The sequence below is a fragment of the Wolbachia endosymbiont (group B) of Pilophorus perplexus genome (assembly GCF_964028155.1).
Lineage (GTDB): Bacteria > Pseudomonadota > Alphaproteobacteria > Rickettsiales > Anaplasmataceae > Wolbachia.
The window spans coordinates 115,343-171,751 of sequence record NZ_OZ034754.1 but is presented as its reverse complement, the minus strand read 5'-3'; the positions used below and the strand labels follow the sequence as shown (position 1 = coordinate 171,751).

Annotated in this window: 61 protein-coding genes, 3 tRNA genes, 2 rRNA genes and 3 pseudogenes (2 of these 69 only partly in view); 30 read left to right on the top strand and 39 right to left on the bottom strand. The window is 34.1% G+C overall.

Features of this window, described 5'->3' with window-relative positions:
- The 6 genes from rplC to carA form a co-directional block, all read right to left on the bottom strand.
- Window positions 1-236: the 5' end (the start) of a 50S ribosomal protein L3 gene (gene rplC, locus ABWU28_RS00950; RefSeq protein ID WP_029237662.1), read on the bottom strand. Its footprint begins 487 nt before the window's first position; only the first 236 of its 723 coding nucleotides appear in the window; the start codon lies at window positions 234-236; its stop codon lies off the left edge, out of view.
- Between the two features lie 9 nt (window positions 237-245).
- Complete coding sequence (gene rpsJ, locus ABWU28_RS00945) at window positions 246-566, bottom strand: 30S ribosomal protein S10 (RefSeq protein WP_012482004.1); 321 nt, start codon at window positions 564-566, stop codon at window positions 246-248.
- 14 nt (window positions 567-580) lie between these two features.
- A complete protein-coding gene (tuf, locus tag ABWU28_RS00940) occupies window positions 581-1,753 on the bottom strand; it encodes an elongation factor Tu (protein WP_007301992.1) in 1,173 nt (390 codons plus the stop codon).
- Window positions 1,754-1,831: 78 nt separating this feature from the next.
- A tRNA-Gly gene (locus tag ABWU28_RS00935) sits at window positions 1,832-1,902 on the bottom strand.
- A gap of 4 nt (window positions 1,903-1,906) precedes the next feature.
- Window positions 1,907-1,988 (bottom strand) — tRNA-Tyr (locus ABWU28_RS00930).
- Window positions 1,989-2,097: 109 nt separating this feature from the next.
- Complete coding sequence (gene carA, locus ABWU28_RS00925) at window positions 2,098-3,186, bottom strand: glutamine-hydrolyzing carbamoyl-phosphate synthase small subunit (RefSeq protein ID WP_052265062.1); 1,089 nt, start codon at window positions 3,184-3,186, stop codon at window positions 2,098-2,100.
- A 202-nt stretch (window positions 3,187-3,388) separates the two neighbouring features.
- On the opposite strand from carA, the gene ABWU28_RS00920 reads away from it, so the two are divergent.
- Together ABWU28_RS00920 and ABWU28_RS00915 are read left to right on the top strand one after the other, a co-directional pair.
- Complete coding sequence (locus ABWU28_RS00920) at window positions 3,389-4,105, top strand: SDR family NAD(P)-dependent oxidoreductase (protein WP_007302529.1); 717 nt, start codon at window positions 3,389-3,391, stop codon at window positions 4,103-4,105.
- Window positions 4,106-4,237: 132 nt separating this feature from the next.
- Entirely contained in the window at window positions 4,238-4,705 is a 468-nt protein-coding gene (locus ABWU28_RS00915) for a hypothetical protein (RefSeq protein ID WP_353275359.1), read from the top strand.
- 342 nt (window positions 4,706-5,047) lie between these two features.
- Here ABWU28_RS00915 and ABWU28_RS00910 read toward each other — a convergent pair whose 3' ends face one another.
- Together ABWU28_RS00910 and fsa are read right to left on the bottom strand one after the other, a co-directional pair.
- A complete protein-coding gene (locus ABWU28_RS00910) occupies window positions 5,048-6,004 on the bottom strand; it encodes an IS5 family transposase (protein ID WP_213863789.1) in 957 nt (318 codons plus the stop codon).
- Window positions 6,005-6,577: 573 nt separating this feature from the next.
- Window positions 6,578-7,222 carry a fructose-6-phosphate aldolase gene (gene fsa / locus ABWU28_RS00905; RefSeq protein ID WP_007302527.1) on the bottom strand — a complete coding sequence of 215 codons (645 nt, stop codon included), beginning with the start codon at window positions 7,220-7,222 and terminating at the stop codon, window positions 6,578-6,580.
- A 409-nt stretch (window positions 7,223-7,631) separates the two neighbouring features.
- Between fsa and ABWU28_RS00900 the strand changes: the two genes are divergently transcribed.
- Complete coding sequence (locus ABWU28_RS00900; protein WP_264336139.1) at window positions 7,632-10,865, top strand: hypothetical protein; 3,234 nt, start codon at window positions 7,632-7,634, stop codon at window positions 10,863-10,865.
- A gap of 261 nt (window positions 10,866-11,126) precedes the next feature.
- Entirely contained in the window at window positions 11,127-12,083 is a 957-nt protein-coding gene (locus ABWU28_RS00895; protein WP_213863789.1) for an IS5 family transposase, read from the top strand.
- Window positions 12,084-12,365: 282 nt separating this feature from the next.
- Here the strand turns inward: ABWU28_RS00895 and ABWU28_RS00890 are convergent, their stop codons facing one another.
- From ABWU28_RS00890 to pstC, 3 genes are all read right to left on the bottom strand, one after another.
- Window positions 12,366-12,707 carry a hypothetical protein gene (locus ABWU28_RS00890; protein WP_019236916.1) on the bottom strand — a complete coding sequence of 114 codons (342 nt, stop codon included), beginning with the start codon at window positions 12,705-12,707 and terminating at the stop codon, window positions 12,366-12,368.
- Between the two features lie 5 nt (window positions 12,708-12,712).
- On the bottom strand, window positions 12,713-14,149 hold the full coding sequence (gene atpD / locus ABWU28_RS00885; RefSeq protein WP_353275357.1) for a F0F1 ATP synthase subunit beta: 1,437 nt from the start codon (window positions 14,147-14,149) through the stop codon (window positions 12,713-12,715).
- A 96-nt stretch (window positions 14,150-14,245) separates the two neighbouring features.
- Entirely contained in the window at window positions 14,246-15,334 is a 1,089-nt protein-coding gene (gene pstC / locus ABWU28_RS00880) for a phosphate ABC transporter permease subunit PstC (protein ID WP_012482001.1), read from the bottom strand.
- Window positions 15,335-15,441: 107 nt separating this feature from the next.
- Between pstC and rpmH the strand changes: the two genes are divergently transcribed.
- The 3 genes from rpmH to ABWU28_RS00865 are packed head-to-tail and all read left to right on the top strand — an operon-like array spanning window position 15,442 to window position 16,219.
- Window positions 15,442-15,576, top strand: coding sequence for a 50S ribosomal protein L34 (gene rpmH, locus ABWU28_RS00875; RefSeq protein WP_080600798.1), 135 nt, complete (start codon window positions 15,442-15,444; stop codon window positions 15,574-15,576).
- The gene (rnpA, locus tag ABWU28_RS00870) at window positions 15,560-15,937 is read left to right on the top strand and encodes a ribonuclease P protein component (RefSeq protein WP_081439702.1); all 378 of its coding nucleotides are present in this window, start codon (window positions 15,560-15,562) and stop codon (window positions 15,935-15,937) included. The genes rpmH and rnpA overlap by 17 nt, the downstream gene beginning before the upstream one ends.
- Before the next feature lie 60 nt (window positions 15,938-15,997).
- On the top strand, window positions 15,998-16,219 hold the full coding sequence (locus tag ABWU28_RS00865; RefSeq protein WP_353275354.1) for a hypothetical protein: 222 nt from the start codon (window positions 15,998-16,000) through the stop codon (window positions 16,217-16,219).
- Here the strand turns inward: ABWU28_RS00865 and ABWU28_RS00860 are convergent.
- From ABWU28_RS00860 to ABWU28_RS00850, 3 genes and pseudogenes are all read right to left on the bottom strand, one after another.
- Window positions 16,198-17,055, bottom strand: a pseudogene (locus tag ABWU28_RS00860) (IS66 family transposase); the annotation flags it as partial. The gene ABWU28_RS00865 and the pseudogene ABWU28_RS00860 sit on opposite strands and share 22 nt — an antisense overlap.
- 191 nt (window positions 17,056-17,246) lie before the next feature.
- A 5S ribosomal RNA gene (gene rrf, locus ABWU28_RS00855) occupies window positions 17,247-17,353 on the bottom strand.
- A gap of 67 nt (window positions 17,354-17,420) precedes the next feature.
- Window positions 17,421-20,185 (bottom strand): 23S ribosomal RNA (locus ABWU28_RS00850).
- Window positions 20,186-20,516: 331 nt separating this feature from the next.
- On the opposite strand from ABWU28_RS00850, the gene ABWU28_RS00845 reads away from it, so the two are divergent.
- Genes ABWU28_RS00845 through ruvX form a run of 3 tightly spaced genes read left to right on the top strand, consistent with a single transcriptional unit; the run spans window position 20,517 to window position 23,945 of the window.
- Entirely contained in the window at window positions 20,517-21,587 is a 1,071-nt protein-coding gene (locus ABWU28_RS00845; protein WP_007302520.1) for a methyltransferase domain-containing protein, read from the top strand.
- A gap of 48 nt (window positions 21,588-21,635) precedes the next feature.
- Entirely contained in the window at window positions 21,636-23,420 is a 1,785-nt protein-coding gene (locus ABWU28_RS00840) for a ribonucleoside-diphosphate reductase subunit alpha (protein ID WP_007302519.1), read from the top strand.
- Window positions 23,421-23,477: 57 nt separating this feature from the next.
- On the top strand, window positions 23,478-23,945 hold the full coding sequence (gene ruvX / locus ABWU28_RS00835; protein WP_019236914.1) for a Holliday junction resolvase RuvX: 468 nt from the start codon (window positions 23,478-23,480) through the stop codon (window positions 23,943-23,945).
- Between the two features lie 25 nt (window positions 23,946-23,970).
- Here ruvX and ruvC read toward each other — a convergent pair whose 3' ends face one another.
- The 9 genes and pseudogenes from ruvC to ABWU28_RS00790 all read right to left on the bottom strand — a co-directional run bounded on the left by ruvC (window position 23,971) and on the right by ABWU28_RS00790 (window position 29,868).
- Window positions 23,971-24,459 carry a crossover junction endodeoxyribonuclease RuvC gene (gene ruvC / locus ABWU28_RS00830; protein ID WP_019236913.1) on the bottom strand — a complete coding sequence of 163 codons (489 nt, stop codon included), beginning with the start codon at window positions 24,457-24,459 and terminating at the stop codon, window positions 23,971-23,973.
- On the bottom strand, window positions 24,460-25,287 hold the full coding sequence (locus tag ABWU28_RS00825) for a cytochrome c oxidase subunit 3 (RefSeq protein ID WP_019236912.1): 828 nt from the start codon (window positions 25,285-25,287) through the stop codon (window positions 24,460-24,462). It lies immediately after the preceding gene.
- A 47-nt stretch (window positions 25,288-25,334) separates the two neighbouring features.
- On the bottom strand, window positions 25,335-25,994 hold the full coding sequence (locus ABWU28_RS00820) for a TenA family protein (RefSeq protein ID WP_353275351.1): 660 nt from the start codon (window positions 25,992-25,994) through the stop codon (window positions 25,335-25,337).
- Window positions 25,995-26,033: 39 nt separating this feature from the next.
- Window positions 26,034-26,237, bottom strand: a pseudogene (locus tag ABWU28_RS00815) (TenA family transcriptional regulator); the annotation flags it as partial.
- Window positions 26,180-26,353 carry a hypothetical protein gene (locus tag ABWU28_RS00810; protein WP_353275350.1) on the bottom strand — a complete coding sequence of 58 codons (174 nt, stop codon included), beginning with the start codon at window positions 26,351-26,353 and terminating at the stop codon, window positions 26,180-26,182. The pseudogene ABWU28_RS00815 and the gene ABWU28_RS00810, both read right to left, overlap by 58 nt.
- Before the next feature lie 11 nt (window positions 26,354-26,364).
- Window positions 26,365-27,666 carry a group II intron reverse transcriptase/maturase gene (gene ltrA / locus ABWU28_RS00805; protein ID WP_353274935.1) on the bottom strand — a complete coding sequence of 434 codons (1,302 nt, stop codon included), beginning with the start codon at window positions 27,664-27,666 and terminating at the stop codon, window positions 26,365-26,367.
- A 26-nt stretch (window positions 27,667-27,692) separates the two neighbouring features.
- Window positions 27,693-28,079, bottom strand: coding sequence for a hypothetical protein (locus tag ABWU28_RS00800; protein ID WP_353274937.1), 387 nt, complete (start codon window positions 28,077-28,079; stop codon window positions 27,693-27,695).
- Window positions 28,080-28,238: 159 nt separating this feature from the next.
- Entirely contained in the window at window positions 28,239-29,444 is a 1,206-nt protein-coding gene (ispD, locus tag ABWU28_RS00795; RefSeq protein WP_264376683.1) for a 2-C-methyl-D-erythritol 4-phosphate cytidylyltransferase, read from the bottom strand.
- A gap of 277 nt (window positions 29,445-29,721) precedes the next feature.
- A complete protein-coding gene (locus ABWU28_RS00790) occupies window positions 29,722-29,868 on the bottom strand; it encodes a hypothetical protein (protein WP_264376682.1) in 147 nt (48 codons plus the stop codon).
- Here ABWU28_RS00790 and ABWU28_RS00785 point away from each other — a divergent pair.
- From ABWU28_RS00785 to ABWU28_RS00760, 6 genes are all read left to right on the top strand, one after another.
- Window positions 29,867-30,433 carry an alpha/beta hydrolase gene (locus tag ABWU28_RS00785; protein WP_353275347.1) on the top strand — a complete coding sequence of 189 codons (567 nt, stop codon included), beginning with the start codon at window positions 29,867-29,869 and terminating at the stop codon, window positions 30,431-30,433. The two genes, ABWU28_RS00790 and ABWU28_RS00785, sit on opposite strands and share 2 nt — an antisense overlap.
- Before the next feature lie 49 nt (window positions 30,434-30,482).
- The gene (locus ABWU28_RS00780; RefSeq protein ID WP_264686181.1) at window positions 30,483-31,556 is read left to right on the top strand and encodes an AI-2E family transporter; all 1,074 of its coding nucleotides are present in this window, start codon (window positions 30,483-30,485) and stop codon (window positions 31,554-31,556) included.
- Window positions 31,557-31,600: 44 nt separating this feature from the next.
- A complete protein-coding gene (locus tag ABWU28_RS00775; RefSeq protein WP_230609272.1) occupies window positions 31,601-31,798 on the top strand; it encodes a hypothetical protein in 198 nt (65 codons plus the stop codon).
- Between the two features lie 254 nt (window positions 31,799-32,052).
- Window positions 32,053-32,196: a hypothetical protein gene (locus ABWU28_RS00770; RefSeq protein ID WP_019236827.1), complete on the top strand. Its 144-nt coding sequence runs from the start codon at window positions 32,053-32,055 to the stop codon at window positions 32,194-32,196.
- A 37-nt stretch (window positions 32,197-32,233) separates the two neighbouring features.
- Window positions 32,234-33,781: a group II intron reverse transcriptase/maturase gene (gene ltrA, locus ABWU28_RS00765; protein WP_019236826.1), complete on the top strand. Its 1,548-nt coding sequence runs from the start codon at window positions 32,234-32,236 to the stop codon at window positions 33,779-33,781.
- Window positions 33,778-33,903, top strand: coding sequence for a hypothetical protein (locus ABWU28_RS00760; RefSeq protein WP_255324780.1), 126 nt, complete (start codon window positions 33,778-33,780; stop codon window positions 33,901-33,903). Before ltrA (ABWU28_RS00765) ends, ABWU28_RS00760 begins: the two co-directional genes overlap by 4 nt.
- On the opposite strand, the gene ABWU28_RS00755 is transcribed toward ABWU28_RS00760, so the two are convergent.
- Entirely contained in the window at window positions 33,900-34,562 is a 663-nt protein-coding gene (locus ABWU28_RS00755; protein WP_353275345.1) for a hypothetical protein, read from the bottom strand. The genes ABWU28_RS00760 and ABWU28_RS00755 overlap by 4 nt on opposite strands.
- Window positions 34,563-34,641: 79 nt before the next feature.
- On the opposite strand from ABWU28_RS00755, the gene ABWU28_RS00750 reads away from it, so the two are divergent.
- Together ABWU28_RS00750 and ABWU28_RS00745 are read left to right on the top strand one after the other, a co-directional pair.
- Entirely contained in the window at window positions 34,642-35,661 is a 1,020-nt protein-coding gene (locus ABWU28_RS00750) for an Mrp/NBP35 family ATP-binding protein (RefSeq protein ID WP_353275343.1), read from the top strand.
- Between the two features lie 148 nt (window positions 35,662-35,809).
- Window positions 35,810-36,037 (top strand): annotated as a pseudogene (locus tag ABWU28_RS00745) (IS5/IS1182 family transposase); the annotation flags it as partial.
- 200 nt (window positions 36,038-36,237) lie between these two features.
- On the opposite strand, the gene ABWU28_RS00740 reads toward ABWU28_RS00745, so the two are convergent.
- Together ABWU28_RS00740 and ABWU28_RS00735 are read right to left on the bottom strand one after the other, a co-directional pair.
- Window positions 36,238-36,801: a DNA-3-methyladenine glycosylase gene (locus ABWU28_RS00740; RefSeq protein ID WP_264331007.1), complete on the bottom strand. Its 564-nt coding sequence runs from the start codon at window positions 36,799-36,801 to the stop codon at window positions 36,238-36,240.
- A gap of 60 nt (window positions 36,802-36,861) precedes the next feature.
- Window positions 36,862-37,845, bottom strand: coding sequence for a hypothetical protein (locus ABWU28_RS00735; protein WP_265024807.1), 984 nt, complete (start codon window positions 37,843-37,845; stop codon window positions 36,862-36,864).
- Between the two features lie 157 nt (window positions 37,846-38,002).
- Between ABWU28_RS00735 and mraY the strand changes: the two genes are divergently transcribed.
- Together mraY and ABWU28_RS00725 are read left to right on the top strand one after the other, a co-directional pair.
- Window positions 38,003-38,983 (top strand): phospho-N-acetylmuramoyl-pentapeptide-transferase, encoded by a 981-nt coding sequence (gene mraY / locus ABWU28_RS00730; RefSeq protein WP_264376692.1) that lies wholly within the window; start codon window positions 38,003-38,005, stop codon window positions 38,981-38,983.
- Window positions 38,984-38,988: 5 nt separating this feature from the next.
- The gene (locus ABWU28_RS00725) at window positions 38,989-39,582 is read left to right on the top strand and encodes a ribonuclease HII (RefSeq protein ID WP_213863879.1); all 594 of its coding nucleotides are present in this window, start codon (window positions 38,989-38,991) and stop codon (window positions 39,580-39,582) included.
- Window positions 39,583-39,589: 7 nt separating this feature from the next.
- On the opposite strand, the gene virB9 is transcribed toward ABWU28_RS00725, so the two are convergent.
- The 3 genes from virB9 to ABWU28_RS00710 form a co-directional block, all read right to left on the bottom strand.
- A complete protein-coding gene (virB9, locus tag ABWU28_RS00720) occupies window positions 39,590-40,375 on the bottom strand; it encodes a P-type conjugative transfer protein VirB9 (protein ID WP_007302273.1) in 786 nt (261 codons plus the stop codon).
- A 328-nt stretch (window positions 40,376-40,703) separates the two neighbouring features.
- The gene (locus ABWU28_RS00715; protein WP_125855783.1) at window positions 40,704-41,069 is read right to left on the bottom strand and encodes a histidine phosphotransferase family protein; all 366 of its coding nucleotides are present in this window, start codon (window positions 41,067-41,069) and stop codon (window positions 40,704-40,706) included.
- The gene (locus ABWU28_RS00710; protein ID WP_012481935.1) at window positions 41,054-41,329 is read right to left on the bottom strand and encodes a hypothetical protein; all 276 of its coding nucleotides are present in this window, start codon (window positions 41,327-41,329) and stop codon (window positions 41,054-41,056) included. The genes ABWU28_RS00715 and ABWU28_RS00710 overlap by 16 nt, the downstream gene beginning before the upstream one ends.
- A 137-nt stretch (window positions 41,330-41,466) precedes the next feature.
- On the opposite strand from ABWU28_RS00710, the gene purM reads away from it, so the two are divergent.
- Window positions 41,467-42,504 (top strand): phosphoribosylformylglycinamidine cyclo-ligase, encoded by a 1,038-nt coding sequence (gene purM / locus ABWU28_RS00705; protein WP_353275340.1) that lies wholly within the window; start codon window positions 41,467-41,469, stop codon window positions 42,502-42,504.
- Here the strand turns inward: purM and purC are convergent.
- A complete protein-coding gene (gene purC / locus ABWU28_RS00700; RefSeq protein ID WP_007302276.1) occupies window positions 42,501-43,223 on the bottom strand; it encodes a phosphoribosylaminoimidazolesuccinocarboxamide synthase in 723 nt (240 codons plus the stop codon). The genes purM and purC overlap by 4 nt on opposite strands.
- Before the next feature lie 65 nt (window positions 43,224-43,288).
- Between purC and trmD the strand changes: the two genes are divergently transcribed.
- The 4 genes from trmD to ABWU28_RS00680 all read left to right on the top strand — a co-directional run bounded on the left by trmD (window position 43,289) and on the right by ABWU28_RS00680 (window position 46,661).
- Window positions 43,289-43,987 (top strand): tRNA (guanosine(37)-N1)-methyltransferase TrmD, encoded by a 699-nt coding sequence (gene trmD, locus ABWU28_RS00695; RefSeq protein WP_262986264.1) that lies wholly within the window; start codon window positions 43,289-43,291, stop codon window positions 43,985-43,987.
- Window positions 43,984-44,361, top strand: a complete 378-nt coding sequence (rplS, locus tag ABWU28_RS00690; protein ID WP_007302278.1) for a 50S ribosomal protein L19 — start codon at window positions 43,984-43,986, stop codon at window positions 44,359-44,361. The genes trmD and rplS overlap by 4 nt, the downstream gene beginning before the upstream one ends.
- Window positions 44,362-44,613: 252 nt before the next feature.
- Window positions 44,614-45,867 (top strand): PstA family ABC transporter permease, encoded by a 1,254-nt coding sequence (locus ABWU28_RS00685; RefSeq protein WP_007302279.1) that lies wholly within the window; start codon window positions 44,614-44,616, stop codon window positions 45,865-45,867.
- Window positions 45,864-46,661, top strand: coding sequence for a phosphoribosylformylglycinamidine synthase subunit PurQ (locus tag ABWU28_RS00680; RefSeq protein WP_019236865.1), 798 nt, complete (start codon window positions 45,864-45,866; stop codon window positions 46,659-46,661). Before ABWU28_RS00685 ends, ABWU28_RS00680 begins: the two co-directional genes overlap by 4 nt.
- Before the next feature lie 106 nt (window positions 46,662-46,767).
- On the opposite strand, the gene pdxH is transcribed toward ABWU28_RS00680, so the two are convergent.
- From pdxH to ABWU28_RS00665, 3 genes are read right to left on the bottom strand one after another with little or no spacing between them, the layout of a single operon-like run.
- Window positions 46,768-47,361: a pyridoxamine 5'-phosphate oxidase gene (gene pdxH / locus ABWU28_RS00675; protein WP_214303135.1), complete on the bottom strand. Its 594-nt coding sequence runs from the start codon at window positions 47,359-47,361 to the stop codon at window positions 46,768-46,770.
- 15 nt (window positions 47,362-47,376) lie between these two features.
- Window positions 47,377-48,192: a bifunctional DNA-formamidopyrimidine glycosylase/DNA-(apurinic or apyrimidinic site) lyase gene (gene mutM / locus ABWU28_RS00670; protein ID WP_019236864.1), complete on the bottom strand. Its 816-nt coding sequence runs from the start codon at window positions 48,190-48,192 to the stop codon at window positions 47,377-47,379.
- Window positions 48,158-48,292: a hypothetical protein gene (locus ABWU28_RS00665; RefSeq protein ID WP_255324779.1), complete on the bottom strand. Its 135-nt coding sequence runs from the start codon at window positions 48,290-48,292 to the stop codon at window positions 48,158-48,160. The genes mutM and ABWU28_RS00665 overlap by 35 nt, the downstream gene beginning before the upstream one ends.
- A gap of 28 nt (window positions 48,293-48,320) precedes the next feature.
- On the opposite strand from ABWU28_RS00665, the gene ABWU28_RS00660 reads away from it, so the two are divergent.
- Window positions 48,321-48,393 (top strand) — tRNA-Thr (locus ABWU28_RS00660).
- Window positions 48,394-48,931: 538 nt separating this feature from the next.
- Here ABWU28_RS00660 and ABWU28_RS00655 read toward each other — a convergent pair.
- From ABWU28_RS00655 to ABWU28_RS00630, 6 genes are all read right to left on the bottom strand, one after another.
- A complete protein-coding gene (locus tag ABWU28_RS00655; RefSeq protein WP_019236861.1) occupies window positions 48,932-49,186 on the bottom strand; it encodes a hypothetical protein in 255 nt (84 codons plus the stop codon).
- A gap of 65 nt (window positions 49,187-49,251) precedes the next feature.
- Window positions 49,252-50,043 carry a peptidase M61 gene (locus ABWU28_RS00650; RefSeq protein ID WP_353275336.1) on the bottom strand — a complete coding sequence of 264 codons (792 nt, stop codon included), beginning with the start codon at window positions 50,041-50,043 and terminating at the stop codon, window positions 49,252-49,254.
- Window positions 50,040-50,477, bottom strand: coding sequence for a hypothetical protein (locus tag ABWU28_RS00645; protein WP_353275334.1), 438 nt, complete (start codon window positions 50,475-50,477; stop codon window positions 50,040-50,042). Before ABWU28_RS00645 ends, ABWU28_RS00650 begins: the two co-directional genes overlap by 4 nt.
- Before the next feature lie 671 nt (window positions 50,478-51,148).
- Window positions 51,149-52,675 carry an acyl-CoA carboxylase subunit beta gene (locus tag ABWU28_RS00640; RefSeq protein WP_353275333.1) on the bottom strand — a complete coding sequence of 509 codons (1,527 nt, stop codon included), beginning with the start codon at window positions 52,673-52,675 and terminating at the stop codon, window positions 51,149-51,151.
- A gap of 124 nt (window positions 52,676-52,799) precedes the next feature.
- Window positions 52,800-52,961 (bottom strand): hypothetical protein, encoded by a 162-nt coding sequence (locus tag ABWU28_RS00635; RefSeq protein WP_007302286.1) that lies wholly within the window; start codon window positions 52,959-52,961, stop codon window positions 52,800-52,802.
- Window positions 52,940-53,623 carry a hypothetical protein gene (locus ABWU28_RS00630; RefSeq protein ID WP_353275331.1) on the bottom strand — a complete coding sequence of 228 codons (684 nt, stop codon included), beginning with the start codon at window positions 53,621-53,623 and terminating at the stop codon, window positions 52,940-52,942. The genes ABWU28_RS00635 and ABWU28_RS00630 overlap by 22 nt, the downstream gene beginning before the upstream one ends.
- A gap of 135 nt (window positions 53,624-53,758) precedes the next feature.
- On the opposite strand from ABWU28_RS00630, the gene der reads away from it, so the two are divergent.
- The 4 genes from der to ABWU28_RS00610 form a co-directional block, all read left to right on the top strand.
- Entirely contained in the window at window positions 53,759-55,084 is a 1,326-nt protein-coding gene (gene der, locus ABWU28_RS00625; RefSeq protein WP_353275329.1) for a ribosome biogenesis GTPase Der, read from the top strand.
- 132 nt (window positions 55,085-55,216) lie between these two features.
- The gene (locus ABWU28_RS00620) at window positions 55,217-55,642 is read left to right on the top strand and encodes a hypothetical protein (RefSeq protein ID WP_353275327.1); all 426 of its coding nucleotides are present in this window, start codon (window positions 55,217-55,219) and stop codon (window positions 55,640-55,642) included.
- A 5-nt stretch (window positions 55,643-55,647) separates the two neighbouring features.
- Window positions 55,648-56,241 carry a hypothetical protein gene (locus tag ABWU28_RS00615; protein WP_149168763.1) on the top strand — a complete coding sequence of 198 codons (594 nt, stop codon included), beginning with the start codon at window positions 55,648-55,650 and terminating at the stop codon, window positions 56,239-56,241.
- A gap of 98 nt (window positions 56,242-56,339) precedes the next feature.
- On the top strand, window positions 56,340-56,409 hold the beginning of the coding sequence (locus ABWU28_RS00610) for a disulfide bond formation protein B (protein WP_012481943.1). Its footprint extends 422 nt past the window's final position; only the first 70 of its 492 coding nucleotides appear in the window; its start codon is at window positions 56,340-56,342; the stop codon falls past the right edge of the window.

Genomic DNA, 56,409 nt, shown 5'->3' with positions numbered 1-56,409 from the left:
TTTATACCCTTTTTCTTTAAATATTCCAACTGAGGTTTTGCTATTTTTTTTAAATCCCCTGTGCCTAAAATGACTGAATTGTAGCCACATTTATCTTGTCCTTTTATATCGATAATATAAGTTTCGCTGAGATGCAATAAGGTTACAGCCATGCGACTATTATCAAAATACATAGCAGTATGGCCAACATTGGTCATTAACAAACCAATTCTCCTAAGCGAATTTATTCTCTTCATTTCCTTTTCCTAAATATTGACTTCCTTAACCTTTAAATCCACTTCTACACCAGCAGAAAAAGATAAATCTGCAAGCATCTTCATCATAGTAGAAGTAGGATTATGTACAATAATTAACCGCTTAGAAATTCTCATTTCAAATTGCTCACGAGATTTTTTATCAACATGAGGAGACCTATTAACAGTAAATTTAGAATCTTTTCTTGGCAACGCAATCGGACCAGATAAATCTGCATTAAACTGCTTTAATTGATCAATAAACTCGCGAATACACTTTTCCAACAAAGAACAATCGAAAGCTTTGATTCTAATATATATATCTTGCTTCATCTTAGTTATTATACTCATTCTAAAATTTCCGAAACAACGCCAGAACCAACAGTTCTACCACCTTCTCTTATCGCAAAACGTAATCCTTTATCCATTGCTATTGGTACTTGCAACTCCACTTCTATACTTACATTGTCCCCTGGCATTACCATCTCCTTTCCATCTAGCAATTTTATGCTCCCAGTTACATCCGTTGTCCTTAAATAAAACTGTGGCTGATAATTTCCAAAAAATGGTGTATGCCTTCCTCCTTCTTCTTTCTTCAATATATACACCTCCGCATTAAATTTCTTATGCGGGGTTATTGTCCCTGGTTTTGCCAATACTTGCCCTCTCTCCACTTCTTCTCTCTTTGTTCCTCTTAGTAGTATTCCTACATTGAGTCCTGCACTTCCCTTATCTAGCAACTTCTTAAACATCTCAACACCAGTACATATCGTCTTTTGCGTCGCTTTCAGACCTATTATCTCTATCTCATCCCCTGTCTTTATCTCCCCCTTCTCTATTCTTCCTGTTACTACCGTCCCTCGGCCCGATATTGAAAATACATCTTCTATTGGCAACAAAAACGGCAAATCTATAGGCCTTGGAGGTACTGCCACATACTCATCTAACTTCTCCATCAATTTATCTATTGATTTCTTTCCATACTCACTACTATCATCCTCTAATGCTTTTAACGCAGACCCAACTATCATAGGCACTTCATCACCTGGAAATCCATACTTACTCAGCAACTCTCTCACTTCCATCTCTACCAAATCTATCATATCAGCATCAGCAACATCAGCTTTATTTATATATACCACGATATATCCAACACCCACCTGTTTTGCCAGCAATATATGCTCTCTCGTTTGTGGCATCGGCCCATCAACCCCTGACACTACCAATATCGCTGCATCCATCTGTGCTGCACCTACTATCATATTCTTTACATAATCAGCATGTCCAGGGCAATCAACGTGTGCATAGTGTCTCTTTTCTGTTTGATATTCAACATGCGCTGTTGCTATTGTTATCCCTCTCTTTCTTTCTTCTGGCGCTTTATCTATTTGATCATATGCTACAAAATTACCATAATGCTTTGTTATCGCCGCTGTTAACGTTGTCTTCCCATGATCCACATGTCCTATCGTTCCCACGTTTACATGCGGCTTTCCAAATGCTTCTACTATCGCTGTCATAATTTTAACTCTTCTACCTAAAATATAAATACATCAACAAATAATATGTTGATTTTATATAAATACAACAAAAAAAAGAGCGGATAGTGGGAATCGAACCCACGTCACTAGCTTGGAAGGCTAGAGCTCTACCATTGAGCTATACCCGCACAATGGAGGAGGTAGGATTCGAACCTACGTACGCAATGCGGACAGATTTACAGTCTGTTACCTTTAACCACTCGGTCACTCCTCCACAAAAATCTGTTAAGAGAACACTACCTTAACTTAAGTTTTATTATTCCTAATATTAAACATCCAAATCCAAAAGATCAAGTAATAAAAGCTAATCTAACTGATTTCAGTTAGATTTTACTTTTATATAACAAAATATTGTCAATAAAACGCCCAAATAAGTAATGTGAATCATGTGTACCTGGCGCTTCTTCTGGATGGTATTGAGTAGAAAAGACTGGGTAATCCTTCATCATTATCCCCTCTACACTATTATCAAATAGAGAAATATGAGTAACTTCAACGTTACTTGGAAGAGAAGCTGAATCAACAACAAAACCATGATTTTGGCTAGTTATCTCAACTTTTTTACTCTCCAGATCATAAACTGGATGATTACTCCCTCGATGACCAATATCCATCTTGACAGTCTTTGCTCCCAAAGTAACTGCAAGTAATTGATGGCCCAGGCATATGCCAAAAACTGGTATTTTAGATTTCACAATAATTTCTATTTCTGAAGTTACACTCTCTCCTATCTCTTGTGGATCACCAGGGCCATTTGAAAGCACTATACCATCTGGATTCATGCTTAATATTTTGTGAGCAAAACCTGTATCTGGTTTGACTAATTCAACCGTACAATCAAGTTCTACTAAGCGTGAGATTATACTATTTTTTACACCGAAATCAACAATTACAACCCTATATTTTGCATTAAGAACGCTTTGAAAGTTATTACTTAAACTGACTTTCTTAGTTATTTCTATTCCATTTACAGATTTGTATTTCTTCAATTCATCTAATATATGTACCTCACTTGACGGACATATCATTCCATTTTGAGATCCATGTTTTCTCAAATATCTCGTCAAAGCTCTAGTATCAATTCCCGATATCCCAACTACATTATTTTTCTCCAACCAATCATTTAAACTAATATATGAAGAAGAGTGAGACATAGGAGAAAGTTCACGCATAACCACACCACTTGCAAAAACTTTTTCTCCTTCATTATCTTTGTGATTTATTCCAACATTACCAATATGAGGAAAAGTGAACGCTATTATTTGATCAGCAAAAGAAGGATCTGTTATAGTATGCTGATAACCTGTCATACCAGTGGTAAAACAAACTTCACCTATACATTTGCCTCTTTTACCTACCGATTTTCCCAAAAAGTACTTGCCATCTTGTAAAACTAAAGCTGCATCCTGCATTTAATTCTCTCAACTCATTTAAAATATTATATAAGAATTTTAAATTACAAGTAAGCAAATACTAAATTTCCCTTTAAGTTTATATAAAATTCAAAATTATAAGTAGCTTTCTTTTTTTATTATTTAGGAAAATTATAGCAAACTTAACTTGTGTGAATAGGCAATAGTCATTACATTCATACTTCATGTTATATAAATTCACATGGATAGAAAAACTTGTCTCATTACAGGAGCATCATCTGGCATTGGAGAAAGTCTAGCACGGTTGCTCATTAAAGATCGATGGTTTGTGGTTGGCATTGCAAGGCGCACTGAAAAACTGGAAAAATTAAAAGAAGAATTAGGTAGTAATTTTTTACCTATAACATGTGATGTAAGCAAAAGTGAAAATATTAAAAACTCGTCTGATTTTTTAAAAAAGCAAAATATTATACCAAATCTCTTTTTTCTTAATGCAGGATGTGGCGAAATAGAAGATAAGTTTCATACCAACATTCATAGAAAAACATTTGAAACCAATTATTTTGGCGTTATCAACTGGATTGAAGAATGGATTCATCATAATTCCTTGGCAACTTTTGCGGTTATATCTTCTCTTGTTGCTATGCATGCAACACCACATGCTTCTGCATACTGTGCCAGCAAAGCAGCACTAAAAAGTTGTTTTCAATCACTAAAAATCCAATATTCTAACAGTAGCACAAAGTTTATCACCATAATGCCAGGGCCAGTAAAAACAGATATGTTTAAGTCTAATAAACCACTTCCCTTCATATGGGAGCCAGAAAAAGCTGCAGCATATATTTTAAAAAGTATATTTAAAGGAAAGAAAGTTATAGCGTTTCCAATTTTCTGGCGGTTATTTTTTCATATTTTACAAATTCTTCCCACTAAAATGACTGCAAGAATCTTACGATAATCACCAAATCTACCATCTTGTAAAGCTAAAGCTCTTCAAAACTCAATCGCAAGCTTCTCCACACAAAAACATCTTGACTATCGCATGTTTCATATTATATGAATAAACTGTTAATGAAAGTGGAGGGTTGCAATGCCTAATAATACAGATCAGTCTAAAAAAATAAATGAGAAATGGTTATTTATAGGAGGTGCTTCACTGTTTCTTGTAATAATGCTACCATCAATTTTTCTCTTAGCAAAAATAGCTATGATGTTTGTTATAATCTCAACTACAGCAATAGCAATAAAAATTTCCTCAAAAGCAATATCAAACGTTTTAGAGGATAAAGAGAATCAATCAACACAAAATAAAATTATAAACCTAGCTATTGGAGCAGTGTCCATACTTGCAGGTGGGCTATCATTACTTATTACAGCAAAAGTTGGTTTCATCGCAATATGTTCAACTATAGCTATTTTAGCTCTGTATGAATATATTAAAGATGAAAAAATAGGTAAGGATATAAATGATAAATTCGATGAAATAGCTAATAATACAACTGAGTTTTGCGTCAACAGCATTGAAAAACTTATTCCATCACAAAGTTGTGAAGTGTAATCTTTTGTTTATAAATTTTTAGATGCATGGCTAACGTATAAACACTGAAATCAGCACTTCCTTTCTTGTTATACTAGTAATGGCTTCCATCATCAAAAATGTTGTATTACTTTTATACTCGCAAATCTAACTGGATTCCAATGCTGGAATAACATTACCTTGAATGGAAATCGGTGCGTGATGTACATCTGTATAGAGATTAAATATGTCATTCAGTTTGTTATCATTCTAGTACTGCCATTCTATAGGTAACAGCTGTACCTGGAGCTCCTCTCTTGTCATTCCAGCACTGGAATGGCTTTGTTGCACAGCTCTTCGGATAGTGGGTAATGTATAATAAATTCATGAAGCTATATCAAACTTAGCCATGCCTATTTCAGTAAATTTGTTAAGCAAATAACACTTGAGTAGCAGTTCCTTCTCACGATTAATCTCAGATTTATTCCTAAAACTAAATCCAAATATTTGCTTCAGTCGCGAGAAAAAACTTTCTATATAAGATCTCTTCCAATAATTTATCTCTTTTTTCCACCTCTTCATACCATCTTCATCATATGACTTTATGAGCTTGATTGTAGAATTTCTCTCATTCATATAATCCAACTTTGGATGCTCTACTGCATTATTTTGCGGAGGAATCCTTGTCTTTATGTCAAGCTCATCGCACAGTTTGTATAACTTCTTTCGATTATATGCCCTATCTGCATATATCGTGCTTATGTTATACTTGGTATCCACTCTTTCAATAAGATCACAGGCTCCATAGTGGTCGGAATAAACTCCACTACTGTATTTTGCAGCTATAACTTTTTTACTACCTATCTCTAGCATTACATGTAGCTTTCTTGTTTGCTCATAGCGGCGATACTTTCTATCTGTACCATTTGCCTTACTATGGCCTGGAATATTATTGTAGATGCTGATACCTGTACTATCTATAGCAATTTCAATATCTTCCATATCGTTCTTATCAACTCTGCAGTCGTTGATTTTGATATTAAGCTTTTTAAACCTTCTTGAAGCCTGCGAATAGCTGATAATTTGCAAAATTTTCCCTATTTGCTCAAGATATTTCTCTATAAATCCCACTGTTTGCCTAAGACCAATCCTGAATAGATAGGTTATTATGTGAATTAGAATCACTACTTTGTCGCTGTAGACATTGTTGCCACCTGCTACTTTTGGACTATTTTCGTACCAATTTTCAATGGCATCGTTGATATAATGAAAAACATTTCCCCTTTCTTGAAGAAATTTGTTATATTCATTGCAGTTACTGACTTTCATTCTTATTGGCATATTTTTCCTTTGTCGGCTAAATATCTATTTTATAACAAATTCCATCAGTAACTGCCTGTTCTTTCCTTGAGTGGTGCAACAAAGCCTGCTGGAATCCAGAAAACTTAATTTCAAACCAGTACTTTCCCTCTTTTCATCCCAATTTCCAAAATGTTACTCCAGTACTGAAATCCAGCTTTTTTATAACTATCGAAAACACTGTATTACTTTACAAATTTAACTAAATATAATTACTGGCATGGCACGTTCGTAAAATTACGATAAAAAATTACTTGACAAACTCTAATAGTTTTGTTACCATGCACGGTGAAGGTGTTCTAGAGCTCGGAATCTATCTTCGTCTGCAGACTTTTCAATTCAATTAATCTATAATCTTCAGTTAAAATATATTTTAGCTATACTTCGGTCGTAGCTGTATACATTTTTCTCAATCTTTTTTATTAGTGGAGGACTATCATGTTTAAAACACTGAATTACGCATATCATTGACCTACATGTCTTTAAAGGACAGATGGTACCTATGTCCTTTTTATATAAATTATTGTGTTTTTATGTCTTTTTTAGCAATGTCATTTATTGTTTTACGCCCCAGTCTTTTTCAAATATTGCGAGCCCTTGATCAGTAAGTGGATGATTAATTAACTGTCTAAGTATTTTTGCTGGCACAGTAATTGAATGAGCACCAAGCCGTGCAGCTTCTATTACATGTGCTGGACTTCTTACTGATGCAACAAGAACTTTTGTCTTAAAATTATAATTAGAATATATAGTGCATATATCTTCTATTAGCGATAAGCCATCATAGCTTATATCATCAAGGCGACCAACAAAGGGAGAAATAAAACAAGCACCGGCCTTAGCGGCAAACAGTGCTTGTCCAGGAGAAAAACATAATGTAATGTTAGCAGGTATTTTATGTTCTGTCCACAACTTTTTACAAGAAATTAATCCTTCATGTGTAAGAGGTAACTTTACTACGATATTACTAGCGATTTTCGCTAACTTAAGGCCTTCCTTAACCATATCTTCATGGCTATCTGCAACAACTTCAACACTAACAGGTCCTTTTATAATAGAACATATTTCGCTTACTAAATCTTCGTACTTATCTTTATGTCCAGATTTTGCTATTAAAGAAGGATTAGTTGTTATACCATCAATGAACTCTTTTAGCTCCTTAATTTCATTCAAATCAACACTATCAAGAAAAATTTCCATATTATTGTCCTATTAAAAACCTATTTTTACAAAATATTGTCATCTTTGAAAAGTATTAAATAAAATCGGATTTTTAACTCAACTCAATTTTCAGTCCGTTAGGAAAGAAAATATTGCACTGAGACACAGTATAGCGCTTTCCTTAATTGGTTGCATTTTATTAACAAAATTAGCATAACCAATTTCTGAAGTTTACTAGCTTTACGTTCAATAGAAATTCTTGCATAGCCTAAAACTTAGTGCTACTATTAGTATAGTAACACAAATAGATAGTGGGGAACAATAAACAAAATGACTAAGATCTAGTTTAACGCTCGCAATTAAATTCAACTAAAAAGGTTAATACAAAAGGAGTTAATCACTCCCAAAGTAAATATATTATCAAAACAATAGTAATAGGGGGTATACTATGTCAACAAATTTCCTGACATTGAAAAACATATTAGCAGAACTGAAAAGAAAAAATAGCATTACTGTTTTAGAAGAATACTATCAGGACAAATGGGAGATTTATGACTTGCTCATGGATTTGACAAATGATGAAAATTTTAAGCAAGCATATATAGATCTATCTTTCAACAAGAGCTTTAAAAAAAACTTTATAGAATTAGCAAATCAGGCAAAAAAAGCTGTAAGTAAGTATTTTAGAGACAAAGACATAGACCTTCAAGCTTTTTATGTAGAAACTAACAATTCTGATAAAGTGTTAAACATTAATCTTATTAATTACAATAGAAGTGAGCCAATAAGAATTAGTGATATCTTACAGCAAGAAAGGGATATTAGCACATTGAATATTTATTGCAATAAAAAGCATGACATATACGCTTACCGAAAAGGTAAGGAAAGACATTATGAATTTAAAGAGGGTGCATATTATGAAATGACAAGCACTTGGCCTGTGCAGGACAAGGATGGGAAAACTTTTACCTGTACTATGGTTATGAATGTAAGTAATTCTGGTATAACTAAAGTACTACAGTTTAATGGTAAAGATTTTGAATCGCCACCTGAGGAGTTTTGGGAATTAATAAGACAAAATGAGGAATTATATATTCAAGACCTCTCTCTACATGATGCTGTAAAAGCATTATTGAAAAAGAACAAAAATGCTAACATTGCACCGGCTGTTAGTAATCTGCAAAATAACGAACATATCGTAATCAATCAAGACGAAAAGATGAAAGATCTTGAAAATGATGCTAAAAGCAATCCTATTCTTTCTTTCACTAGCAACAATGTATCAGAGGTTAATCCACAGCAGATTGCAACTCAGGCAATTGCAACTCAAACAGAAGTTAATTCACAGCACACTGAAACTCAAACAGAGGTCTCTGTGCAACACGTTAAGACTCAAACAGAAATTGGCTCTCAACAGACTGAAACTCAGACAAAAGTTGATTTACAAGAGGTTGCAATTCAAACAGGAATTAGTTTACAGCACACTGAAACTCAAACGAAAATTGGCTCTCAACAGGCTGAAATTCAAAGTTTACAAGAAGTTGCAACTCAAACAGAAGTTAATTTACAGCACACTGAAACTCAAACAGAGGTCTCTGTGCAACACGTTAAGACTCAAACAGGAATTGGCTCTCAAGAAACTGAAACTCAGACAGAAGTTAATTTGCAAGAAGCTGCAGCGCAAACAGAAGTTAACTCACAACAACTAGATCAAAAGCTTACAAAAGCTGAACAAGAAATTAGAGAATTAAATGAGCAGAGGAACGAATTACGATATAGGTTCGACAAGGCTGAACAAGAACTTGAAGAGTTAGAAAAGCACAATAGTGACTTACAGAATGAACTTGGAGAAGAAAAGCAAGAAATTAGAGAATTAAACGAGCAAAAGAATAAATTACAATATAGGCTCGATGAGGCTGAGCAAGAAATTAGAGAGTTAAATCAGCAGAGAAACAACTTACAATGTAGACTCGAAGATGCTGAGCAAAAATTTGAAGAGTTAAAAAAGCATAATAGTGATTTACAGAATAAACTTGGAGAAGAAAAGCAAAAAAATGCAAAATTACAAACTGAACTGACACAAAAAGATGAAAAACTAGCAAATATGTCAACAGAGCTGCAAGAAAGAGCGCAAGAACTTGAAGGTGCATATGAAGAAAAGAAAGACCTGAAGAAAAAGCTGGAAGTTGCCAATGTAAAAAATAAGAAACTGGAAGATACATTGCAGATAGAGAGCGAGCAAGCAGAACGTATAATGATCGAAGAGAATGAGCGCTTAACGAATTTAAAATATAGGCTCGACAAGGCTGAGCAAGAATTTGAAAAGCATAATAGTGATTTACAGAATGAACTTGGAGAGGAAAAGCAAAAAAATGCAAAATTGCAAGCTGAACTGACACAAAAAAATGAAAAGCTAGCAAATATGTCAACAGAGCTGGAAGAAAGAGCGCAAAAACTTGAGAGTGTGTATGAAGAAGAAAAAGAAGATCTAAAGAAGAGGCTGGAAGTTGCTAATGCAGAAAAAGAAGAGTTGACAAGTGAGGTAAGAAAATTGCAAGAGGAATTAGACCAGCTGTTAAGTAATTGCATAATAAAGCAAAAAAAATCAGAACAGGAACTCATGGAGGCTAAGCAAGAAATTGAAGAATTAGAGAAGTGCAATAGTGATTTACAGAATAAACTTGAAGAAGAAAAGCAAAAAAACGTAAAATTGCAAATTGGACTAACACAAAAAGATGAGAAGCTAGAAAATATATCAACAGAGCTGCAAGAGAAAATACAAGAACTTGAAAGTGCACATGAAGGAAAGAAAGATCTAGAGAAAAAGTTAACAATTGCTAATGCAAAAAATGAAAAACTGGAAGATAAATTGAAACAGTTTAAAAAAGCGGAAGAGGAAGCAGGAGATATATTAGATGAAAATTGGAAAGATATACAGAATTTAAAATCTACAATTCAATGCTTAGATTATAAGTACAACACAAATCTGGAATCTTATAAACAAGAGGTAGATCAGCTAAAGTGGAAATATGAAGAGTTAAAGAACGAGGTAGAGCTTAAAAATAAGCAGATTAAGAGTCAAGAAGAACAGTTACGGCAGGATGAACGTTTAACGAATTTAAAACCTCAAATGCAAAATTTGCAAAGTGAGCATAACGCACATTTAGAATCTGATGAACAAGAGGTAAGTGAGCTAGAGTGGGATGAAAAGTGGGATTTTAAATCGTCAGAGGGAGAGCTAGAGACTAAAGATGAGCAAATTGAGAGGCAAAGAGAACAGTTACGGCAGGAGATGGAAGAAGAAATAATGGATCAATACCGTTCATTTATAGAACCAAAGTTTGAAGAGTATGAGAATGAGATTGAAATATTGAAAGAAAAGATTAAAGATATGGAAATTGAAAGAATAACGGGAGAAAGAGAAGAGCTAAACGGTAAAGAGCAACATCTAAATAACCAAGTAGAAATGTTAAGTACAGAGATTTCTCAACAGGAACCTTTGAACAATCGTGCAAAAATATCTGATCAGCTTGTAGGGGAAGTTGATAATGCAGAAAGAAAATCTAGATCTTCAAGCTCTGATAGTGCATTTTATAGTGATGATGATTGTTGTAATTCACTTCTAGACTTCATCAGCAGTCCCTCAAAGGTGTGTAGCCAAAGTCAGCACGGAAGTGTTTAATAAACATACTTATTTAGATGCATGTAAAATCAGTGCTTTTTTTCCTGTCATTCAACTCTTGTCATTCCAGTGCGTGACACTGGATAAAAACATTTGTGAATTACGCAATGGACAACAAATTCTAGGAACATATGTTAAAATAATATCCACGATTAAAATAAGATAGATCCCAGTGGGCTTTGTTGCACCACTCAAGGAAAGAACAGGCAGTTACTGATGGAATTTGTTATAAAATAGATATTTAGCCGACAAAGGAAAAATATGCCAATAAGAATGAAAGTCAGTAACTGCAATGAATATAACAAATTTCTTCAAGAAAGGGGAAATGTTTTTCATTATATCAACGATGCCATTGAAAATTGGTACGAAAATAGTCCAAAAGTAGCAGGTGGCAACAATGTCTACAGCGACAAAGTAGTGATTCTAATTCACATAATAACCTATCTATTCAGGATTGGTCTTAGGCAAACAGTGGGATTTATAGAGAAATATCTTGAGCAAATAGGGAAAATTTTGCAAATTATCAGCTATTCGCAGGCTTCAAGAAGGTTTAAAAAGCTTAATATCAAAATCAACGACTGCAGAGTTGATAAGAACGATATGGAAGATATTGAAATTGCTATAGATAGTACAGGTATCAGCATCTACAATAATATTCCAGGCCATAGTAAGGCAAATGGTACAGATAGAAAGTATCGCCGCTATGAGCAAACAAGAAAGCTACATGTAATGCTAGAGATAGGTAGTAAAAAAGTTATAGCTGCAAAATACAGTAGTGGAGTTTATTCCGACCACTATGGAGCCTGTGATCTTATTGAAAGAGTGGATACCAAGTATAACATAAGCACGATATATGCAGATAGGGCATATAATCGAAAGAAGTTATACAAACTGTGCGATGAGCTTGACATAAAGACAAGGATTCCTCCGCAAAATAATGCAGTAGAGCATCCAAAGTTGGATTATATGAATGAGAGAAATTCTACAATCAAGCTCATAAAGTCATATGATGAAGATGGTATGAAGAGGTGGAAAAAAGAGATAAATTATTGGAAGAGATCTTATATAGAAAGTTTTTTCTCGCGACTGAAGCAAATATTTGGATTTAGTTTTAGGAATAAATCTGAGATTAATCGTGAGAAGGAACTGCTACTCAAGTGTTATTTGCTTAACAAATTTACTGAAATAGGCATGGCTAAGTTTGATATAGCTTCATGAATTTATTATACATTACCCACTATCCGAAGAGCTGTGCAACAAAGCCATCCCAGTGTCACGCACTGGGATGACACTATTTTTTGTACTTTTACCTTCAAAGCTGCAACTTTTGCACAATTGTAGTCTTGACCATACGATCCTAGTTGTAAAAATTTCTAGATTTCAGTGTCTGAGCACTGGGATGATATCCTTCTAATGTTCGTACAGTTGTGTGTCAGCTACTTGAACGACAAACATTGAGATGACAAGAGTAAACCCATTTCTTGAACAAAAAAAGAGCCCCTAAAGAGATTTGACATCAAGATAACTTAAATATATACCAACTCTCTTATTTTTTAATGATTCCTCATCATGAGTCAAATGATCAAAAACCTGAATTTGATTTGTTACAATGTTACAATTATTATTTGCAACCTCCAATATACCATTATCAATTACAATTTTTTCCTTTGTCTGGTTACTCATTTGAGCAGTAATTATACCAGGCAATAAATAAATTAAATAAGGGGAATGGTAGGCTAAAATCATCAATTCCCCTTTAAGCCCGTTCACTGAAAGAGAAACTACTTCATCGAATGAAATTCGATTATCAGGAGAAAAAAATTGCACCTTAAAAGTGTTCATAATCTTTAATGTCCGGCTCCAACTTCAGCTTTTATTGATTCAGCCTTTTCTATTGCTTCACTTATACTTCCCACCATATAAAAAGCAGCTTCTGGCAGATGATCATATTTACCTTCAATAATTCCTTTAAAACTAGAAATAGTATCAGAAAGTGAAACAAATTTGCCAGACATGCCAGTAAATACCTCCGCAACATGAAAAGGTTGAGAAAGAAACTTCTGAATTTTACGAGCTCTATCAACAATAATTTTATCTTCATCAGATAGTTCATCCATACCAAGTATTGCGATAATATCTTGCAGCGACTTATAAGTTTGCAATATACGTTTCACCTCAGAAGCCACATTATAATGTTCTTCACCAATGATTTCAGCAGATAAAGACTGAGAAGTTGAGTCAAGTGGATCAACAGCAGGATATATACCCATTTCAGCTATCTGCCTTGACAACACTGTGGTTGCATCAAGATGAGAGAATGTCGTTGCTGGAGCTGGATCGGTCAAATCGTCTGCAGGAACATATATAGCCTGTACAGAAGTAATAGAACCAGCAGTAGTTGAGGCTATTCTCTCTTGCATAGCGCCCATATCAGTCGCAAGAGTTGGCTGATAACCAACAGCCGACGGTATTCTTCCAAGCAAAGCAGAAATTTCAGAGCCAGCTTGAGTAAAACGGAAGATATTATCTACAAAAAATAGAACATCTTGATTTTCATGATCACGAAAATACTCCGCCATAGTTAGTGCTGTTAAAGCAACCCTAGCCCTTGCTCCAGGAGGTTCATTCATTTGACCATAAACCAAAACGGCTTGAGATTTTTCGTGCTCACTTATATCTATTACATTCGAAGTAATCATCTCGTTATAAAGATCATTACCTTCACGCGTTCTCTCTCCTACTCCAGCAAGCACAGAAAATCCTTTATGAGCTTTTGCTATGTTGTTAATCAGCTCCATTATCAGAACTGTTTTACCAACACCAGCTCCACCAAATAAGCCAATTTTTCCTCCTTTAAGATAAGGAGCAAGAAGATCTATAACCTTTATTCCTGTAACTAAAACTTCTTCCTGTATCTTCTGCTCAGTAAAGCTTGGAGGTGATCTATGTATAGGTTCTAAATCATACTTTCCTTTTAGCGGACCACACTCATCTATAAGCTCCCCTACAACATTAAAAATCCTTCCTAAAGTTGAGCGTCCAACCGGAACTGATATTGGTGCACCTGTATCAACAAACTCATCACCTCTTGACATACCATCTGTGCTATCCATAGCAATGCAACGAACTATATTGTCACCTATATGCTGTGAAACCTCTAAAACTAGCTCCTTGCCCTTATATTTTAGTTTGCTTTTTAAAGCATTAAATATCTTAGGCAACCCGTCTTCAAATTTTAAATCAACAACTGCTTGAGTTATTTTAACTACTTTACCTGTACTCATCTCTTTCATCACCTAACACTACAATTCTATAAAAGAACTTCTAAAGAAAATAAATCTTATATTATTAACAGAAATTTTGCAATATTAAAACACTTACTAGTTACGTTTCATTATAAACAATGCAAATGCATTCAATAGCCAAGTAATAACAAACAGCACCAAACTAAGCGCATAAGCAGCAAGAGTTTGCACACTATTGAAATCCTGATCTCCGGTAAGTAATGTAGCAATTTGTACAGTGATAGTAGTAACTGAATTGAGAGGATTAAAGGTCAAATTTGCATTAATTCCCACAGCCATTAGTACAATCATTGTTTCACCTATTACTCTTGAAATTGATAATAAAATTGCACTTAAAATTGTAGGCATTGCATAAGGTATTGTTATATGCCATATAGTTTCCGCTGGTGTTGCGCCAAGCGCCATAAAACCATAACGTAAACTTTTTGGAACAGATCTTATAGCATCTTCAAGCAAAGAAATAATAAAAGGAAGAATCATTACCCCGATCGATAAACCAGCAATCAAAGCACTTTCTGAGTGTATACTTAAATTAAAAAAATTTGCTACCTGCTTTATAAAAAAAGACAAAAATATAACTGAGAAGTATCCATATACAACAGTAGGAATAGCAGACAAAACCTGTAAGGCTGTATTAATAACATAACGCACTTTTTCACTCGCATACTCACTAATATATATTGCAGAAAATAAACCAAGCGGCACCGCAACTAACATTGCTACAATAGTTATAAGTAATGTCCCCACTAAAAGTGGCGCTATACCAAAACACCCCACCTCTCCTTCACCAATAATAGCTACATTATGCTTCCATTTTAAGCAAAATAAGAATTCTGAAATAGCTACTTTATTAAAAAAAGAAATGGACTGAACAAAAATAGATAGCATTATAAATAAAGTGATAAAAAGTGATATTGCTAAAGCCATAAATAACAAAAATTTTACCATCTTATTTCTTTTACCTTTAAGGATAAAAATCAGCATAAAAAAAAGTAACGCTATAGAAATAGAAGTTATAAAATAACCATCATAGAATGCTAACAAACAAGGTAGCATCCACATACAACTCAAATATATATAAGACTTAACTTTACTTACTGCTTGAAACTTACTCAAACAAAATAAAAGGACTAGTAAAACAAGTACGCCTATAATTAAATTCATTTTTCCATATATCAAATTTTATTCAACAAGAATGCCACAGAAGTTGACCATTATTTGACAATAGAGCAAAATAGTTTAAAATAAATAGTCATATTAATATAAAAACAATGAAAAGAACATTTCAACCAAAAAATTTTAAAAAAAAGCACAAACATGGATTTCGTTCACGTATGTCAACAAAAGCTGGAAGAAAAATTCTTAATAAGCGTCGCTCATTAGGGTGTAATAAATTATGCGCATAGTAAGCATAAAAAAAAAGAGTTTTCCTTTGCTTTTAAAAACAGATTAGCATCTTACAGTCTTTTTTATCGAGGGGTATATATATCACTATATGCTATAAAAGAAAGAGAACCTGAAAAGTATATTCATGTTATTAGAGTAGGTCTGGCTATCAGTAAAAAAGTCGGAAAAGCAGCAAAAAGAAATAAAATAAAAAGGCAATTACGAATGCTAGCTAAAGTTAGCATTTCTAATATAAGTAATGTAGGATACTATTACATAATACTAACCCATCAAAACATTATGCAAGCAGGCTATAAAAATTTACAAAAAGACCTCAATATTTGCTTAAAGAAAGATAAAATAAGAAGGAATTTTCACTAAAGTATTTACAGCTATATTTTTTATGATAAGATAAGTGAGGTTTTTAAAATAAATTAATAGATGTGGGTGCTTGAGGTAGAAAGTATAAAAAAACAAGATAAAAAGCTCGATACAAATAATGCTGAAGAGAGTTTTTATGAATATAGAAAGTCTAGCTATCGTACACAATGGGGAATGGCATTTGAACAAAGCCAATATTTAGAACAAAATAAAGATAATCCTAGAGGGAAATTGCTAAATTTTAATATAGAAGCAGCTCATTACAATAAGAGAATAGTTTGATAAAAGTACCCGTTCAGGGAAGTGGTTGAAGAAACGATAGGTAGGGGATTGTATAGTTCTCTTTGTTTCCATGTTAAGTATAATGAAATTATCCTTTCAAGTTCCTAGCTCTGATTACGTAAAATATGAGCTTTTACAGTAAACGATATAATGCCTAATTTGCTGTTCAGCGTGATAGTGGAATACTTTCTGGTTTACTTAAAAAATTTCACATCATTCTTTCAGATTTTAAAATATTTTTCGCAACTTGAGAAGCTCCAGTTGCTTCAGATAGGTAGCTTCAAGTAATACCTTATACGTTTTGCAACTTTCTTACACTTCTGTTTCATTTTTTAATAAAGCTTTTTTTAGCATAAATAATTCAGTGGATGCGTTTTTTAAGTAACAGCCCAGAATTTTAACTTCAATAGTCCAGCTATGTTTCAAAGTACCTTTCAGCGACTATTACGATTGCAACATACACTGTCTTTTAAATCTTCTTTCCCTTTAAAACTTGCAGTATTGCTTCAGCACTAACCAAGTTTACCTTTATTATAACACGTTGATGCGCAAAACCTCACTTTTCTTATTCGATTTGCTCATACACCTTTTTGCATTTGAGGGAATTCTATATTCACTATTTGATACGCTTTCAATTCACATTAAAAACATCACTTATAATTTTCACGTTTTGAATTTTTATAAGATCCACTGAGTGCTACAATTATCACCTAACTATTGGACCAAATGTATCTGCTTTTTGGTAGTTTGCTACTTCTTCTTTCTCCTCATCTCCAACAACTTAATTAATATTCAATTATATAAAGTTTGATTTTCGGAAGATCAATTGTTTGATGATTTGTTAAATGTTGCTATCTCTCCTCCTAATTTGGAAATAAGTGACAAATTCTACTTTTAAATTTTCTACTTTTATCTTAAAGTTTTCGCAGAGTTCTAAAAGATCAGTTATATTACCTCACAGCTACTCTATGTTTACCTTGTTTCATCGCTCTACTGAAAAGATATAAATAAGAAGAAATTTTTATAAACTTGGCAACGACCTACTTTCCCTTTTTAAGTATCATCGGCGCTAAAAAGTTTCACTTCCGAGTTCGAAATGAGATCGGGTGGTTCATTTTTGCTATAGCCACCAAGTCAACAAAAATTTCTGACTTAATAAATTTTAATTTAATATTTAACACTGCATATGCACATATAGAAAGCAAATAAATCAATCAGGCTATTAGTACCAGTTAGCTTCACATGTTACCATGCTTCTACACCTAGCCTATCAACGTGGTAGTCTCCCACGGCCTTAATTGGGAAATTTTTTTGAAGAGGGTTTCTTGCTTATATGCTTTCAGCAATTATCCCATCTATACATAGCTACCCAGCGATGCTATTGGCATAACAGCTGGTACACCAGAAGTATATACATCTCGGTCCTCTCGTACTAGAGTCAGATCTTCTCAAATTTCCTTCACCCACGGCAGATAGAAACCGAACTGTCTCACGACGTTCTAAACCCAACTCACGTAACACTTTAATCGGCGAACAGCCGAACCCTTGGGACCTTCTCCAGCCCCAGGATGTGATGAGTCGACATCGAGGTGCCAAACGGTGTCGTCGATATGAACTCTCGAACACCATCAGCCTGTTATCCCCGGCGTACCTTTTATCCGTTGAGCGATAACCCTTCCATACAGAATTACCGGATCACTATGACCGACTTTCGTCTCTGCTTGGCTTGTCAGCCTCGCAGTCAGGCAAGCTTATGCCATTGTACTATCAAGCTGATTTCCGACCAGCTCTAGCTTACCTTCGCACGCCTCCGTTACTTTTTAGGAGGCGACCGCCCCAGTCAAACTACCCACCATACAATGTCCTAGTTCCAGATAATGAAACATAGTTAGATATCAAAAGTGTAAAGGGTGGTATCTCAAGGTTAACTCCATTATAGCTAGCGCCATAACTTCAAAGTCTCCCACCTATCCTGCACATCACACTTTTAATAGCAATGTAAAGCTATAGTAAAGGTGCACGGGGTCTCTTCGTCTAACCGCGGGTACCCCGCATCTGCACGGGGAATTCAATTTCGCTGAAGTGATGTTGGAGACAGTGGAGAAATCGTTACGCCATTCGTGCGGGTCGGAACTTACCCGACAAGGAATTTCGCTACCTTAGGACCGTCAGTGTTACGGCCGCCGTTTACTGGGGCTTCAATTCAGAGCTTGCACCCCTCCTATTAACCTTCCAGCACCGGGCAGGCGTCAGACCCTATACTTCCACTTACGTGTTTGCAGAGTCCTGTGTTTTTAGTAAACAGTCGCTACTCCCTATTTTGTGCCACCTACTTATAGTTGCCTAAAAGCAGGTTACCCTTCTTCCGAAGTTACAGGTATAATTTGCCGAGTTCCTTCAACATCATTCTTTCAACACCTTAGTATACTCTACTCATCCACCAGTGTCGGTTTACGGTACGGCCTCATAAATATAAGTGCTATTTCCTGGAGCTTCTTTTAAGCATAGATCAATCCAATCAGATCTATACAAATACAAAACCCGTCACACTTAAGAGGTTTAGGAATATTAACCTAATTGCCATCGACTACTCCTTTACGGACTCGCCTTAGGAACCGACTAACCCTACGTAGATTAACTTAACGTAGGAACCCTTAGATTTTTGGTGAGAGTGTTTTTCACACTCTTTTACGCTACTTATGTCAGCATTCTCACTTCCGATATCTCCAGCAGTTTTTACAAACCACCTTCACAGACTTACGGAACGCTCCGCTACCGCACCTATTAATCGAAATCAATAAGCACCCACACCTTCGGTATACAGCTTTAGCCCCGGTACATTTTCGGCGCAGAAAAACTTATTTAGACAAGTGAGCTGTTACGCTTTCTTTAAAGGATGGCTGCTTCCAAGCCAACCTCCTAGCTGTAATGGTTTTTCTACTTCCTTTCCCACTTAGCTGTAATTTTGGGACCTTAGATAGTGATCTGGGCTGTTTCCCTTTCCACCACGGACTTAGCACCCATAGTGTGTCTGCTGTATAATTAATTATTGGTATTCGGAGTTTGGTTAGATTTGGTAAGATGATGAATCCCCCTAGTCTATCCAGTGCTCTACCCCCAACAACATAAATACAACGCTCTACCTAAATAGATTTCGCGGAGAACCAGCTATTTCCAAGTTTGATTGGCCTTTCACCCCTAATCACAACTCATCCAATAATGTTGCAACATTAACTGGTTCGATCCTTCAGTATGTTTTACCATACCTTCAATCTGGTCATGACTAGATCACTTGGTTTCGGGTCTAATCCATAAAACTAAACGCCCTATTCAGACTTGCTTTCGCTACGCCTACACCTATCGGCTTAAGCTTGCTTCATAGATTAACTCGCTGACCCATTATGCAAAAGGTACGCTGTCACTCTAAATATCAATAAATTGATATAGAGCTCCAACTGTTTGTAAGCACTTGATTTCAGATTCTATTTCACTCCCCTCCCGGGGTTCTTTTCACCTTTCCCTCACGGTACTTGTTCACTATCGGTCGTTAAGGAGTATTTAGGCTTGGAGGATGGTCCCCCCATATTCAAACAGGATTTCACGTGCCCCGCTCTACTCAAGGATTTAAAAACTTTCTATTTGTACAGGACTATCACCTTCTATGGTTACCATTTCCAGAGTATTCTAATTCTTATTTTTAAATCACTAGCCTTTTCCGCTTTCGCTCGTCACTACTAACAGAATCTCGGTTGATTTCTTTTCCTTTGGCTACTTAGATATTTCAGTTCACCAAGTTTGCTTTATATACTTAGTATATAATAACTAGCTAAGCTAGTTGGGTTTCCCCATTCGGAAATCTGCGGATCAAAATTTGTTGACAATTTCCCGCAGCTTATCGCAGCCTGCCACGTCCTTCATCGCCTCTTAACGCCAAGGCATCCATCAAGTGCTCTTAATAATTTATTTATCTGACTATATGTAGAATATGCAGAGTTAAATATTAACTTACAATTGAATTGAGATTAAATAATCTCTACCATAAAACTTTTCAAACATCTAAAAACTAATCTTTTATATGTTACAATCTGATAAATCATATGTCAACGCCTTTTTACACAAAACATTTACCTATTATTATCAACAACAATATACCAGCAATCTTAAACATTATAATCTAAGAAATATTTGACAAATTGATATGTACAGAAAAATTAATGAAAAAGATATTTTGTAAGATAAAATGTGTTAAAATTAGTTACCTAAAAATGAAAATGAACATTTGGAGTATTTCTAATGTATGAAAAGTAATCTATCTTTTATAAAAAACTTTGCTTTAAATTGTATATCCAAGCTCACTGGCTTATTAAATAGTAAAAAAGTAAAAAATTTCATTATGGATAAATACAGTACTCTCCATAAAGAAATTGTAGTGTTTCTTGAAAAATCTAAAAACCTGTTAAATACCAACACTGAAATCGGGTTATATCACTTCTATAAAGGTAATATATCAGATGCAAAGTTAAGATTTTGGTTAATTAGCATATTCTACCCTAATTTACCTCTAGTCTGGTATAATATCGGAAGATGTCATTTTGCAGTAGGCAATACTAACAAAGCTTATAATTATTTAACAAAAACCCTAAAATTAGATAGTAGTCATAAAGAAGCTTCTTACTATATAAAGAAAATAACAAACACATCAGATATTGTGGAATTGCCTGAAAATCTCATAAAGCAATATTTTGATTACACAGGTGAATATTTTGTTGAGCATTGGCTAATTGCCAAACAATACAGAGGGCATGAACTAGTACACATGATAATTACAAAAGTCTTTAACAACTCCACTTCTAAACTGAATATACTCGACCTTGGTTGCGGTACTGGAATATGTGGTCACTTCCTAAAAATAAGTAATATTAGAAGTCGCATAACAGGAGTTGACATCTCAAATAGAATGCTCAATATTGCAAGAGGATGCCTTATAAAAGGTAAACCTGTTTACGATGAGTTAATACATACAGAAATGAAAGAGTTTCTTAAACAAGAGAAGAACCAGCAGTATGATGTAATTATCTTTGCTGAAGTGCTACACTATCTACATGATTTTCTAGCAGAATTGGAACTAGCAAAAGGATTGACAAACAAAAAAGGGGTTATTGTATGTTTAGTAAGAAGAAAGGAAGGTAAAGGTATTGACTTTGTAAACAAAGGAGATTATTTTCGTCACTCAGAAGATTATATTCAGCATGTTGCAAAAGAAACAAATATGCAAATAAGTCAAATGAGTTACTGTAAAATATATGGCAGCCAAGTTGATGGTATCTTGTTTGCATTACAGTATCCACAAAAAAATTTAACAACTTAATCGAGAAATCGCTCAAATAAATGTCTATATTATCATAAAGGGAGTCTTATGAATTACATTGCTATTAACTACGCAAAGGATAGTAAATTAACTGATTTTGGAAAAGCAGTTCTATTGGACAGGTATTTAATAGAAAATGAAAGTTATCAAGATCTCTTTATACGTATTGCCAATTACTACTCTGATAATAAAGAGCATGCACAGCGTCTTTATGATTACATGAGCAATTTATGGTTCATGCCTTCAACTCCAATACTTAGTAATGGTGGTACCAAGAGAGGATTGCCTATTTCCTGCTTTCTTAACGAAACTGAAGATAGCTTGCAGGGAATAGTTGATTTATGGAATGAAAATGTTTGGCTCGCTGCACGTGGTGGTGGAATAGGTAGTTATTGGGGAAATTTACGTTCAATTGGTGAAAGTGTCAAAGGTAGCGGTAAAACATCAGGAATTGTGCCATTTATCGTAGTACAAAATGCTCTGACGCTTGCAATCAGCCAAGGATCCTTAAGAAGAGGAAGCTCAGCAGTTTATCTTCCTGTATGGCATCCAGAAATAGAAGAGTTTCTAGATTTACGTAAGCCAACTGGTGGTGACCCAAATCGCAAAGCATTAAATATACATCATGCTGTAATAGTAACAGATAAGTTTATGCAAGCTGTTGAAGATGATCAAGAATGGGATTTAATAAGCCCTCATAACAATAAAGTTATTTCAACAGTAAAAGCACGGGATATATGGATTAAAATATTAACAGCAAGAGTTGAAACTGGAGAACCTTACATTATTTTCCTTGATGCAACAAATAACAATAAGCCAGAATCTTACAAAAAACTCAACTTAGACATCAAAATGTCAAACCTATGCAGTGAAATAACTTTAACTACAGGTTACGATCACCTGAAAAAGTCACGCACTGCTGTATGTTGTTTATCATCCGTAAATCTTGAATACTACGAAGAATGGAAAGATAATGAGCTTTTCATAGAAGATATAATGCGTTTTCTTGATAATGTATTAGAGGATTTCATAAACCAAGCACCAAATGAAATACAGCGAGCAAAATATTCCGCAATAAGAGAGCGTAGTATCGGTCTTGGCGTGATGGGTTTTCATTCATTTTTACAAAGTAAAATGGTTCCTTTTGAATCAGTAACAGCCCAACAATGGAATAAAAAAGTATTTAAGCATTTGCGCGAGCAAGCAGATGTAGTTTCTAAAAAATTAGCAGAAGAAAAAGGGCCATGTCTTGATGCTAAAGAAATCGATCTAATGGAAAGGTTTACACATAAGCTCGCTATTGCTCCAACTGCCTCAATTTCGATTATCGCAGGCAACACTTCCCCTGGAATAGAGCCATATGCAGCAAACGTATTTATACAGAAGACACTTACAGGTTCATTTGTAGTACGAAATAAATTCTTGCAAAAACTACTAGCAGAAAAAAATCAAGACAATGATGAAATATGGTCCTCAATTTCAACAAATGAGGGTTCTGTTCAGCATTTAGATTTTCTTAGCAAGCATGAAAAACTGACATTTAAAACAGCATACGAACTTGATCAACAATGGATCATAGAACATGCAAGTGATAGAACTCCTTATATTTGTCAATCTCAATCAGTAAATCTGTTCTTACCTGCCAATGTGCATAAACGTTACTTACACAAAATACATATGCTTGCTTGGAAAAAAGGATTAAAAAGCTTGTATTATTGCAGATCACAATCAATGCAGAGAGCTGACAAGGTCTCACATGACATATTCAAAAAAAGTGAAATATTGCAACAAAAAACAGATATTAATTATGATGAATGTCTATCATGCCAGTAGACTGTACATAACTTACTGTCACAAAAATACAATTGTACAAAAGTTATGTTTTCATAGATGCTACATATAAATCCAGATGAATTTCTAAAGTCTATTCCAAGAGATAAACGTATAATGTGCCTTGATATGGGAGAAAAACAAATAGGCATAGCATTTAGTGATAAAACACAGCTTATAGCTACAGCTCATAGTATATATTATAGAAGAAATATGAGCAAAGATTTAGGTTATCTAAATAGAGTGCTTAAAGAAAATGAAGCTGGATCAATGGTAATAGGACTACCATTCAAAATAGATGACCAAGAGACTGAATGGTGTAAAGCAATAATCCAGTTTGCAAATAAAATAATAAAAAAATGTAAAGTACACATATACCTACAAGACGAAAGTCTATCAACATCTCTTGCAACTCACGCACTAAAAATTACTGGAATATCAATCACAAAATCAAAAAAAATAGATGATAAAATTGCTGCATGTATTATTCTGCAACGAACGTTAGATAAGATAAATACCATCAAATAGTTTTTTCAACTGAATTCATGTAAAACTATTCAATAAAACAAGAACTTCTCGTATAAGCATGACAAATTGCTGTAGCAAGAGCATCAGCAGTATGATGACATTTTATATTTAAGTTTTTAACTATTTGCTTCACCATAAATATAATCTGATCCTTATCAGCATGACCATTTCCAGTAATGCTCTTTTTTATATAGTTTGCATCATATTCATTCATGGGTAAATCCGTCATTCGTAATATTAAAATTGCAATCGCTCTTGCATATCCTAAAGTTAGCGAAGATTTTGGGTTCTTATTAACAAAAATTTTCTCTACTGCAGCTTCATTTGGAGAGTATAGAGAAATTACTTTCTTTAATTCTTCAAAAATTATATGTAAACGCTCACCTGTACCCAACTTACTATCAGTTGATATGGCACCACCACCCAAAAATTCAATACTATTTTTTTCTTCCAGATTGATAATTGCCCAACCAGTTTTGCTTATTCCTGGATCTAGACCTATTATCTTAATCACTTAATAAATGCTGAGCCAATAAACAAACAAAAATAAAAATATCCAAACTACATCAACGAAGTGCCAATACCAAGAAGCAAACTCAAAACATAAATGATCTTGAGGTGTAATCTGATTTTTTCGAGCTCTAAATAAACATACTGACAAGAATATTATCCCTATTATAACATGTACACAATGAAAACCAGTAATCATGTAAAAGTTGGATGTATAGATAAGTTTCTCTCCCGCTTCTTGTAGAGAAAAACTTGCTTCATAATACTCAATTGCTTGCACTATTATAAAGAACATCCCAAGCAATATAGTTATAGACAGCATTTTAATCATGCTCTTTTGATCATTTTCAAGTAAAAAATGATGTGCTGAAGTAATCGTTGTACCAGAAAGTAATAATATTAGTGTATTCATAAATGGTAACGACCACGGATCCGGTGGTAAAATCCCTTCAGGGGGCCATTCAACTTTTTTTGTAGGAGAAAACGCTTCAAATAAAAAAACCGGATCAAGCCAGGCTTTAAAGAATGAACAAAAGAACGCTATAAAAAACACAACTTCCGAGAGGATAAATAAGTACATTGCAAGCTTGAGTCCATGTTTTACAATGGCAGTATGGCATTTATCATAAATTGCTTCTCTTATTACATCTCTCCACCAATAAAACAGCACTCCTGATACCGCAGAGATTCCCAAAACTAAACCAAATATTCCAGAAATTTGTTTATGGAGTGTACCAACTAATCCAAGTGCAAGAACAAGAATTGCTGCTGATATAGCAATTGGCCAGGGACTTGGGTCCACTAAATGAAAATCATGTTCTTTACTTTTCATATCACCTTCAAAAATACATATCAAGCATACAAATTAGCTTAAAATTGTCAATATTTCTTAAAATTTTGATCAAATTTTGAAAAATTATATGCGCTATTCCAAAAGTCTAACTCAAATTGTGCAGTTATTTTAAATAATTCAAGCATTCTGGTTCTTTCACTTTCCCTTGCTTTGTTACAATACTCGTCAACAATATCTTCCAAAGCAACACATCCAGATTCCATCAAACTACCGCCAAAAAAATCAAACCAATCCTTATATCTATTATTTTTTTTAATTTTATTTCTCATATTATCAACAATAATTTTATATATAAAATGGCAAGAGTAAAGAACTGTTACAGCTTCATAAATGTCGCTATACGAAGTAGACAAAAGAAAGTTAGTAAAATTGAAACATTCAAGCGACTTTTCTCCACGATTTATGGAGTATACAGTAAAGTAGTGGTCGTATAACACTCTCATAATCTCTATTCCTCCTTTAGCCACCCCAATCAATGGAACAATGTTATTACAACTCTCCATTTTTGATGCAGTCATTAAAACAGTACGAACATAATCAGCTAAAAAGAATGCATCTTGTTGTATATAAAATTTGAAGTTTTCTATGTTTAAAGTATTATTTGCTAATTCAACATTGAAAGGATGCTCAATAATATCCTTTAAAAGATTTGACCCATAATAACTCTTAATTATACCACTAAACATCACATAAACTAGAATATAATTTAGTGTTAATACTACAGATTATGCTAGAGAATACATCTCATCCCAAAACAATATTTCTAGCTCTAAACCTCTCTTAAAAAACTCATGCATCCTTCTTTTTTCACAATCGCCAGCTTTCTTATAAAATTTATTCGTAACATTAGTAAACTCATCAATTGCAGCATTCATTGCTTTGCTATTGTAAATATTGATCCATCCTTCGTACTTGCTATTTTTAACCTCATGTTCGGTAGAAGCTGTAGCTTTACTCCTCTCGTTTGAGTTTTATTACTACAACTCCCCCTAAAGAACCGTGCTTGCAGATTTCCCGCACACGGCTCATCAATATTAGTTTTCACAGTCGTCCCTCTTATGCATATAAAGAAAAATGTATTTTTGGCTTTGGTAATGGATTTACTTCTACGTAGTGTACAAACTGTTCCCAGGTCATACTCTTTTTCTGACTACGCCGATTTATCCATTTAAATGCTAGCTTTCTTACTGATGTGTAAAATTGTTTCAAACACCAATAATTTCCGCTAATACCAAAGTAGTTATAGTGTCCTGTTAATTTAGCCTTCAGTACTTGCCACCAAGCTTTAAGTCGAATACTTCCGCGGACTATTTTCAACCACTCCTTGATTTCTTTTAGTTTTCTGGCTAGATTTAACTTTGAGGTTTTATGTCCCATTATTAATCTACCACGACGACTTTTTGCACCATAGTGCGTAAACCCCAGAAAATTGAAACTTTCCGTCCTTCGTTTCTCTCTTATCGCTTGTTGCCACTCCCTCTTGCCAAACTTTACTACTCTGGTCTTGTTTTCAGATACTTCCAACCCAAATTTATTTAGCCTTTGTTTCAGTAATTCCAGAAATTCTTCCGCGTCTACCTTACTTTCGCAACAAACCACAAAATCGTCGCAAAACCTTATTAGTTGTATATATCCTCTGGATCTTGGTTTAAATTTCTTTTCTATCCATAAATCCAACACATAATGTAAGTATATATTTGCTAATACAGGACTTACTATACCACCTTGGGGTGTACCTTGTTTTGTTGCTTCATAATTTCCAGCTTCGACTATCCCTGCCTTGAGAAACCGCTTTACTAACCACCGCAAATTTGGGTCAGTTATTCGTTCCCTTAGACATCTCATTAGCCATTTATGCTGTATATTATCGTAGAACTTCTTGATATCCACTTCTACAATGTAGTTTATTGGCTTGTACATAACTGCTTTATCTAGTGCATTTACCGCTTGATGACAGTTTCTTCCAGGTCGAAATCCATATGAGCTGTCCAGAAAGTTTGCCTCGTAAATATTTTCTAGTATCTTCTTCAGCATAATCTGTACTAATTTATCCTCGGTCGATGGTATTCCGAGTCCGCGTTTCTCTTTACTTCCAGCTTTCGGTATATATACCCTCTTTACTGGTTGTGGTTGATATTGCTTCCTCTTCATACTTTCTACTAGCACTTCGAGTTTCTCATTCAGATTTTCTCCGTATGATTCCACTGTTATCTGGTCTACTCCACAAGCCTTGTTACGCTTCAGTTCTTTATAACATCTCGCAAGATTCTCTGTATTTATCAGATGGACTAACGATGTGAATTTTAGTCGCTTATCTTGCTTTGCTCTTACTGCTATCTGGTTTAGTTTATTTTGCATGTTATTCCAACCTCCGTTGTATTGGCCTAGCAATCCCTATTCCAGTTACTATATTGCTGATCGCTTCCCCTTGTACGTGGCTTTCCCACATTCTGAGTACTATCAATCAGTCCGACTTCCCCTGCATCTTCCGCTAGTTCTTGCCTTTGTTGACTTGTTCCAGCGTACCTTTGTAGGAATGCATAGGATCTCCCAAGTTCACTTGAAGTCCATTTCAATACATGGCACGGTCTCAGATCCCGATAGAGTGAGTGATAACTTGCCTTTACGCTATCCTTCATGCTGTCTTCCATGGCCATGAAAATGTCGACCTCTATGTCTTCAGGTATTTCGGAACTCAATCCCTTCACTTTCGTTGTACCCTGCATTGTCCATCCCACTAGCTCTATTACACTCGTTACCTCATGCAACATAGTGGTCTGTTCCAAACTGTTGGCTAGACTTTGTTTGTGTTGGATTTTCACCAACTGTTCTCCAAGCACTTCTTGGCGCACCTTGACAAACCTTCCCACTTTCCTTGCAATGGAAGTGAAATGGTGGAGTTTGTCAAGTAAGTTATTTCGTTTCTACCTTCAATAAAAATTTGCACGCAATAGCACAGAAGCATACGTTGCTATTCCCTCATTTCTTCCAATAGAACCTAATTTTTCCGCTGTGGTTGCTTTGATATTTACGAATTCACCATTAATTTCTAATATTTTTGATATGAATTCCTTCATTCCTGCTTTGTAAGGCGATATTTTAGGCTCTTCACAAACTATAGTAATATCTAAATTAGACACGCTATATCCTTTTTCCTGTGCTTTTTTAGCAGCAAAGTCAAGAAAATGAGATGAATTGCAATCCTTCCATTTAGAGGAATTAGGAGGAAAATGTTCTCCTATATCGCCACATCCTAGTGCTCCGAGTATTGCATCAACGATTGCATGTATTGCAACATCACCATCGGAATGTGCCTCTATTGCCATATTATGCTCAATTTCCACACCGCAAATTTTTATAAAGCTCTTAGCATCATTTTGAATTTTAACAAATTTATGTATATCATAACCGGTTCCGACACGGAATTTTGGCTCTCCAAAGAGAAGTTTTGCCATATTGATATCCTCTTTTGTAGTTAACTTAAAATTCTTTTTCTCACCTTCAATAATCGCAACATGTTTTTTATGCTCTACCATTAGTGATGAATCATCAGTAAATTCTTTGACTGATTGATGGCACGATAATAATTCTCTGAAATTAAAAATTTGAGGAGTTTGCATGGCTCTAAGTTTTTCTCTTGAAATCGTAGATTCAATGAAATTATTACTCACCAACGATATAGTATCCTCGACTTCTATTGCTGGAACTACTCCTGTATATTGACCATTAATCATAGATTCAATCAAGTTGTTTATTAGAATATTTGATACAAAAGGCCTACAAGCGTCATGTATAATAACAAAATCTGGATTGATCTTTTGCAAACTCTCCAGTCCAAGTTTAACTGAACTCTGCCTGCTTTTTCCTCCACATACTGGACTCAGCAATTTAGTATCTATAGTTGATGACGTAACTTCTTTATAGAAATCTTTTTGACTTTCATTCACTACCACTCTTATGTAACTTATGTACTGATTAGCTAAGAATTTCCTAATTGTGTGAAATAAAACAGACTTACCTGCCAATTTTATATACTGTTTAGGGATTTTGGCATTGCATCTACTGCCTACTCCTGCTGCAACTATTAATGCTGCTATCTTGTATTCCTCAAGTCTGTTAGTGTACATGCTTACCATTTTCGGTGTTAATACAAGTTATCTAGCATTTTAAAAAAGTTGATCCAATTCTCAAAAAAGAATATTCTTTTACTAGGTGTAATATATGCTAGAGGAAAATAATACACGTTGCTAAGTATAATAAAGAAAATGAGATACATCTTATATTTTTTCATGGAATAGGTGATAATTATAAGAATGCGGCCAGGTATATACAAGATAGATCTACATATCTCCATAGGTCTAATTTTCACACTCATGCACATAAATACCCAATTGCATTTCAAAACTATATAACTTACGCAATAGCTAGTTTCTTATTTTTAGGAATATCCATATTATCACCCACTCTGATATTATTTACCAACCCAATGACGTCTAGGACAGCGAATTCAGCAATATTAGCAGCTTTGATTTGCACTTTTTTGTCTATATCAATACTCATGATTCCATTTATAAATAAGAATAAAAGCTTATCTCAGTCTTCGATAAAAAAAATCAATGAATTAATGGACAAGGGTGTAAAACCTGAAAACATCATACTTTTCGGCCATTCCTTTGGAGGAGCAGTTGCATCAGAAGTATTAAAATATTTTACAGACAAAAATATTAAACTTGGAGGCGTTATTTTTACTAGCACTTTCAGCTCTTTTCATAATGCAATAAAGCATTTTCCAATTCCTCAAGCAAAAATTTTAAGTGTACTGCCCTCATGCTTATTGAAAAAGATGCTTAAGGTCCTAAATTTAGATTTTGATATAGTAAGCAATATACAAAAGCTACAAAATGATAATATACCAATAGTAGTCATTAATCATGAAAGAGACACCTTAATACCATATCCTGCACAATTGGCAAAGGCAGTAGATGATCTATTGTTAAATAGAAATTCGATTAAGATCGTTAATCTGAGAAGCTTTACAGATAACCCGCATAACGGAGTTTTATCTAGTTGGCAATTGAGTGAAAATTTGGCTGATCTCATGCCTAATAAAATAATGAATAGATAGTACTTACAAAAAACTTTATATTTTTCGGTAAATTAACTATTCTAAACACATGCAAAAACGTCATATAACTATTTGTTGTGTACTGCTTTTCATAATAGGGGCATTATTTTTGATGCGTCCTATGATTGTTCCGTGTCTAATATCTGTTTTTGTTGCACATCTATTTAACCCGCTAGTAACCAAGTTTGAAAAATATAGAATACCACGTTCATGTTCTGTAGTTTTTATAATACTTACCTTATTGATAGCTTTTATATTAGTTATCACATTTGTTTTACCTATTATATATTTTCAAATTACTTTAATATTAAATTTCTTAGTGAATAAGATACCTTCATTAAAGCTTAAAGTGATTCCTTCTGTGCTAGAATTTCTTAATATAAAAACTGAAGATAGTTTATTTGATCACTTGTCTAAAAATCTAGTAGAAAATTACAGTGATTATATATCTTATTTTATAAATGCTCTTAGCATGGGCAGTAATCTTATAATTCAAGTGCTAAATTCAAGCTTTAATTTGATTTACATGGTATCATTAATAGCTATTACGCTTGTGGTGTTTTTTTATGTATTACGTGATTGGCCTGCAATTGTAGAAAAGGCTAATAAACTAATTCCCATTCTTTACAGAGAAAAAGCTGCAGGTTATTTTTCTAAAGTAGATTTCATTATATCTAATTACCTAAAGGGACAGTTAAACGTATGTATAGTCATGATGATCTTTTACTCCGTGGGCCTTAGCATAATTGGGCTGAAGCATTCTGTAGCTATTGGAATTTTATCAGGAACATTAACATTTATACCCTATATAGGGCCATTATTATACACTATTATCGGATTTTTGAGCGCCATTACTCAATTTAGTGGATGGTTTGAAAGTACTGCTGTCTTGCTATTATTTAGTGTTGGTCAATTAATAGACTCAAGCATATTAGTGCCTTTATTAATAGGAAAAAAAGTTCATATACATCCAACTATCATTATTTTAGGAGTTGTCATATGCACCTCATATTTTGGGTTTATAGGTATATTATTTTTTATTCCAATAATAGCAATGTTCAGTGTATTAGTAGAATATGCAGTCAATAAATATTTTGAAAGTGAGCTTTATAAAAATGGCTAATTAGTTCACGATAAAAAAAGGATCTCTGATACATTTGAGAGATGGTGCGACCTGAAAGTCTTCGGTCATATTGTTTAAAAGGAGAGGAATTCATTCAGAAAGAAACTGAAAGGATTCTAAAACTTATTAAACCAGATGTTTTGCCGTCTGAGTCTACGCATCAGTGCGAATCGGGCAACCGGTTGGTGCCAAGCGATGCGGACAATGAACCTCCTCTTGAAAAAGAAGATGCTCAATCGTGAGAGGGGCATAAACTGCAAGCATCATGTGGTTGGAGGGCTAGGCTAGTGGTATGGTGAACGTAAGTGAAGCTTTATAAGTACCGATACGATGAAAGAGCTAAAGATGCTGATAAGCTCTGACCAAAAGGTAATGTGGATAAGTTACATTTTTCATTTCTAGATGTACGCAAATAATAACTCCACCGGTATAGAGAAGCCACCTAACCCACTGTTGTATGACTGGAGAAACAGGGTAAGCCTGTATTTTCGCCTACATGGCAAGCAAACCGCAAGGAATGCTGATGGAAGTGCAGGTAAAGGAGAATGGAGAAAGCGAATGCCATTTTGTAACGAAATGGATAGAATTTGTAACATTAATTCGCGTGAAAACGAGCAGACTTCCATTTGGTCCCTCGTGACAAGAAACTTTGTTAACCACTTAAGGTAGGAAAGCAGATGATTACAAGTAAACCTGTAAGTGCATCTACCGAAAGCTTTGAAGCATGGAAGCAATTGCCATGGAAGAAATGCCAGAAAGTTATTGTGAGGCTACAAAGACGTATTGTTAAGGCTGTCCAAGAAGGAAGATGGGGTAAGGTAAAAGCTTTACAACATCTTCTCACACGCTCTTTTAGCGGAAAAGCTTTGGCTGTTAAGAGAGTAACTGAAAACCAAGGAAAAACCACAGCAGGTGTAGATCGTCAACTATGGTCAACTTGCAATGCTAAATTTCAAGGAATAAAGCTGTTAAAACAAAGAGGATATAAACCTTCTCCGCTCAAACGAATTTATATCAGTAAATCTAATGGCAAAAGAAGGCCTCTCGGTATACCCACGATAAAAGATAGAGCGATGCAAGCATTATATCTGTTTGCTCTGGAACCGATAGCTGAAACGATCAGTGATCGTCACTCCTATGGCTTTAGACCTAAAAGATCCTGCGCGGATGCTATTGCTGCTTGTCACTTATTACTGGCAAGACGCAATCGACCACAATGGATACTAGAAGGTGATATCAAAGGGTGCTTTGACAACATTAACCATGAATGGCTTATGAAGCATATTCCTATGGAAAAGAAAATTCTTCATAGATGGTTAAAAGCTGGTTTCCTAGAATCGAAAACTCTGTATCCCACAACTGCTGGCACTCCGCAAGGAAGTATAATTTCTCCAATACTAGCTAACTTTACCTTAGATGGTCTTGAACAGTTATTAGAAAGTCGCTTTGGTAAATTAGGTAGCAAAAGAAGAGGAAAAATCAGAAGTGGAGTGAATGTAATCAGGTACGCAGACGACTTTATTATTTCAGGTTTCACACATGAAGTACTGGAAAAGGAAGTTAAGCCTTTAGTATCATCTTTTCTTCATGAGCGAGGTTTAATTCTGTCAGAAGAGAAGACAAAGATTACATCTATTACAACAGGGTTTGACTTTCTTGGTTGTAATGTACGTAGATATAATAAGAAGTTAATTATTAAACCTTCGAAAGAAAGTATTAAAAGACTTCTTAATAAAGCACGTACATTGATAAAAGCAAATATAGCGAACACTCAGGCTATAGTAATTAAGTCACTCAACTCTCTACTGAGAGGATGGGGAAATTACTATCACCATGTGTGTGCTAAAAAAGCGTTTAGAAAGATCGACAATGAAATTTGGCATAGTTTATGGAAATGGGCAAAGAAAAGACATCCTCGTAAAGGATTACGTTGGATAAAGAATCGTTACTTCAAAGTAATGGGTCAACGCCAATGGGTTTTTGCTGCACCCATATGCAAGAACAAACCAAAAGAGATACGGTATTTAAGACTGCTTAAGCTGATTGATATACCTATCAGACGACATGTTAAAATCAGAGCGGATGCAAATCCCCTTGACTTAAAATGGAAAAAGTATTTTGATGAGAGAGTGAAACGAACAAGAATGTTAGCAAGCTCCTTTTCAAGAGAAGGTTCTCTACTGTTGGTGTCACCATTAAGAATGATGTTTCCTGAGGAATCATGAAGGACAAGCCGGTTCTAGAAAAGAAGAACTTAGATAAGGGGCTCAAGCGTAGTGTGGGGAAACCTGCATGCTGCGTTTCTAAGGGAGGGGGTAGTAGTAATACTGCTTCCTTACCTGACTAGTTACAACATTCCTTATTATTTTCATATATGGCAAAGCTAATTGGTGTTAAAATATGCGTCAGACCATCTGAAAACTGTAAAATATTTTCAGCAATAAAAACGCCTTGCAGCATATCATTATTTTGAGCTTTTTCTAAAATAGAACTGATACATTCTTTATTACCTTCATATATAGAGAAACTGAGTGGTGTTAAAGCATACTCCATAGTATTGAAATACTGTACAATATTTCTAGCAGCAAGAATATCTTGTAGTATTCCACTGTCCTGGGCTTTTGTTAAAATATCATTAATATATCTTGGCTTATTGTGATGTATAGCAAAGCCAAGCGATGTTAAGGTGTACATCAGACTATCTTGATAGTTTATAATATTTTCAGTATTAATAATCTCTTGCAGTGTACCGTTATTTTGAGAATGTATTAAAATAGAATTAACGCATTCGTCATTACATTTGAATATGGCGAGGCTAAGTAGTGTTAAAGTGCGTTCCCCACCTCTTGGAAATCGTGTAGTATATCCTATTGTAAGAACTTTTAGTAAGTCATTCTCTGAGGCTACTTTCAAGATATTACTAATTCCCCCACCATTTGATATTACCTTTTTCAACTTAAAATGCAAATTTCGTTGTGCTTGTGTTAAGTTGTTATCATTTAGCATATTCTTGTAACCTCGCTTTAAAGTCAGTGCAGTTTAATTATTCTATGTTAGTATACACCAATAGAAAAAATTTCATCATATGTTCTGGAAAAATTTTACACAGGTTAATGAGGAAATCGTAAGAGAGAGCCTAAAAAAGGTTATAGAGAAGAAAAGTGGCAAGAATGTTGGTGTAGTATCCTCAATTGTTATTAAGGGTAAAGATGTTGCTTTTGCTCTTGAAGTTACTGAGCCAAATGAAGAATTAAGAAAAAATTGTGAGCAAGCTGTTAAGGCGATACCGGGAGTAGGAAAGGTTACTGTAGTTGCTACTGGTCAAAAACAAGCTAGGCAACAAAAAGCTAAACTTCATATCGAAGGAGTGAAAAATATAATTGTCGTTGCTTCTGGTAAAGGAGGTGTGGGTAAGTCGACAGTTGCACTAAATCTAGCTCTTTCGTTAGCAGAATTAAAACATAAAGTTGCGCTAGTTGATGCAGATATATATGGTCCTTCGATTCCTAAAATGTTGGGCACTGAGAAATTAAAACCAGAAATACAGAGTGGTAAAGCAATGCCTATAGAGAAACATGGTCTCTATACTATTTCAATTGGCTATTTTATTGATAAGGACCGCGCAGTAATATGGCGTGGACCTATGATCACAAAAGCACTTTACAATTTGCTAATGGGAACAAGGTGGTCTGATATAGAATATTTAATCATTGATACACCGCCTGGCACTGGCGATGTACATTTAAGTCTGATGGAGAATTTTAGTTTAACTGGAGCAATAATAGTTTCAACTCCACAGGAGCTTGCTTTAGTCGATGCACAAAAAATTTATGATATGTTCACAAAGCTCAGCGTGCCAATTATCGGCATTGTGGAAAATATGAGCTATTTTGTTCAAGATAATTTAAAAATACACATATTTGGAAAAGGTGGTGCAAAAAAAATGTCTGAAGAGCTGGGAGTCAAACTCTTGGGCAGAGTTCCTCTAGATCCGCAAATATGTAGTGCTTCTGATTGTGGAGACCCTTCAATGCTAAGTGAGGATTTAGTAAGGATTTATGAAGGCATTGCTAAAGATGTTAGGTCTTTTGTATGCAGTCTATAAAGTTTGTTTAACTACTTTTAAAATAGGTAGAATGTAATTTTAGGTGAATAAAATATTTCAAATGGCAGCAGCTACCTCGTATCTGAACAGACAATAGACTTCTTGGATAACTTAAGAAACAAGTAGTAGAAGCAATATTAGGGAAGGTATAAATTTTGAGCAGGTAAGTAAACTTGATGAAGAGAAGCTTCGAAGACTAAGAGGAGTCAAAAGAAAAACATTGGAAAAATAATAGAAATTTTAATAGAGGAAGAGGCCAAGAAAAAGGCAAGAGGAGGAAAACCAAATATATTTATTAATAGCACTCGAATATTTGTGTAAATACCGTACATATTTCCATATAGTGCAAAGCTATGGAATAAGTGAAAGTTCTTGCTAACGGCTGAATAGAAGATGCATTGATAAAACATCCAGATTTCAGGAAGATAAAGAGCTATTAAAGTTAAATAGGAGTATGCAAAAGTTTTATAAAAAGGGAATGTTTAACTCCCCCATAGAAGATCAAAAAATATCCTTAGGTTATCCAAGAAGTCTATTGTTGGTAAACATAAAAGGCTATTTGCCTTTTTATCTAGTTTATGCAGGAGATCTATATTTATTGTTGAGTGTGATTTTAGGCATTTCTGCTAAAACGCAACTTTTAAATCGCCAAAATTTCTCCTTGCCTTTACTAATTCCGATTCTTGGAGTGCACACATAATCTGGTTTGAGGTGATATTCATAGAGACAAAATTCATGACTTATAGTAAGGTCTTGTTTATTATGTTCTTTTGTAATGTTTAATTTTTTGCACAGTATGCCTGGCCCGCCTAAATTTGCTTCAAGCGGTTCAGTGAGCTTTAATCCTCGTATTAACACTGCTGCTGGGAATCCTTCTGCTTCTGTTACAATATTTAGACAATAGTACATTCCATATATAAAATATACGTACGAAAACCCTGGCGTACCAAACATTACTGAGGTTCGATTAGTATAGCCTCTTGCTGCATGACAAGCTGGATCATCCATTCCTATATACGCTTCAACTTCAGTTATTATTCCACTAAAATTAGAAAATTTCAGCATCTTCCCTAGCAGCTCCCCAGCTACGGTTAAAGTTGGCCGTTCATAGAAATTTCTTGGTAATATTGTGTTATTCATCATAGAAGTACAAGTTACTTACATTTGCAAGCAACTCATACTATTTTCGCTTTTCCTTATTTAGATAAGAGGATACCTACATCTCTGAGAAGTAGAAGTTGTTGTTACATCTTCCATATCTGTTGTAGGCTGTTGTAAAACTTTGACTGATTCAGAGCTTCTTTGTTGCAGCTGCGGTGCTAACGCTTCATATAAAGATTTTGGTTCACGTCTCTTACCTATTTTGACTTCTTTATTTGCACGCAACTGCTCTGCAGTAACACCGTTGCCTTCAAGGAGAGTTACACCATTATTACCATCAATGTTAACTTTAATTTTGCATTCTCTTCCATCAACATACCACTTTAAAGTCATTTCATATAACCCACTAATTATTTCATAAACTCTTTCCTCATTATCACTATCATTATTAATATAGCAACATGCCCCTCTCTTTTTTTCTTGATTAGGATGACAAAATGTAATTGTTCTTACACCATACTCTTTACATATACTACCGCCTAGAAGTTTAGCTATATCTACTCCTTCTTTATTGGCATGTAGCACAACTCTCACAGTAGGATAAACAATATTCTCTTCCCTTTTGCCTTCTTTTATCATTATGGACTCTATGGTATATACCTTCGATATCTCTGCCTTAATTTGGTCAGCAATCTTGCCTACAATCTCTTTACCATGATAGTGAGATTCTCCTTTCTTCGAAGAAAAAGGTTCTTTGTTTGTAGTATTAGTGTCTGGATCATTCTGTAACTCAAAGAATTTATCCCATTCTTCATCACTGTCTAATTTGATATATTCACGCTTGTTCTTGCCTGATACTGCATTCTGAATACTAGACGATCCTTCTGTTACAGTTGTACCAGAGCTATTGCCTTTACCTTTTAGAAGAACAAGATGCTCTTCTGACCTTTCTTCCTTACTCAACTTTGAAGCTGCATCACCAAAAGAAGGTTTCTCTACTATATGCGTGTAAGAACTTTTAACTCTACTCTCATTATCAGGTACTGTAGTAGCCCACAAAAGCTTTTTAATATAATCTAACATATGCCACCTCTTACCATTAACTAAATATCAGTATGCAAACTTTGCTATAACTAATCAATAACTAAATTTACTCCAAATAAAATGAGCTGATAAAAAGGTATAAATTGAGATTAGGTAAAGCTTTTGGTATAATATCTAGTTAATTTTGAATAGGCAGGTGATCTTAGCTACAAAGACGTTTTTTATCTCATTTATTTTTGGGTTTATTCTCTTTCCCTATTTTATAAAACTTCTAAAAAAGATAAGTAAAGATGGACAACCAATCAGATCATATGGACCAGAAAGTCATTTAATAACAAAAAAGAATATACCACCTATGGGTGGAATAATAATACTAACTTCTGCTTTATTACCAATCCTGCTTTGGACTCAATTCACACCAGAAATTTCATTGCTGGTATTTATAACTCTATTTTTTGCTCTACTTGGATTTATTGATGACTATTTAAAATTGAAGACAAATCACCACCGAGGTTTAAGTGCAAAAACCAAAATACTTATTCAGTTTGTCGTTACTCTGGTCTGTATGTTTATACTTAAGCTACAATCTGCTGAAGGTTTTACAAAAATTTCTCTATTTAGAGAAGTAGCAATCGACCTTGGCTATCTATATCTTCCGTTTGCTGCATTTGTAATTGTCGGCTCTTCTAATGCTGTGAATCTTACAGATGGCCTAGATGGCCTTGCTGCAACTCAAGCCATTACTTCCTTTGCTTTTTTGGGGCTAATTGCATACATCACTCAGACAGATGTAAACATTACTTTATTCTGCATTGCATTTATAGGAGCTATTTTAAGTTTCTTGTGGTTTAACACACATCCAGCAAAAATATTTATGGGTGATGTTGGAAGCCTATCAATCGGTGCAGCTTTAGGACTCACTAGTGTTCTAATTAAAAAAGAAATGCTTTTTGCCGTTATTGGAATAATCTTTGTAATAGAGACTTTATCTGTGATTATTCAGGTATCATATTTTAAATATACAAAATTTAGATATGGAGCAGGAAGAAGAGTTTTCCTTATGACACCAATACATCATCACTTTGAAAAGAAAGGGTGGTCAGAAAATACAATAGTTATAAAATTTTGGATAATTTCTATTGCTTGTTCGATTTTTGCTTTAACTTTCTTATTATAGGAACTATGAAATATCCAGATTTCACATTAGAAGATACATTATCAGGAATTATAGCAGGAGTAGATGAAGTTGGAAGAGGTCCGCTTGCCGGTCCAGTGATATCTGCAGCTGTAATATTTACTGATAGAGATACGGTTATTGATGGAATAAACGACTCAAAAAAGCTAACCCCTAAGTGTAGGCAAGTTCTATACGAAAAAATAACGTCTGTTGCAAAATTTGGTATAGGAATGGCAAGCGTAGAAGAAATAAACTCATACAATATTTTGCAAGCAACAAAGCTTTCAATGAAACGTGCGTTGGCAAACTTGAATCTAGAACTAGATTATGTGCTAGTTGATGGTAATCAACCACCTGAAGTAAAATGGCAAGTAAAATCTATAGTGAATGGTGATAGCTTAAGTATATCAATCGCAGCTGCTTCAATCGTTGCAAAAGTTACAAGAGATCGGCTTATGGAAGAATTGCATAATAAACATCCTCAATATAATTGGTATAAAAATAAGGGATATGGAACAAAAGAACACCTCAGCGCTATTGGCCTTCATGGAATTACGAAGCACCATAGAAAGAATTTTGCACCTATAAGAATACTATAGCCTTTAATCACTTACCTTTTTTGAAAGGTATGTTTTCATTAAACAGGCAGACTGTGCTTGATCCGTTTCTTAAGGTAAATACCGAGCTTACTCTTTCAATTATCAGGTAGTCATCAACTGTACGAAAATTTATCAAGGATTCATATCCTGCAGAATCAACCATAAAAACTGCCGGGAAATCAGAGTTTATTTTATTAAATTGTAGATATGTAAATTTTCCGTCATCAAAAACCTTAATTGGTATTATTGATTGACTGCCTTTAACGTGCGAGATGGAATAGTTAAAATTCAAGCCTTTCTTTATAACCTCAATATCACTTATATCAGGGATAGTGGTATGACTAGCTTGCTCTAGAATATCACCGTTACTCGTTGAATAAATTTCATCACTGTTGAACAGTGGATAAAGAAACCTTACTTCATATGCTAACCTTGGATCATCTAGCCCGTTTGCTTCTTCAGCATGAAACTCGAAATAATAAACTCTTTTGTTGGTAATTATAGTTGCATTAGTATCGGCAATATCATCTATAGGCTTAATAAATAATCTATTACCTTGAGGAAGGAGTTGCCAACCGGTTGCATCACCCATTGAAAGACTCTCTATTACCTCCCCTGGCTCAAACAATATGCTGGATTGATAACCATAAAAGCCCGTGTACTTATGTATAGCCTGTGGATTATAATTCATTACCTTTATGTGGTTATCACCAGCTATTGGTCTTGGTTCCTGTTTTGCAAGTGCATAACCACCACAAAAAAATAATAGTGCAACAAAGAGTACCCTAATCATAGTATCAAAATAAACTGATCTTCATTTTATCATTGATAGACATGTACTGCAACTGTTAAGCTATCCCAGTAGTAAGCGACAGAAAATGCAAGCTTCATAATAATTCATTACTGCAGGAAAAAGGGGAGTGTTAAATAAACTGTGTCAAACCTCCATTTTTTGTTTCTATTTTATTTTTACTTCTCGGTTTGACACAGTTTATTTAACACTCCCTGCAAAGAAATTAACTACAGATTTTATGTCTAAGTTACTCCACAAAATTTTTCCTTTCCTTATCCAAGATTCAAATTTATAGTATCGATTCCCTTTTATGAAATATGAAGCCATCTCAAGTTATAGTTAAGCCTATATTCAGTGAATTACTTTCACAAGTGCAATTGATTTTAGTGTTATACTGTTCTAACAGTAAAGAAGTCATATAGATAATAATGTCTTTTGTATCCAAACGAATATCATTTTTTTTTGTTAATTTGCTCACTAATAATGTACTTATTGATTTATGTTCATTTACTACTTTTATAGTGAGTAGTGTTTTATCTTCTGTTTTAGTCAGTAAAATAGACACTAATTCAATTTGTGCCACTGCACTGATTATAGTTATCACCATATTGGAAATTATCTTATTTATTTTTTCAATTAAGTTTTCTGTAGGACATTCACTTACTCTCCACTGAAGCTTTACTTTTTTTTTAATAAATAATTTTCTATATTGGATTTAGTCTTAACAAAGCTGCAATTATCTGATGAATGAGAATACGCTTGCTTCATAACTTTATATTTATATATTAAATCATCGGAGCTTTCTTTAAGCAATGACAATGCTTCGTTTTGCATATTAGGGTTGTTTTCTTCAAGCTCTTCCAATCCACCCACTATTCCTTGCATAGAACTAGCAAAATCATGAAGAATTCGTCCTGATAGGCACTCTGTTATTAACATTATGTTTTTATTCATCGGATAAAAGTATAAATGATTTAAGTTAACCCTATATTGGTAGGCATGTAGTAGTCAATTTAAGAGAAAGTTTCGTTGCGCTTTTTGTGTCAAAGCATTAATGTAGTATTAATAATTATAAGATTTGTGAAGGCGTTATGAATACTTATGCTAAATCTGGAATAGAGCTTAAACTATATAATGAACTAATAAAAAAAGTTAAACCTATTATTGAAAAGACTAAAGGAGAAGAAGTAATTAGTGAAGTAGGATCATTTTCTGCATTGTTTGACTTTTCTTCGCTGAGTAAGAAATACGACCATCCAGTACTTGTTTCCTCAACTGATGGAGTGGGCACAAAACTATTAATAGCTCAAGAGGTGAATAAGCATGATACTATAGGTATAGACTTAGTTGCAATGTGTGTAAATGATCTACTTGCACAAGGAGCAACACCTTTATTTTTCCTTGATTACTTTGCAACAGGCGTTTTAAACAAAAACGTTTTATTGTCTGTAATCCAGGGCATTGCAGAAGGGTGCAAGGAATCTAAAATAGCATTAGTTGGTGGAGAAACTGCAGAAATGCCTGGAATGTATGGTAACAATCACTATGACCTTGCAGGGTTTGTGGTTGGTGTTGTTGATCGAAAGCAAATTCTTCCAAATTGTAGTATAATGAAAGCAGGTGACTGTGTAGTTGGTTTAGAATCAAATGGAATTCACTCAAATGGATTTTCTTTGGTGCGCCATATTTTTAAAAGCTTAGATATAAATTATAATGATATATCTCCATGGAATAATAAATCTTGGGGTGAAATATTACTTAAGCCAACAAAGATATATGTTGATTCTTTGTTGCCTATTATGCCAAAGGTAAAAGGCATTGCGCATATAACAGGTGGCGGGTTAATAGACAATATTCCAAGAATTCTCTCAGGAAATTTATTTGTAGACATAAATATTAATTCTTGGAAATGGCCAGATATATTTTTATGGCTGAAAGAAGAAGGCAAAATAGAAAAGAGAGAAATGTTAAAAACATTTAATTGCGGCATAGGTATAGTACTGATTGTAGATCCCGATAATATGAAGGATGTGGAAAGCCATTTCCAAAAGCGTGGAGAAAAAATTGAGATTATTGGAAAACTTGATGAAGCATGTCAGCCTCCACTTGATAGAGTAGTATTTAGTTAGTCTAACTTTACCGACAGTCTTTTTGCAACTTCTGAGTATGCTTCCTTTAAGTTTCCTAGATTTAAACGGAAAACATCTTTGTCTAGCTTTTTATGAGTATTTTTATCCCATAGCCTACAATTATCAGGGCTGATTTCATCGGCTAAAATGATTTTAGTGCTGTTGTTTATCAATTTGCCAAATTCTAACTTGAGATCAACTAAATATATATTTGCATTTGAAAATAGGTCGACTAAGATTTTGTTGATCTTTAAAGTTGTAGTTTTAACTTCTTCCATTTCTTTATGGGATAACCAACCAAAATATAATATGTGATTTTCATTCACCATTGGGTCGGCTAGGTCATCATTTTTGTAAAAAAACTCGATTATAGGAGATGTAAGTGCCTCACCTTCTTTGATATTAAAACGTTTGCAAAAGCTGCCAGCTGCAATGTTTCTAACCACTACCTCAAGAGGTATTATCTTGAGCTTTTTGACTAGCTGTTCTCTTTCGTTTAGAGTGTTTATAAAGTGCGTGCTAATTCCTGCTTCTTCAAGCTTTTCCATGATAAAAGCACTAACATGATTATTAATTATTCCTTTGCCCTCAATAATTTCATATTTTTCCTTGTTGAACGCTGTAACATCATCTTTAAAGTACTGTATAACAGTTGATGAGTCTTCAGTTTCAATAATGACTTTGGCTTTACCTTCGTATATCGTTTTATTCAGTGACATGATTAATTTAGCTGTATACTATAAGATAATATCAAATTGCTGCTTAGTTTACTACAAATTTGCTAATGACGTTTAGTGTTACAATATTAACCATATTTCCAGAAATGTTCCCCGGATTTTTGAACTATTCTCTTGCTGGAAGAGCGTTGGAAAAAAAAATATGGAATCTTGAAATAGTAAATATTCGTTCTTTTGCTAAAGATAAACATTCAACTGTGGATGATGTTCCATATGGAGGTGGAGCAGGGATGGTTATGCGCCCAGATGTGATTGGTAATGCAGTTGATAATGTGCTTTCTGCTCATAAAAATACTAGATTTATTTATATGACTCCATCTGGTACAAAATTTAATCAGAGAATTGCGAAGGAGTTAACAGAAATTCCTCATGTAACAATATTGTGTGGTCGATTTGAAGGTGTTGACCAAAGAGTAATTGATGTGTATACTCCTTATGAGTTAAGTATTGGAGATTATATACTTTCGGGAGGTGAGCCAGCTGCGATGGTGGTTCTTGATGCATGTATTAGGCTTCTTCCAGGTGTAGTAAATAATTTCGATAGCGTTGCTGAAGAAAGTTTTAGTTATAGTGGTGGTATGCTTGAATATCCTCAATATACTAGACCTGAGCAGTGGAGTAGGTACAAAGTTCCTGAGGTTCTGTTGTCTGGCAATCACAGAAAAATAAGTGATTGGAGAAGGGAACAGTCATATGTTAGAACAAAGGAACGTCGACCTGAATTGTTGAATGGAGATGATAAATGACAAACTTACTTGAAAAATTTAACGAACAACAAATACAAAGGTTAGCCAAAGAGATGCCAGCTTTTTGTCCTGGCGATGATTTGAAGGTCACTTTTAAGGTAGTTGATAGTACGGGTGAGCGTATACAGATATTTGAGGGCGTATGTATATCAAAAAGAAATCGTGGATTACACTCTTCTTTTTCAGTTAGAAAGGTAAGTCATGGAGAAAGTATAGTATCACAATTTTTTGTTTACTCTCCTGCATTAATTTCAGTACAAGTGATGAGAAAGGGAAAGGTCCGTAGAGCAAAATTATATTATCTGTGCAAGCTATTTGGGAAAGCTGCAAGGATCAAAGAACGTACTACTTATGTTAAAAAAAAATCTAAGTAGATACAATAGGGAGTGATGTCAATTGTATCATCTCAAAACTCTCTCTTATTATCCCAGTGTGTGGCGCACAACTGTACTTTCCCTCCTGCTGTGGTGTCATCCCAATGTTTGACACTGGGATCCAGATTCTCCTTTTGGTTTGTGCTTTCATGGAAAATATAAAAATTATTTGCAGGCAAAGCCTGTTAGATCTCAGTTCAAGCACTGGAAAAAGGGGAAAGTCTTTTCAAATCCTCATGTAAAGAAAAGTAAATGGGTATAATAAAGAAAAACTTTCTTAAGTTACTTCAATCTAAGCGCGTACATGCTCGTGTAAAAAGAAAAAATAAAAAGAACAACATTTTATGCTTTTGCTCTTTTACAGCACTGATTGTCTCAATTGGGTGTCCTATATGTATATTACTAAGTATATTAGTTAACTCTTACAGTGCTTTAACAGTAACGAAAATTTTATTACCAGTTGAAATAAATGCTGATCTTATTTTAACTAATAATCCTGGTGATTTACGATATAAGTCCATTGGCTTACTCAACAATTCTTTACGTAAGGTGTTTGAAGGAACTGATTTTAAAGACGGTGACGAAATTTTAAGTCGTAATTCTTACAAAGAACTAGAGAAATTTTTTCATAAGAAAGTAAAAGATAGTGGTGAATATGAGATCTGGTTTACCGCGTCAAGTATAATTAATTCAATAAATAAATATAAACATTTGAATGATCATTATGCTAAATTACTTGATTGGTTAAAAGAGAAGGGAAGAGTAAGAAAATTTTTTAATAAGTCTCTGTTTCTTAAGTCTGATTCTTGTGAGCCTGAGAATGCAGGGATTTTAGGGGCATTTATCGGTTCATTAATGACAATTATAGTATGCTTAGCGTTGGCATTGCCAATAGGAATTATGTCAGGTATCTGTCTTTATGAATTTATGCCTAGAAATAGGCTAATAACCAGTATTGTAGAAATTAGCATGAATAACCTTGCTGCAGTGCCTTCGATAATATTTGGTGTGGTAGGACTGACTCTCTACTTGGGCATATTTGGTTTACCCCGTTCTTCACCGCTTGTTGGCGGGATGACTCTTTCATTTATGATGCTGCCTAATATTATTATTGCAACAAAAAATGCCTTTACAAACGTTCCTATTGCAATAAAAGATGCAGCGTTTGCGCTAGGTGCACCTCACATCAAGGTGATATTGGATCACTCTTTACCGATTGCGTTGCCACGGATAATACATGGTGCAGTGCTTGCAATTGCAAGGATTTTAGGCGAATCTTCCCCTTTACTTATGATAGGCATGGTAGCATTTATTGCTGATACACCTACATCCTTCTTCGATCCGGCAACTGTTTTACCTGTACAAATATACATATGGTCAAGTAGTCCTGAAATTGCATTTATTGAGCTTGCTGCCATTGCAATTATAGCTTTATTGTTAATGCTATTTGCTTTGAATTTAATAGCAAATTTTGTAAAAAGAAAGTTCGAGTTTTTTGATTCATGAAAATTACAATCCTATCTGGTTATGGCTTAAATTGCGAAAAAGAAACTGCATTTGCATTTATGGAATGTAGCAGAAAGCTTGGTATTAATAATATTGAAGTAAAAATCGTTCACATTAATGATATTATAGATAATCCAAGTGAACTGAAATTAAGCAATATACTTGCAATTCCAGGAGGTTTTTCCTATGGTGATGACACTGGTGCTGGTAATGCGTTTGCTTTGCGTATAAAAAACAACTTGTTAGACGAATTTCAAAATTTCTTATCTCAGGATAAGCTTATTATAGGGATATGTAATGGTTGCCAGATATTAGTAAAGTTAGTTCCAGAATTCTCTAATCTAGCTTTAACCTCTAATGATATAGGTAATTACCAATGTCGTTGGATTAGAGTGAGAGTTAATCCGCAGAGTAATTCTGTTTGGCTACGGGGCCTGAGTGAACTATATCTCCCTATTGCTCATGGGGAAGGCAAATTTTTTATGGATCAAGATACTTTGAATCAATTGATTGAAAATAATTCCGTTGCACTGCGTTACGTTGATGAAAATGGTGACTATGCAAATTTACAATTTCCTTACAATCCAAACGGATCTATATACGACCTGGCAGCTTTGTCAGACAAAAGTGGTAGAGTTTTAGCTTTAATGCCTCACCCAGAGAGAGGAATATTTTTTACTCAGCAGGACAACTGGCCTCTTGAAAAAGAAAAATGTAAACGTTCAGGAGTGGCTATGCCAAAATATGGTGATGGAATGCTCATATTTGAGAATGCACTAAAATATTTTGCGTAAGTATTACAATACATTACATACAACAAGTTTTTAAACCATAAAAAGTTACTTGATCAGGATGACAATAAATCTTTATTTTTGATCTGCAGAGTAGCTTTCTCTAACGTTAGGGATATAATTGTTCCACTTTCCAATTGCTTTTCTCAACAAGAGTATATCTAAATCTAGTGTGTCTCCTATATTCACCTTCTTGCCAAAATTCAATTACCTTTGGGATTACGCAAAATCCCACCCAAAAGTCAGGACGAGAAACTTGTGTATTGTGAAATTCTTTCTCTTTCAATTCTATAGCCTGCTCAAAATCTTGCCAATTTTTCAGAACTCTTGATTGTTTTGAGCACCACGCGCTAATTTGACTATCGCGTGCTCGAGAGGAGAAATATTCGTCAGCCTTTTTGCCGCTTAGAAGCCTAACTTCTCCTTCAATTCGTACTTGTCTAGAAAATTCTGTCCAATGAAATACGAGTGCAGCTTTGGGGTTCTCAGTCAATTCTTTTCCTTTTCTACTGTTTACGTTAGTAAAGAACACAAAACCTTCTTTACTATATTCCTTTAGTAATACCACTCTTGCAGATGGAATGCAGTCTTTGCTACACGTTGCTAGCGTCATTGCAGTTGGCTCCTTACACGGAGAATTAAGTACTTCTTGATACCACTTTGAAAACAAATCAAAAGGATCTTTTTCAGGTAAGAGTGTCATATGCAAAAATAAAATTTAATTCTGACATGCATTGCAAAAATAAGTGCTACGACCATTTTGTCGTATAAGTGTTATGATATTGTTGCAGATTCTGCAAGGTTTTTGCACTTTACCATATACGTAAAAGTTATTTTGAAAGTATCCAGCAGATCCAGATGGCTGTGCATAATCTTTCAGTGTTGAACCACCAGCAGCAATTGCATCACTCAGAGTATTTTTTATTTCGATAGCAAGTTTTTCGCACTCTATATATGTTAAATCTTGTGCTAGCCTAAGTGGTGATATGCGAGCTCTAAATAAGCTCTCAGAAGCATATATGTTACCTACGCCAACTATTAGCTTATTATTCATTAATACTGATTTGATATTTGCTTTTCTGCTCTGTAGCAACTTCTGTAAATAATTTCCATTAAATTCATCTGTGAGGGGTTCTATTCCTAGGTTATTAAAAAAATTTAGTTCTTGCTCTCTGTTTAAAACAATCACTAATCCAAACCTTCTTGGGTCATTAAAGATTAGTGAAGTGTTGTCAGAAAATAAGAATATCACATGATCATGTTTGTTCTGTGCTTGATTGTCTTCAGCATATATAAGCTTTCCGCTCATGCCGAGGTGTATGATTACAGCCATACTAGCATCTATATTCGAGATTATATATTTACCTCTACGCTTGATATCATTTATAACTTTGCCCTTTAGCAAATCATCAATATTCTTCGTTATTGGTACACGCAAATTCCAATTATTGACTGTAACATTACTTATTTTCTTATTTTTGATTTTATCAAATAAGAAGTTAGAGATTACTTCCACTTCTGGGAGTTCTGGCATCTTGTCTACTCTGTTGCTGTTTTTTTCTTTTTAGAATATTTTGCTTTAAAGCTTTTGCCAATCTTTTTCTCTCTTCTTCTTTTTCCTTATTTTTTTTCATGTTATTCATTATCATAATACGTGAACTTGCCGTTGTAGCTCAGGTGGTAGAGTACGTCATTGGTAATGACGAGGTCCCAAGTTCGAATCTTGGTAACGGCAGTTTAGAGGACGATATTCATAAAGTCAATCCTCTAGATGCTAATTAGATTATAGAAAAACGTCTAGTAAATACCTTTTATACACTACCATTAAGCTGCTTTTTCAGTATTACTATTCAATAATACCTGCCGTAATTTTTCTTTAGAAAATCCATGCATTAAAAGAAATTGTATAATCCTTTGCCAAAAATCCCTCACAATATACTGAAGGATTATTAAAACTTACGTTGGCAGGGTTAAACCTGTTACCATAACTTCCCCCACCACAAATATTTTCATAACAACACTGCTTACAATCGTCAGGCCTGTTTTCCATATCACTCAAAAAGTTATTAAAAAATTTATCTGATAAGAACTTAGCCCAACTAGTATTGCTGATGTTATATTCAACAAACTTATGAGGGACACATGTTCTCAAATCATCTAGTGGGCCGAGATTACCATTATTGGAAACACATATTAACGGTAATACAAAAGGACTTCTTTTGCCAAATCCTTCAACTCTTGAATAATTACCGTAAAATAGCTCTAATGAAAAGTTATATAGAAATTTCTCTATCCTTTTTATGATAGTTCTCAGTCAGGTCTTCTTTTATCTTATCTGCCCAGCATATATTACCATGCCCTCCACCATCTCTATCAAACTGACAATGGCTATTGTGATTATTTCTACCATGAAAATTATCTGAAAGCTTTTCTATTCTTTTAAGTATGACACTACTACTAACTTGACCGATATTAGCGCTAAGAAGCTCTAATAATAAATCCACTTGTTTTTCTTTATTGTTTACCATAATTATTTTGCCTTAAAATAGCAAAGTCTAGGTTTACTATAGCTTTTGTCAAGCATTTATCTGAGCTATTTATATATTGGAATGCTACTCGTCATTTTATTTGCTTTCAAATGTATAACTTTCGGTATCTTGTTTTCAAGGACTTTTAACTTAATATTACCACTATTAAAGTCAATACTATAACACTTTAGTTCTTGACCATCCTTGAGTCCCATATTATGGCAATCACTACCTAATTTAACCCCACGTATCTTTTGTAGCTCTAGACTTCTGGTTAAGTTAAAGCATATATCACTATACTTATCAGTATCTTGGAAAGTTAAATTTTTATTGAGTAATCTACTAGGTAACAAACTGAGAAGTATGCTAGAATCTCTTATAGAGGCTATGATATCTTTTATAAAGGACTCTGATAAGTAATGTTTTAAATGACTTGCAAATAAGTCAACATTAAAATTAACTTTCTTTGAAGTTATTTCACTTATTATACTATTTATAGTAGTCAATAAGTTATACCTTCCATTACTAACCTCATTTAATTTCTCATCAATTATCATTGCAAGAATAAAACCTTTGTTATAACTCAACATGCTTATGTTTTGATCAAGTAAATGTTTTTTGCCTATCTTTTCAAAATTAATATCAAGTACTAAGGAGCTAAAATATTCTTTTAAAATAGTATTAATTATTTCTAAATATTCATCTTTATTAATAAATTTCGTGTCAAGTAAGGTTTTCACTCCATAAAATTCCGTAAATCCTTCAAAAAACCACTTATATTTTACTTCATTTTCCTCATCCTCATCTTGCTCTATTATACGCCCTATGTATCTATGAATTAATTCATGTGATATCACTCTAGTATAATCTTTGATATTTTTTTTAAGCCTCCCTCAATAATTACATAGTCCTTTCCTGCAGCACCTGTAGTTCTAATAAGATTGGGATTATCAACAAGTACTATATTATACGGCTTACTTTCTAGTATGAATAAGTTATCTTGAGCTAAGATAATTTTATTAATAATATTTACAAAACTGATACTATTATGAGCATTGGTATAAAGCTTATTTCTTTTATCAAGATCAAAACTTCTAAAATTGTCAGTTCTAATAATTTTTTCTATATTATCAAAAGGTTTTCTAAAAGGTAAAAAATTAGGTAAGTTTTTTAAATGTGATGAAGAGTTACCTAAAGCAATAGCAGAATGCATATACTGAATGTATATAAGGAAAAAACAAATAATATAATTTAATAGACTGTGTACATTTTTAAGCTTAATGTTTGCCATAAATAAAACAGGACATTGAGAAGTGTAAGTAATTACGATTAAGCAAATATAATTTATTGCTAAGTAGGTGATAAGGATAATTTTAATTATCTCTTTAAAACTTTACTCTTCCCATATTATTGAACACCTTATAATAAAGACTGAGAAGAAAGTTACAAAGGATTGTATATTCTTATCATCATAGCGCTGTTACTACAGTAATAACACTAAGAATAACTATAAGTTTCTTTGAATGATAGTTGAATTTTGATTGAAATTTTGAGGCTATAAAAACCGCAGGTACCAGTTGGTTTTTATTAGCTAAAGTAAACGTCAAATATCTGGAATTCTGGACATAAAATCCTCCTTTGAAAAAAAAGATTAGAAAAAAATGCAATGCACATACGACAGAAATTAAGTATGTGTGTATGCACCCACATACGCTGAAGAGGATACGCTACATTTTTTTATGAGTTTGATTGTTTAATAAAAAAAAGTCTGCGGACAAAGATAAATTTTTGAGCTCTAAAAGTATCTCTAATTGTCATTATAATCAGATTTAGAATATGCGGAAGTAATTTTTTAGCTATAAGAATATATTATAGAAAAAAGGAACCCAAAAGTTAGCGTTATTGGTAATCCAACTTGGTGTAACGGCACTGTAGACCTTACAATAAAGACTGAGAGTAAAGTTACAAAGGAAGATTATCATGCTTCTTCCATATTCTTTCTACTTTCTTGTTTTTAAGTAGCTCTAATGCTTTGTGAAAGTGATGCCTTGTTTTACTTGGCACTATAATGTCATCAATGTATCCATGTGATGCAGCAAAAAATGGATTAGCAAATTTCTCTTTATATTCTTTGATTAACGTTTGCTGGTCTTTTTCATGCCTAAATATAATTTCAACTGCACTTTCAGGTCCCATTACAGCTATTTCAGCGGTTGGCCAAGCATAATTTATATCACCTTTTAGATGTTTCGAATTCATGACAATGTATGCACCACCGTATGCCTTCCTGGTGATCAAGCTAATTTTCGGCACGGTCGCTTCAGCGTAAGCGTAAAGCAGTTTCGCTCCGTGCTGTATTATATTATTGTATTCTTGATTCGTGCCAGGTAAAAACCCTGGAACATCAATAAGTGTGATGATGGGAATGTTAAATGCATCACAAAATCTTACAAACCTTGCAGCTTTTCTTGAAGAGTCAATATCCAAGCATCCTGCAAGGTGCATAGGTTGATTTGCAACAACACCAATAGTATTTCCTCCAATTCTGCCAAAGCCAATTATGATGTTACGGGCAAAATCGGGTTTTAGTTCAAAAAATTTCCTTTCATCACACACCTTTTCAATGAGTTCATACATATCATAAGGAGTATTAGGATTACTAGGAACTAGAGTGTTCAAAGATTCATCAACATCATCAATTAAGTCACAGATTGTTACAGGTTTTGGCAACTCTTGATTGTTTGCTGGCAAAAAGGTAAAGAATTCACGCATTTCTAGCAACATTTCAACGTCGTTATTGAATGCAAAATCTGCTACTCCTGTTTTGCTTGTATGAATTTTTGCTCCACCGAGATCTTCGTGGCTTACGTTTTCGTATGTAACCTTTTTTACTACATCTGGTCCGGTTATAAACATGTATGAGCTATTTTTTACCATGAAAATAAAATCGGTTAGCGCTGGAGAGTAAACTGCACCGCCAGCACATGGGCCCATGATTAGAGAGATTTGTGGTATAACGCCTGATGCATTTACATTCCTTTGAAAAATTTCTCCGTAACCAGCAAGGGAATTTACTCCCTCTTGAATTCTAGCTCCACCAGAGTCGTTTAGTCCGATAATTGGAATCCTGGCATTAATTGCCATATCCATAATTTTGCATATTTTTTTTGCATGTGATGCACCAAGTGATCCACCAAAGACAGTGAAATCCTGAGAATAAACAAAAACTTTTCTGCCATAAATAGTACCATGGCCAATTACAACTCCATCACCTAAAAAATCAGCATTTTGCATGCCAAAATCAGTTGCGTGATGTTTCACAAACTTATCATACTCTTGAAATGAATTTTCATCGAGCAATATACTCAGCCTTTCTCTAGCGGTTAGCTTTCCTTTTTCATGTTGCTTGTTAACTCTATCAGGACCTCCTCCTTTTTCGGCTTCTAATGTTTTGATCTTTAGAGTTTCTAGTATTTCAGAGTCTTGCATGTAGTAAAATAACTTTCAAATTGGTTGTAAACTTTATTGAGCTTACAAATCCTATTGATTATACACATACACCGTTGCTGCATGCAACGGTGTATGTGTACGATAATTAATGCGCTAGCAATTTCTATTTAATATTTTGAGAATGCTGAGACTCACTAACATTCTGTGCACTTGCACTTGTTACACCTGTTGATGGATTAATTGTTATAACTTCTCTTTCAATTCCTTGTAAGTTTGAAGCCAATGAGACCAATTTTGCTAAAGTCATGTCATTATATTTATCCATCTTCTTATTCTCATAATAGCCAATTTTATTTTTACAGCTTTGTTTTCCTCGAAGTCCTCAGGACTTATATTATCACTTAAATCAGTACAAAATACGTTACCATTTTCACTAATATTTAAAGCAATACTGCAATCTCTATCACCCACTTTCCAGTTAAATTTAATTATACAAGACTCATTTAGTATTTGATAAAGCCTTACACCATCATCACTTTGTGAAACACGCACCAACCTTTTATCTTCTGGAGATACCAATGTAAAAGCTCCAATTTTTGGATTACTATCCTTTAAGACTTTACCAGGAAATGAGTTATCAAATTTTAACTCACCTCTGCCTTCTTTTAACGATACCCATGCAGTAAATGATTTATCTTCTTTTCCTCTCAACCTCACATCTACAGAATCATTACCTGTATATTCAGCAATTCCTTTTCGAATTACACTCAGAAATTTCTTAGTTTCTTCATCATTGTCACTCAAAAAAAGCTCCTTATTTTCATGTGACCGGGATGGATCATTGAGATTCTCCAATGCTTTAGCTAAAGTTATATAGTTATATATACGTGTCCTGTTGTTATAAGGTGTCCCTAATTTATAAATTTTAGGAGTTAATTGAGCAACTTGATCGAAATTCATTATTAAAGTTTCATTTGCATTATGCATAGCGCCTCCAATTCTACATAATAAACTTAAGATAAAATATCCTAATTTTAGGATAAGTATATAATCTATAAAGTCAATAGTTAAACTAAAAAATTTTGATTATAATTTACTATGTATAAAATACGCTCTTAAACTATGCTGAAAATAGTCATAATAGGCCTTCCAAATGCAGGCAAGTCAACTCTATTTAATAGGCTGGTGGGAAGAAAAGCAGCGGTAGTTAGTGACATTCCAGGAGTAACGAGAGATAGGCGTGAAGGAATTGGAAGAATTAGTGATTTAGAGTTTAAAGTCATAGATACAGGAGGATGGAATGACCAAACCAGTTTTTCACTACAAGTTATTGAACAAATAGAGTTTTCTTTGTCGAGTGCAGATGTAGTTTTCTTTCTTGTTGATGCAAAAGTGCAAAACGAGCAGAACAAAGAGTTTGCAAAGTGGCTGAAGAGAAAAACAAATAAACCTGTAATACTAATAGCAAACAAATGTGAAAGTCATAAATCGGAAAATGTTGATTATTTGCAGTTTTTCAATTTCATAGGTCCGGTATACATCTCAGCCGAGCATAATCTTGGCATGGTTGATCTTTATGATGCATTAGCTGGTGTGATTGAAGGTCTTAGCGAAGGCACTGAGCTGCCTGAAAGTGAGTCCATTAGACTGAGGATTGCAATCATCGGTCGCCCAAACGTTGGAAAATCAACTTTTTTAAACAGTTTACTTGCAGAAAATAGACTAATAGTAAGCTCAGAACCCGGTACCACGCGTGACTCTGTGGATATTTCATACGACCATAATGGGAAATTAATCACTCTCATCGACACTGCGGGAATCCGCAGAAAGGCAAATGTTGTTGATAACTTAGAATCAAGATTTGTTGAAAAAAGTATAGAGTCAATAAAGCGCTCTCATGTAGTGATTTTAATGTTAGATTCCTTGCTTGGCATTGAGCAGCAGGATTTATCAATTGCTGAAGCTGCAATTAAAGGGGGGAAGGGAATTATCATTGTTTTAAATAAGTGGGATTTAATAGGTAAGGATGACAGAAGTAAGTTAATAAAATTTGTCAAACAACAGGAAGTGACTCGGTTATTTTTGGAAGTGCCAACTGTAACAATTTCTGCATTGAAAGGTATGCGCTGTGGTGATGTGATAGATAAGTGTCTTGAAGTGAGTGAATCCTTAAACAAGAAGATCAGCACTGCAAAACTGAATAATTGGCTAATAGATGCTGTGGAAAAACATTCTCACCCACTTATAAAAGGTAGAGCAATTAAAATGAAGTATATTGCTCAAATTGGCACCAAACCTCCAGCTTTTTCTTTGATATGCAATGTCCCTGAGAGCGTTGATGAAAATTATAAACGTTATTTGACTAATGGTCTTAGAAAAAACTTCTTTGTTGAAGGTGTACCAGTTAGATTGCTTTTGAAAAAGAATAAAAACCCCTATGTAAAGTAGATAATCTTGTTTTACTAATAATATACTTTTTTATCTTAGTAATATTATTAATAAGTAAATAATATTACTTAAATAAGTAGTTGATAAATTAATATTATATAGTAAAGTATTAACTTGTTTAGTACTTTTGCTATGAATTATAAAGGACAAGATTTAAGGCCTGGATCTCCACATACTTTCACGGTTGATACACCTTTAGTATTTCAGTGGCTTCCAAAAAGATATGGATACCCGATTCCAGAAAAATATTTGGAAAGATTGAGCAATTGGGCAAAAAGGGAAGATACGCGTGTAGTGAAATTAGTAATAAATGGATCTGGTTTTACTCCTACGCAACGTAAAGAGTTGGATAATAAAATATCAAACAGAGAGTTTAACCCAAACAAAAACATAGAGCTTATAGACTTTAATGAGCTGGATTTAGGAGAGTATGAATTTAGCTTTCACTTACAAACAGATAAGAAAACAGAACTATCTAAATGTCCTTTATACACTGTATCTCAATATTTCAAAGATCTATACTCTATTCCAGAAAGTAAAATTTTGGTGTTGAGATAGACAGTATGCGTATATTTATGTTGTTGGTATTGAAATCTCCTATGATCTATTTTGATTTTGATATCTTACCTAAAGAAGATAAGAAAGTTGGTGAGATTCAGGCTGTGCATGGCTTTTTGGTTGCTGAAAATGACAGAAAAGGTTATGACTATGATGGTATAGCAAGTATTGAAAATGCTATCATTGCTCTAAGCGATGCTGGTAGAGTAAAAATTATGGAAATTTACAATGAAGTAAAGAATAAGTTTCAAAAAGATTATCCTTTGTTTAAGTTATCAGAACATGAGATTTACAAAATTATGGAAGAGATAGTATATTTCACTCTTTCTAATGACGTTCTTCTTCTTATATCTAGCTATCAAGATTCTAACAAACGTTACAACAGACGTTTGGAAGAAGCAAGATTGCTTATGCAAGAAACATTTGGGTTTAAAACCAATGGAGGAGAAGTTGATATTCAATATGACAATAGCTGGACGAAAAACAAGGATGAATTGTATACCAAAGAAGAAATTGCAAAAATAGATAGTGATACTAGGGTTGTAACTAGTATGCAAACTAAATCAGTATCTAGCTGTGAATACATGCATAGAGGCTAGATAAAAAAGTTATAGAGTGATATGTGTCGCTTTATAATTATATAGAACATTATTAAACAAAAGTTGACTTTTTCGGTTGTTGTGGTAATTCGTTAATTATGTCAGATATAAATAACAGTTCTACAATCTTTTTGCTGTCAAGTGCCGCTGCTCTGATTTTTGCATATG

Excerpts from the sequence above, each read along its gene's own strand:
- ABWU28_RS00895 (WP_213863789.1), top strand. The coding sequence starts at position 11,127 with ATGCCAATAAGAATGAAAGTCAGTAACTGCAATGAATATAACAAATTT.
- rpmH (WP_080600798.1), top strand. The coding sequence starts at position 15,442 with ATGAAAAGAACATTTCAACCAAAAAATTTTAAAAAAAAGCACAAACAT.
- ABWU28_RS00915 (WP_353275359.1), top strand. The coding sequence starts at position 4,238 with ATGCCTAATAATACAGATCAGTCTAAAAAAATAAATGAGAAATGGTTA.
- ABWU28_RS00825 (WP_019236912.1), bottom strand. The coding sequence starts at position 25,287 with ATGAAAAGTAAAGAACATGATTTTCATTTAGTGGACCCAAGTCCCTGG.
- ABWU28_RS00680 (WP_019236865.1), top strand. The coding sequence starts at position 45,864 with ATGAAAATTACAATCCTATCTGGTTATGGCTTAAATTGCGAAAAAGAA.
- ABWU28_RS00840 (WP_007302519.1), top strand. The coding sequence starts at position 21,636 with ATGAATTACATTGCTATTAACTACGCAAAGGATAGTAAATTAACTGAT.
- ABWU28_RS00920 (WP_007302529.1), top strand. The coding sequence starts at position 3,389 with ATGGATAGAAAAACTTGTCTCATTACAGGAGCATCATCTGGCATTGGA.
- ABWU28_RS00735 (WP_265024807.1), bottom strand. The coding sequence starts at position 37,845 with ATGTTAGATTATATTAAAAAGCTTTTGTGGGCTACTACAGTACCTGAT.
- ABWU28_RS00820 (WP_353275351.1), bottom strand. The coding sequence starts at position 25,994 with ATGTTTAGTGGTATAATTAAGAGTTATTATGGGTCAAATCTTTTAAAG.
- mutM (WP_019236864.1), bottom strand. The coding sequence starts at position 48,192 with ATGCCAGAACTCCCAGAAGTGGAAGTAATCTCTAACTTCTTATTTGAT.
- ABWU28_RS00630 (WP_353275331.1), bottom strand. The coding sequence starts at position 53,623 with ATGCATAATGCAAATGAAACTTTAATAATGAATTTCGATCAAGTTGCT.
- ABWU28_RS00755 (WP_353275345.1), bottom strand. The coding sequence starts at position 34,562 with ATGCTAAATGATAACAACTTAACACAAGCACAACGAAATTTGCATTTT.
- ABWU28_RS00725 (WP_213863879.1), top strand. The coding sequence starts at position 38,989 with ATGAAATATCCAGATTTCACATTAGAAGATACATTATCAGGAATTATA.
- ABWU28_RS00790 (WP_264376682.1), bottom strand. The coding sequence starts at position 29,868 with ATGAGTATTGATATAGACAAAAAAGTGCAAATCAAAGCTGCTAATATT.
- ABWU28_RS00890 (WP_019236916.1), bottom strand. The coding sequence starts at position 12,707 with ATGAACACTTTTAAGGTGCAATTTTTTTCTCCTGATAATCGAATTTCA.
- ltrA (WP_353274935.1), bottom strand. The coding sequence starts at position 27,666 with ATGCAAAATAAACTAAACCAGATAGCAGTAAGAGCAAAGCAAGATAAG.
- rplS (WP_007302278.1), top strand. The coding sequence starts at position 43,984 with ATGACAAACTTACTTGAAAAATTTAACGAACAACAAATACAAAGGTTA.
- ABWU28_RS00785 (WP_353275347.1), top strand. The coding sequence starts at position 29,867 with ATGATTCCATTTATAAATAAGAATAAAAGCTTATCTCAGTCTTCGATA.
- ABWU28_RS00665 (WP_255324779.1), bottom strand. The coding sequence starts at position 48,292 with ATGAAAAAAAATAAGGAAAAAGAAGAAGAGAGAAAAAGATTGGCAAAA.
- ABWU28_RS00740 (WP_264331007.1), bottom strand. The coding sequence starts at position 36,801 with ATGAATAACACAATATTACCAAGAAATTTCTATGAACGGCCAACTTTA.
- ABWU28_RS00845 (WP_007302520.1), top strand. The coding sequence starts at position 20,517 with ATGAAAAGTAATCTATCTTTTATAAAAAACTTTGCTTTAAATTGTATA.
- ruvX (WP_019236914.1), top strand. The coding sequence starts at position 23,478 with ATGCTACATATAAATCCAGATGAATTTCTAAAGTCTATTCCAAGAGAT.
- ABWU28_RS00900 (WP_264336139.1), top strand. The coding sequence starts at position 7,632 with ATGTCAACAAATTTCCTGACATTGAAAAACATATTAGCAGAACTGAAA.
- virB9 (WP_007302273.1), bottom strand. The coding sequence starts at position 40,375 with ATGATTAGGGTACTCTTTGTTGCACTATTATTTTTTTGTGGTGGTTAT.
- ABWU28_RS00655 (WP_019236861.1), bottom strand. The coding sequence starts at position 49,186 with ATGGTAAACAATAAAGAAAAACAAGTGGATTTATTATTAGAGCTTCTT.
- der (WP_353275329.1), top strand. The coding sequence starts at position 53,759 with ATGCTGAAAATAGTCATAATAGGCCTTCCAAATGCAGGCAAGTCAACT.
- ABWU28_RS00800 (WP_353274937.1), bottom strand. The coding sequence starts at position 28,079 with ATGTTGCATGAGGTAACGAGTGTAATAGAGCTAGTGGGATGGACAATG.
- ABWU28_RS00645 (WP_353275334.1), bottom strand. The coding sequence starts at position 50,477 with ATGGCAAACATTAAGCTTAAAAATGTACACAGTCTATTAAATTATATT.
- pdxH (WP_214303135.1), bottom strand. The coding sequence starts at position 47,361 with ATGACACTCTTACCTGAAAAAGATCCTTTTGATTTGTTTTCAAAGTGG.
- fsa (WP_007302527.1), bottom strand. The coding sequence starts at position 7,222 with ATGGAAATTTTTCTTGATAGTGTTGATTTGAATGAAATTAAGGAGCTA.
- purC (WP_007302276.1), bottom strand. The coding sequence starts at position 43,223 with ATGTCACTGAATAAAACGATATACGAAGGTAAAGCCAAAGTCATTATT.
- ABWU28_RS00865 (WP_353275354.1), top strand. The coding sequence starts at position 15,998 with ATGTGGGTGCTTGAGGTAGAAAGTATAAAAAAACAAGATAAAAAGCTC.
- ABWU28_RS00910 (WP_213863789.1), bottom strand. The coding sequence starts at position 6,004 with ATGCCAATAAGAATGAAAGTCAGTAACTGCAATGAATATAACAAATTT.
- ABWU28_RS00685 (WP_007302279.1), top strand. The coding sequence starts at position 44,614 with ATGGGTATAATAAAGAAAAACTTTCTTAAGTTACTTCAATCTAAGCGC.
- ABWU28_RS00780 (WP_264686181.1), top strand. The coding sequence starts at position 30,483 with ATGCAAAAACGTCATATAACTATTTGTTGTGTACTGCTTTTCATAATA.
- ltrA (WP_019236826.1), top strand. The coding sequence starts at position 32,234 with ATGATTACAAGTAAACCTGTAAGTGCATCTACCGAAAGCTTTGAAGCA.
- ABWU28_RS00635 (WP_007302286.1), bottom strand. The coding sequence starts at position 52,961 with ATGGATAAATATAATGACATGACTTTAGCAAAATTGGTCTCATTGGCT.
- ispD (WP_264376683.1), bottom strand. The coding sequence starts at position 29,444 with ATGGTAAGCATGTACACTAACAGACTTGAGGAATACAAGATAGCAGCA.
- atpD (WP_353275357.1), bottom strand. The coding sequence starts at position 14,149 with ATGAGTACAGGTAAAGTAGTTAAAATAACTCAAGCAGTTGTTGATTTA.
- trmD (WP_262986264.1), top strand. The coding sequence starts at position 43,289 with ATGACGTTTAGTGTTACAATATTAACCATATTTCCAGAAATGTTCCCC.
- ABWU28_RS00615 (WP_149168763.1), top strand. The coding sequence starts at position 55,648 with ATGCGTATATTTATGTTGTTGGTATTGAAATCTCCTATGATCTATTTT.
- ABWU28_RS00640 (WP_353275333.1), bottom strand. The coding sequence starts at position 52,675 with ATGCAAGACTCTGAAATACTAGAAACTCTAAAGATCAAAACATTAGAA.
- ABWU28_RS00770 (WP_019236827.1), top strand. The coding sequence starts at position 32,053 with ATGGCAAGCAAACCGCAAGGAATGCTGATGGAAGTGCAGGTAAAGGAG.
- ABWU28_RS00750 (WP_353275343.1), top strand. The coding sequence starts at position 34,642 with ATGTTCTGGAAAAATTTTACACAGGTTAATGAGGAAATCGTAAGAGAG.
- ABWU28_RS00760 (WP_255324780.1), top strand. The coding sequence starts at position 33,778 with ATGAAGGACAAGCCGGTTCTAGAAAAGAAGAACTTAGATAAGGGGCTC.
- rpsJ (WP_012482004.1), bottom strand. The coding sequence starts at position 566 with ATGAAGCAAGATATATATATTAGAATCAAAGCTTTCGATTGTTCTTTG.
- purM (WP_353275340.1), top strand. The coding sequence starts at position 41,467 with ATGAATACTTATGCTAAATCTGGAATAGAGCTTAAACTATATAATGAA.
- pstC (WP_012482001.1), bottom strand. The coding sequence starts at position 15,334 with ATGAATTTAATTATAGGCGTACTTGTTTTACTAGTCCTTTTATTTTGT.
- ABWU28_RS00710 (WP_012481935.1), bottom strand. The coding sequence starts at position 41,329 with ATGAATAAAAACATAATGTTAATAACAGAGTGCCTATCAGGACGAATT.
- tuf (WP_007301992.1), bottom strand. The coding sequence starts at position 1,753 with ATGACAGCGATAGTAGAAGCATTTGGAAAGCCGCATGTAAACGTGGGA.
- ABWU28_RS00620 (WP_353275327.1), top strand. The coding sequence starts at position 55,217 with ATGAATTATAAAGGACAAGATTTAAGGCCTGGATCTCCACATACTTTC.
- carA (WP_052265062.1), bottom strand. The coding sequence starts at position 3,186 with ATGCAGGATGCAGCTTTAGTTTTACAAGATGGCAAGTACTTTTTGGGA.